At 72.7% G+C, this 56331-nt stretch carries 49 protein-coding genes and 1 tRNA gene; 25 read left to right on the top strand and 25 right to left on the bottom strand.

Annotated elements, in window-relative coordinates; translation table 11 throughout:
* From ACIGXE_RS31480 to ACIGXE_RS31490, 3 genes are all read left to right on the top strand, one after another.
* A partial coding sequence (locus ACIGXE_RS31480) for an adenosylhomocysteinase (protein ID WP_399752948.1) occupies positions 1–95 on the top strand: 95 nt, incomplete at its 5' end.
* A gap of 200 nt (positions 96–295) precedes the next feature.
* A tRNA-Arg gene (locus ACIGXE_RS31485) sits at positions 296–368 on the top strand.
* Between the two features lie 211 nt (positions 369–579).
* Entirely contained in the window at positions 580–1512 is a 933-nt protein-coding gene (locus ACIGXE_RS31490) for a YhjD/YihY/BrkB family envelope integrity protein (RefSeq protein ID WP_399752710.1), read from the top strand.
* A 43-nt stretch (positions 1513–1555) separates the two neighbouring features.
* Here ACIGXE_RS31490 and ACIGXE_RS31495 read toward each other — a convergent pair whose 3' ends face one another.
* On the bottom strand, positions 1556–3403 hold the full coding sequence (locus ACIGXE_RS31495) for an MFS transporter (RefSeq protein WP_399752712.1): 1848 nt from the start codon (positions 3401–3403) through the stop codon (positions 1556–1558).
* A 97-nt stretch (positions 3404–3500) separates the two neighbouring features.
* Complete coding sequence (locus ACIGXE_RS31500) at positions 3501–6047, bottom strand: D-alanyl-D-alanine carboxypeptidase (protein ID WP_399752713.1); 2547 nt, start codon at positions 6045–6047, stop codon at positions 3501–3503.
* Between the two features lie 162 nt (positions 6048–6209).
* On the opposite strand from ACIGXE_RS31500, the gene ACIGXE_RS31505 reads away from it, so the two are divergent.
* The 3 genes from ACIGXE_RS31505 (at position 6210) to ACIGXE_RS31515 (ending at position 8416) form a co-directional block, all read left to right on the top strand.
* Positions 6210–6914, top strand: coding sequence for a GPP34 family phosphoprotein (locus ACIGXE_RS31505; protein ID WP_399752715.1), 705 nt, complete (start codon positions 6210–6212; stop codon positions 6912–6914).
* A 204-nt stretch (positions 6915–7118) separates the two neighbouring features.
* A complete protein-coding gene (locus tag ACIGXE_RS31510; RefSeq protein WP_399752717.1) occupies positions 7119–7988 on the top strand; it encodes a helix-turn-helix domain-containing protein in 870 nt (289 codons plus the stop codon).
* 227 nt (positions 7989–8215) lie between these two features.
* Positions 8216–8416: a DUF397 domain-containing protein gene (locus ACIGXE_RS31515; RefSeq protein ID WP_399752719.1), complete on the top strand. Its 201-nt coding sequence runs from the start codon at positions 8216–8218 to the stop codon at positions 8414–8416.
* 106 nt (positions 8417–8522) lie between these two features.
* On the opposite strand, the gene ACIGXE_RS31520 is transcribed toward ACIGXE_RS31515, so the two are convergent.
* Complete coding sequence (locus tag ACIGXE_RS31520; RefSeq protein WP_399752721.1) at positions 8523–9371, bottom strand: hypothetical protein; 849 nt, start codon at positions 9369–9371, stop codon at positions 8523–8525.
* Between the two features lie 87 nt (positions 9372–9458).
* On the opposite strand from ACIGXE_RS31520, the gene ACIGXE_RS31525 reads away from it, so the two are divergent.
* The gene (locus ACIGXE_RS31525; RefSeq protein WP_399752722.1) at positions 9459–10253 is read left to right on the top strand and encodes an SDR family oxidoreductase; all 795 of its coding nucleotides are present in this window, start codon (positions 9459–9461) and stop codon (positions 10251–10253) included.
* A gap of 200 nt (positions 10254–10453) precedes the next feature.
* Positions 10454–11992 carry a sodium:solute symporter family protein gene (locus tag ACIGXE_RS31530; protein WP_399752723.1) on the top strand — a complete coding sequence of 513 codons (1539 nt, stop codon included), beginning with the start codon at positions 10454–10456 and terminating at the stop codon, positions 11990–11992.
* A gap of 18 nt (positions 11993–12010) precedes the next feature.
* Here the strand turns inward: ACIGXE_RS31530 and ACIGXE_RS31535 are convergent, their stop codons facing one another.
* The 4 genes from ACIGXE_RS31535 to ACIGXE_RS31550 form a co-directional block, all read right to left on the bottom strand.
* Positions 12011–13129, bottom strand: a complete 1119-nt coding sequence (locus ACIGXE_RS31535) for an ADP-ribosylglycohydrolase family protein (protein ID WP_399752725.1) — start codon at positions 13127–13129, stop codon at positions 12011–12013.
* Between the two features lie 167 nt (positions 13130–13296).
* A complete protein-coding gene (locus ACIGXE_RS31540) occupies positions 13297–15888 on the bottom strand; it encodes a bifunctional FO biosynthesis protein CofGH (protein ID WP_399752727.1) in 2592 nt (863 codons plus the stop codon).
* 20 nt (positions 15889–15908) lie between these two features.
* A complete protein-coding gene (locus tag ACIGXE_RS31545; protein ID WP_399752728.1) occupies positions 15909–16739 on the bottom strand; it encodes an LLM class F420-dependent oxidoreductase in 831 nt (276 codons plus the stop codon).
* A 123-nt stretch (positions 16740–16862) separates the two neighbouring features.
* The gene (locus tag ACIGXE_RS31550) at positions 16863–17483 is read right to left on the bottom strand and encodes a hypothetical protein (protein ID WP_399752731.1); all 621 of its coding nucleotides are present in this window, start codon (positions 17481–17483) and stop codon (positions 16863–16865) included.
* A gap of 36 nt (positions 17484–17519) precedes the next feature.
* Here ACIGXE_RS31550 and ACIGXE_RS31555 point away from each other — a divergent pair, with 36 nt between their 5' ends.
* Both ACIGXE_RS31555 and ACIGXE_RS31560 read left to right on the top strand, forming a co-directional pair.
* Positions 17520–18278: a GNAT family N-acetyltransferase gene (locus ACIGXE_RS31555; RefSeq protein WP_399752732.1), complete on the top strand. Its 759-nt coding sequence runs from the start codon at positions 17520–17522 to the stop codon at positions 18276–18278.
* A gap of 173 nt (positions 18279–18451) precedes the next feature.
* Positions 18452–18919: a carboxymuconolactone decarboxylase family protein gene (locus ACIGXE_RS31560; RefSeq protein WP_399752734.1), complete on the top strand. Its 468-nt coding sequence runs from the start codon at positions 18452–18454 to the stop codon at positions 18917–18919.
* Here ACIGXE_RS31560 and ACIGXE_RS31565 read toward each other — a convergent pair.
* Complete coding sequence (locus ACIGXE_RS31565; protein WP_399752736.1) at positions 18885–19373, bottom strand: GNAT family N-acetyltransferase; 489 nt, start codon at positions 19371–19373, stop codon at positions 18885–18887. The genes ACIGXE_RS31560 and ACIGXE_RS31565 overlap by 35 nt on opposite strands.
* 84 nt (positions 19374–19457) lie before the next feature.
* On the opposite strand from ACIGXE_RS31565, the gene ACIGXE_RS31570 reads away from it, so the two are divergent.
* Positions 19458–19673 (top strand): hypothetical protein, encoded by a 216-nt coding sequence (locus ACIGXE_RS31570; RefSeq protein ID WP_399752738.1) that lies wholly within the window; start codon positions 19458–19460, stop codon positions 19671–19673.
* A gap of 77 nt (positions 19674–19750) precedes the next feature.
* On the opposite strand, the gene ACIGXE_RS31575 is transcribed toward ACIGXE_RS31570, so the two are convergent.
* The 6 genes from ACIGXE_RS31575 to ACIGXE_RS31600 all read right to left on the bottom strand — a co-directional run bounded on the left by ACIGXE_RS31575 (position 19751) and on the right by ACIGXE_RS31600 (position 27848).
* A complete protein-coding gene (locus ACIGXE_RS31575) occupies positions 19751–21322 on the bottom strand; it encodes an APC family permease (RefSeq protein WP_399752740.1) in 1572 nt (523 codons plus the stop codon).
* A 238-nt stretch (positions 21323–21560) separates the two neighbouring features.
* Positions 21561–23045 carry an aldehyde dehydrogenase family protein gene (locus tag ACIGXE_RS31580; RefSeq protein ID WP_399752742.1) on the bottom strand — a complete coding sequence of 495 codons (1485 nt, stop codon included), beginning with the start codon at positions 23043–23045 and terminating at the stop codon, positions 21561–21563.
* On the bottom strand, positions 23042–24781 hold the full coding sequence (locus ACIGXE_RS31585; protein ID WP_399752744.1) for an amidohydrolase family protein: 1740 nt from the start codon (positions 24779–24781) through the stop codon (positions 23042–23044). Before ACIGXE_RS31585 ends, ACIGXE_RS31580 begins: the two co-directional genes overlap by 4 nt.
* A gap of 144 nt (positions 24782–24925) precedes the next feature.
* Entirely contained in the window at positions 24926–26050 is a 1125-nt protein-coding gene (locus ACIGXE_RS31590) for an LLM class flavin-dependent oxidoreductase (RefSeq protein ID WP_399752746.1), read from the bottom strand.
* 101 nt (positions 26051–26151) lie between these two features.
* Positions 26152–26913, bottom strand: a complete 762-nt coding sequence (locus ACIGXE_RS31595; RefSeq protein WP_399752747.1) for an SDR family NAD(P)-dependent oxidoreductase — start codon at positions 26911–26913, stop codon at positions 26152–26154.
* 14 nt (positions 26914–26927) lie between these two features.
* On the bottom strand, positions 26928–27848 hold the full coding sequence (locus ACIGXE_RS31600) for an LLM class F420-dependent oxidoreductase (protein WP_399752749.1): 921 nt from the start codon (positions 27846–27848) through the stop codon (positions 26928–26930).
* A 286-nt stretch (positions 27849–28134) separates the two neighbouring features.
* On the opposite strand from ACIGXE_RS31600, the gene ACIGXE_RS31605 reads away from it, so the two are divergent.
* Positions 28135–28608, top strand: coding sequence for a DUF2690 domain-containing protein (locus tag ACIGXE_RS31605; RefSeq protein WP_399752751.1), 474 nt, complete (start codon positions 28135–28137; stop codon positions 28606–28608).
* Positions 28609–28697: 89 nt separating this feature from the next.
* A complete protein-coding gene (locus ACIGXE_RS31610) occupies positions 28698–29174 on the top strand; it encodes a DUF2690 domain-containing protein (protein ID WP_399752753.1) in 477 nt (158 codons plus the stop codon).
* A gap of 86 nt (positions 29175–29260) precedes the next feature.
* Here the strand turns inward: ACIGXE_RS31610 and ACIGXE_RS31615 are convergent, their stop codons facing one another.
* Positions 29261–30478: an amidohydrolase family protein gene (locus tag ACIGXE_RS31615; protein ID WP_399752755.1), complete on the bottom strand. Its 1218-nt coding sequence runs from the start codon at positions 30476–30478 to the stop codon at positions 29261–29263.
* A gap of 166 nt (positions 30479–30644) precedes the next feature.
* Here ACIGXE_RS31615 and ACIGXE_RS31620 point away from each other — a divergent pair, with 166 nt between their 5' ends.
* The 3 genes from ACIGXE_RS31620 (at position 30645) to ACIGXE_RS31630 (ending at position 34552) form a co-directional block, all read left to right on the top strand.
* Positions 30645–33686: a BTAD domain-containing putative transcriptional regulator gene (locus ACIGXE_RS31620; RefSeq protein ID WP_399752757.1), complete on the top strand. Its 3042-nt coding sequence runs from the start codon at positions 30645–30647 to the stop codon at positions 33684–33686.
* A 222-nt stretch (positions 33687–33908) separates the two neighbouring features.
* A complete protein-coding gene (locus ACIGXE_RS31625) occupies positions 33909–34112 on the top strand; it encodes a hypothetical protein (protein ID WP_399752758.1) in 204 nt (67 codons plus the stop codon).
* Between the two features lie 197 nt (positions 34113–34309).
* Positions 34310–34552 carry a hypothetical protein gene (locus ACIGXE_RS31630; protein WP_399752760.1) on the top strand — a complete coding sequence of 81 codons (243 nt, stop codon included), beginning with the start codon at positions 34310–34312 and terminating at the stop codon, positions 34550–34552.
* A gap of 131 nt (positions 34553–34683) precedes the next feature.
* On the opposite strand, the gene ACIGXE_RS31635 is transcribed toward ACIGXE_RS31630, so the two are convergent.
* Positions 34684–34998, bottom strand: coding sequence for a hypothetical protein (locus ACIGXE_RS31635; RefSeq protein WP_399752762.1), 315 nt, complete (start codon positions 34996–34998; stop codon positions 34684–34686).
* 3 nt (positions 34999–35001) lie between these two features.
* Positions 35002–36537 (bottom strand): FadD3 family acyl-CoA ligase, encoded by a 1536-nt coding sequence (locus ACIGXE_RS31640; RefSeq protein ID WP_399752763.1) that lies wholly within the window; start codon positions 36535–36537, stop codon positions 35002–35004.
* 97 nt (positions 36538–36634) lie between these two features.
* On the opposite strand from ACIGXE_RS31640, the gene ACIGXE_RS31645 reads away from it, so the two are divergent.
* The 3 genes from ACIGXE_RS31645 to ACIGXE_RS31655 are packed head-to-tail and all read left to right on the top strand — an operon-like array spanning position 36635 to position 39019.
* Positions 36635–37777, top strand: a complete 1143-nt coding sequence (locus ACIGXE_RS31645) for a lipid-transfer protein (RefSeq protein WP_399752765.1) — start codon at positions 36635–36637, stop codon at positions 37775–37777.
* Positions 37778–37802: 25 nt separating this feature from the next.
* Positions 37803–38240, top strand: coding sequence for a Zn-ribbon domain-containing OB-fold protein (locus tag ACIGXE_RS31650; RefSeq protein ID WP_399752766.1), 438 nt, complete (start codon positions 37803–37805; stop codon positions 38238–38240).
* The gene (locus tag ACIGXE_RS31655; protein ID WP_399752768.1) at positions 38237–39019 is read left to right on the top strand and encodes an enoyl-CoA hydratase/isomerase family protein; all 783 of its coding nucleotides are present in this window, start codon (positions 38237–38239) and stop codon (positions 39017–39019) included. The genes ACIGXE_RS31650 and ACIGXE_RS31655 overlap by 4 nt, the downstream gene beginning before the upstream one ends.
* Positions 39020–39043: 24 nt before the next feature.
* Here ACIGXE_RS31655 and ACIGXE_RS31660 read toward each other — a convergent pair whose 3' ends face one another.
* Positions 39044–39550 (bottom strand): hypothetical protein, encoded by a 507-nt coding sequence (locus tag ACIGXE_RS31660; RefSeq protein WP_399752770.1) that lies wholly within the window; start codon positions 39548–39550, stop codon positions 39044–39046.
* Positions 39551–39661: 111 nt separating this feature from the next.
* On the bottom strand, positions 39662–40300 hold the full coding sequence (locus ACIGXE_RS31665) for a hypothetical protein (protein WP_399752772.1): 639 nt from the start codon (positions 40298–40300) through the stop codon (positions 39662–39664).
* 126 nt (positions 40301–40426) lie between these two features.
* On the opposite strand from ACIGXE_RS31665, the gene ACIGXE_RS31670 reads away from it, so the two are divergent.
* Entirely contained in the window at positions 40427–40990 is a 564-nt protein-coding gene (locus tag ACIGXE_RS31670) for a hypothetical protein (protein ID WP_399752774.1), read from the top strand.
* A gap of 104 nt (positions 40991–41094) precedes the next feature.
* Here the strand turns inward: ACIGXE_RS31670 and ACIGXE_RS31675 are convergent, their stop codons facing one another.
* Both ACIGXE_RS31675 and ACIGXE_RS31680 read right to left on the bottom strand, forming a co-directional pair.
* A complete protein-coding gene (locus ACIGXE_RS31675; RefSeq protein WP_399752775.1) occupies positions 41095–43494 on the bottom strand; it encodes a PQQ-binding-like beta-propeller repeat protein in 2400 nt (799 codons plus the stop codon).
* Positions 43495–43597: 103 nt separating this feature from the next.
* Positions 43598–44449, bottom strand: coding sequence for a VOC family protein (locus tag ACIGXE_RS31680; RefSeq protein WP_399752777.1), 852 nt, complete (start codon positions 44447–44449; stop codon positions 43598–43600).
* 244 nt (positions 44450–44693) lie between these two features.
* Between ACIGXE_RS31680 and ACIGXE_RS31685 the strand changes: the two genes are divergently transcribed.
* On the top strand, positions 44694–45341 hold the full coding sequence (locus tag ACIGXE_RS31685) for a TetR family transcriptional regulator (RefSeq protein WP_399752779.1): 648 nt from the start codon (positions 44694–44696) through the stop codon (positions 45339–45341).
* A gap of 241 nt (positions 45342–45582) precedes the next feature.
* Here ACIGXE_RS31685 and ACIGXE_RS31690 read toward each other — a convergent pair whose 3' ends face one another.
* Together ACIGXE_RS31690 and ACIGXE_RS31695 are read right to left on the bottom strand one after the other, a co-directional pair.
* On the bottom strand, positions 45583–46083 hold the full coding sequence (locus tag ACIGXE_RS31690; protein ID WP_399752780.1) for a nitroreductase family deazaflavin-dependent oxidoreductase: 501 nt from the start codon (positions 46081–46083) through the stop codon (positions 45583–45585).
* Entirely contained in the window at positions 46083–47318 is a 1236-nt protein-coding gene (locus ACIGXE_RS31695) for an acyl-CoA dehydrogenase family protein (RefSeq protein WP_399752782.1), read from the bottom strand. The genes ACIGXE_RS31690 and ACIGXE_RS31695 overlap by 1 nt, the downstream gene beginning before the upstream one ends.
* A gap of 106 nt (positions 47319–47424) precedes the next feature.
* On the opposite strand from ACIGXE_RS31695, the gene ACIGXE_RS31700 reads away from it, so the two are divergent.
* The 4 genes from ACIGXE_RS31700 to ACIGXE_RS31715 all read left to right on the top strand — a co-directional run bounded on the left by ACIGXE_RS31700 (position 47425) and on the right by ACIGXE_RS31715 (position 54211).
* Complete coding sequence (locus ACIGXE_RS31700; protein WP_399752783.1) at positions 47425–48588, top strand: thiolase C-terminal domain-containing protein; 1164 nt, start codon at positions 47425–47427, stop codon at positions 48586–48588.
* 155 nt (positions 48589–48743) lie between these two features.
* On the top strand, positions 48744–50024 hold the full coding sequence (locus ACIGXE_RS31705; RefSeq protein WP_399752785.1) for an FAD-dependent monooxygenase: 1281 nt from the start codon (positions 48744–48746) through the stop codon (positions 50022–50024).
* Between the two features lie 144 nt (positions 50025–50168).
* Positions 50169–53483, top strand: a complete 3315-nt coding sequence (locus ACIGXE_RS31710) for a FlgD immunoglobulin-like domain containing protein (RefSeq protein WP_399752787.1) — start codon at positions 50169–50171, stop codon at positions 53481–53483.
* A 62-nt stretch (positions 53484–53545) separates the two neighbouring features.
* Complete coding sequence (locus tag ACIGXE_RS31715; RefSeq protein WP_399752789.1) at positions 53546–54211, top strand: pyridoxal 5'-phosphate synthase; 666 nt, start codon at positions 53546–53548, stop codon at positions 54209–54211.
* 64 nt (positions 54212–54275) lie between these two features.
* Here the strand turns inward: ACIGXE_RS31715 and ACIGXE_RS31720 are convergent, their stop codons facing one another.
* Both ACIGXE_RS31720 and ACIGXE_RS31725 read right to left on the bottom strand, forming a co-directional pair.
* On the bottom strand, positions 54276–55382 hold the full coding sequence (locus tag ACIGXE_RS31720; protein ID WP_399752791.1) for an ABC transporter permease: 1107 nt from the start codon (positions 55380–55382) through the stop codon (positions 54276–54278).
* Between the two features lie 167 nt (positions 55383–55549).
* The gene (locus ACIGXE_RS31725; protein WP_399752951.1) at positions 55550–56284 is read right to left on the bottom strand and encodes an ABC transporter ATP-binding protein; all 735 of its coding nucleotides are present in this window, start codon (positions 56282–56284) and stop codon (positions 55550–55552) included.
* Positions 56285–56331 lie beyond the last annotated feature (47 nt).

Genomic DNA, 56331 nt, shown 5'->3' on the forward strand with positions numbered 1-56331 from the left:
TCGGCGTCAAACTCACCACCCTCCGCCCCGAACAGGCCGACTACATCGGCGTCCCCGTCGACGGCCCCTACAAGCCCGACCACTACCGCTACTGACACCGCTGACGCCGCCCTGGCAGCGCCCCACCCCCCGGGTGGGGCGCTTTCGTCGTTTCCGGGGTCCCGCCCCGGCCGGCGCCGGGCGACCCCGCGCGACCCCGCACGGCACCGGGCGACCCTGCGCGACCCCCGGCGGGCCCGGGGCACCTACTCACCACCCCCGCCCCGCCCCACCCGCTACACTGACCGCACGCCTTGCCTTCGTAGCTCAGGGGATAGAGCACCGCTCTCCTAAAGCGGGTGTCGCAGGTTCGAATCCTGCCGGGGGCACAGTAAGAAGGGCCAGCTCACGGGAGTCTCCCGGTGCTGGCCCTTTTCGTGTTTCACGGGGGTCTCATGGCGGGTCGCGCTGGGTGACCGCCGGGCGGGGCTCGGAGTGTCACAGTTGTTAGAGGACCGCGACCCCGAGCGTGCGCGTGGTGCCGCGTGAGGGGTTCCAGCTCATCGCCGATCCAGGTGATCACCACCGGGAGGATGCGCCATGCGGACGACACACCACCACACCCGGGCGGCCCGGTCGCGGAGCACGGAGGGGAACAGACCGGCGGAGGGGAAGAGCGCCGGCCGGGTCGGCGTTCGGCAGGCGCGGCGGACGGCCGAGTGGGGCCGGGCGAAGTACGTGGGGTCCTGGGCGGAGAACCTGTGGCGTCGGCTGGACGCGGTGGACTTCATCAACCAGGCCATCCTGCTGGCCGCGACGCTGCTGCTGTGCGCCGTGCCCTTCATGCTCATCGCGTCCGCGCTGGCCGGTCGGTCAGCGGTGTCGACGCTGTCGGTGCGGCTGGGCCTGGGCCAGGAAGCGGCGAACGACCTCGGGCATCTGTTCGCCTCCTCCGCGGCCACCTCGGCCGCCATCACCGGCCTGTCGTGGGTCTTCTTCGTCCTGGCCGGCATCGCCGTGAGTGCCTCGCTTCAGAAGCTGTACCAGCGGGTCTTCGACCAGCGGCCGCAAGGGGTGCGCGACCGGCTCTGCGCGCTGGTCTGGCTCGCCCTGGCCATGGGGTGGGTGGCCCTGGGCAGCACCGTGGGACACGCGCTCCACGAGAGCTCCCCGGTCCTGTGGTGGATCATCAACGTCCCCGGGTTCGTCGCCTTCTTCTGGTTCACGATGTGGCTGCTGCTCGGGGGCCAGGTCGGCCGGCGCAGGCTGCTTCCGTGCGCCGTGGCCACCGCGGCGTTCTGGATCGGCATGCTGGTCGTCTTCCGCTTCACCTTCTCCGGCATGGTCACCAGTTCCGACGAGAAGTACGGCCCGATCGGCGTGGTCTTCTCCCTCATGTCGTTCTTCATCGCGATCGGCGTGGTCATCATCCTCGGCGCGGCCACCGGCATGATGTGGCACGAGCGCGGCATGTCCTTCCGCGCCGCGACCACGAAGATCCGCCGGGGGCATGACTACCCGGACCGGCGGTGACGGTGCCGGTGCCGGTGCCGGGAGGGTCCCGGGCGGGAACGCTTCAGCGGAGTTCGTCCGGGCAGGTCGTGCCCCGGGGGAAGAGCTTGTAGGGGGCGGCCAGGCGGTACGTGCCGGCCTTCGGGGCCAGGAGTTCGGTCCACTCGTCGCCCTCCGCGTCCGGCTCGGCCTTCAGGAGGCAGCCCTCCTTGTTCGCGAAGACCTTCGGGAGGTCGGTCTCCGCCGATTCGCGGGCCTTCTTCGAGGCCTCCGTCTCCTGCGGCGGTTCGATCTTGCCGCCGTTCTCGTCGAGGAGGGCGAGCCACGGCGAGTAGGGGACGCGGATCTTGATGCGGGCGGGGCGGTCGAGGCGGAGGACGACCTCGTTGGCCTCCGCGCGCTGGACGTCGGCCGGCGGGTCGGCGAGCGGGGTCGGGTCGGTGACCTCGTAGAGGCGCCAGTTCGCGTCCGACCAGATCTGCTTCAGGTAGGGCAGGCCGTCGTCGACCAGCTCCGCCTCGCGCTGGGCGCCCGAGTCCGGGGCGCCGGTCGGGAGGACGACGTAGTGGACGGCCCAGCGGCCGAGCCAGTCCTGATAGTTCACGGCGTTGAGCGTGTCGTCGTAGAAGAGCGGGTTGCGCTCGATGTCGGCCTGGCGGTTCCAGCCGCGGGCGAGGTTGATGTACGGCGCCAGGGCCGAGGACTCGCGGTGGCTGGAGGCCGGCACGACCTCGACCCGGGCCTTCTCGGCGCCACGCACCTGGAGCTGGTTGATCAGCGGGGCGACCTCACGGGCCCAGGACGCGTCCGGGGCCGTACGGATCACGTCGTCGACGCCCTTGAAGCCGATCCAGACGTTCAGGCCCGCGAAGGCCAGCACGATCGCGTACCAGCGGCGGGTGCGGGGGCGGGCGTAGGGCAGGGCGGCCAGAAGGACCACGCCGGCGAAGAGCATCACGAGACGGCTGACGTTCGAGCCGATCTGCGAGTCGACCAGCCAGGTCAGCAGCGTGCCCGCCGAGTAGACCGCCGCCGCCGTGCGGACCGTGCGCCAGCCCTTCGGCACCAGTAGCAGGACCAGGACGCCGAACACGAACGGCAGGCTCGTCGACATCAGGCTCATCGGCTGCGTCCCCGAGAAGGGGAAGAGCCACGCCGACAGGGCCACCACCGCCACCGGGGCCAGGCCCACGGCGTACGCGCCGGGTCGGCGCTTGTTGAGGAAGAGCGCCGCCGCGACCACGCCGAGGAACAGGCCGGCCACCGGGCTGCACGCCGTCGCGAGGCCGGCCAGCGGCGCCGCGACCGCGGCCTTCGCCCAGCGTTTGAAGCGCCAGCGGTGCGGCCAGCAGAAGACCGCCGCGACCGAGCCGAGCGCGAACATCATGCCGAGGCCGAAGGTGACCCGGCCCGACAGCGCGTTGCAGAGGAAGGCGAAGACGCCCGCGAGCGCGCACGCCATCGGATTGCGCACCGCCCGCACCCGGACCAGGATCAGCGCCGTCAGGGCCGCCGACAGGGTGCCGGCGACCATCATCGTCGTACGGACCCCGAGCAGGGACATCAGATACGGGGACACCACGCTGTACGAGACCGGGTGCATCCCGCCGTACCAGGCGAGGTTGTACGCCGAGTCCGGGTGCCGGCCCACGAACTCCGCCCACGCGTCCTGCGCCGCCAGGTCACCGCCGCTGTTGGCGAAGAAGAAGAACCAGAGGACGTGGGTGAGCGCCGCCACCGCCGTCGCCACCAGTACCGGCGTGCGTCGGCGGCTCCGCCAGGGGCGGGGCGCTTCGGGCGGCTCCAGCGGCGGGCGGGGGGCCGGAAGTTCTATTCGCGAAGGCGAAGAGGATGGAGAAGAGGAGTTCATGGGTGCAGCCTCGGCGGCGCGTGTCGGCTCGGCGGTGGTCAACTGCGGCCCTTTCCCGTGCTGCCTCTACTGCCCTTCTCTCGTCCCCGGGGAACGCTAACAGCTGGGCGCCCGGGCCAGGCCCGGGCGCCCGTGGGGGTCAGCCCAGTCGGGTCAGCTTCTCGCCGAAGCCAGGCTCCACCAGGTCCTTCTGCAGCGCCACCGGAGCGCTGACCTGGCCGGTGCCCGTGCCGATCGACACCTGGCCGACGACGTTCCCGGCCTTGCCGTTGTGCGGCAGGGCCTTGCCGCCCGCGCCGAGCGCCAGGCTCACCTTCAGGCCCGGCCAGCCGACCGCCTTCAGGTCCTTGGTCGACACGACGGGCGTCCGGCCGCCCAGACCGTCGTCCACGTAGCCGACGACCTGGCCCTTCTTCACCACGGCGGCCGACGTGACGTCGGACTGCGCCTTCTGGATGACCTTGAGGCTGTTCGCGATCGCCAGGTCCAGCTTCTGCCACAGCTGCGGCGCGTGCTTGGCCCCCATGACGATGCCGATGATGCGGCGCTTCTGGCCGTCGACGACCGTGTTCGCCGCCCACAGCAGGTTGCCGCCGGCCGGGGTGGACGAACCGGTCTTGATGCCGGTCACGCCCGGCTCCAGCAGGATCTTGTTGTTGTTCTCGATCCGCTCGGGGATGCCGTCGATCGTCACGTTCGGCATGTCCACGATCTGGCGGAACACGTCGAACTGCATGACCGCCTTCCCCAGCTTCAGCTGGTCCAGCGGCGTCGACACGGTCGTCGACTGCAGACCGGACGGGTCCGTGTACGTCGACTCCGTCATGCCCAGCTCCTTGGCCGCGGCGTTCATCTTCTCGACGAACGCGGCCTCCGAACCGGCGTCCCAGCGGGCCAGCAGCCGCGCCACGTTGTTGCCCGACGGGATCATCAGGAGCTCCAGGAGCTCCTTCTCCGAGTAGGTCTGGCCCTCCTTGATGGGGGCCGTCGACTCGTCCTTCGCCTTCGCCTGCTCGCCGGCGGTCTTGTCGACCTCGATCTCCGGACCCTTCTGGCTCCCCTTGATGGGGTGGTCGCGGAGGATCACGTACGCCGTCATGGTCTTGGCGACGCTCGCGATCGGGGCGGGCTTCTGCGCGCCGTACGTGCCGAGCGAACCGACGCCCTCGACCTCGGCGGCGCCCTGTCCCTCGGACGGCCACGGCATCTGCAGCGGGCCGCCCTCGAAGGTGTACGAGGGCGCGGCGGAGAGCACGAGCTTGGGGTCCGGCAGCGGACGCACGAACTGTACGACCGCAAAGATGATCACGAGCAGGAGGATCAGCGGGGTCCAGATCTTGAACCGCCGCGCGGTGGTGCGCAGCGCCGTCTCCGGCGGCGGCGGGGTGTTCGTCAGCTCCGCCAGGATCTCCAGCGGCGGGCGGGGCGGCAGCGGCTGCTGCCGGGTCCGCTCGGGCTCGCTCAGGGAGGCCGGTGCGGGGGCGGGAGCCGCCGCGGCCTCCGCCTTGGGCTCCGGCGCCGGAGCCGGTGCCGGCTGCGGCTCGGGCTTCGGCTGCTCCTGGGTGATGTCCCCCCGGAGCGGGCGGAAGGTGGACGGCGGCAGCTTGAGCGCGGTCGTCGGCTGGTCGACGGCGGGCGCGGCGGGCGCGACCGGCGGCTTCACGGCCTTGAAGACGGCGGTCGGCTGGTCGACCGGCTGAGGCTTCGGCGCCGTCGAACCGGACGCCGGCCGCGGCGACCGCGCCGGCTCGGCCACGGCCTCGGACCCGGCCTCCGGATCGGACCCGCGCCCGTCCCGCGCCTCGGGCTCGGCCGCGGCCTTCGGCGCGGACTCCACCTCCGGCTCCGGACCCTGCTCCGGCTCGCCCTGCGCCTCCGGCCTGTCCTCCGCCTTCGGGCCGTCCTCCGCCTTCGGCCTGTCCTCCGCCGTCGGCGCGGCCGGCTTGCGCGTGGCGAACCACGACTCGCCGCCACCCGCCGCCGGGACCTCGGCGCCCTCGGACACCTCGGCGCCCTCAGAGGTCTCAGTGGCCTGGGAGGTCTCAGCGGCCTCGGACGTCTCAGCCGCCGCGGACGCCACAGGCTCCTCAGTGCCCTCGGCAGCCTCGCCGGCGTCCGCCGAGGCCTCGCCCTCGCCCCCGCCCGCTACGGCCGCTCCGGCGGCCCGGTCGGCGCCCTCGGCGGCCCGGTCGGCGCCCTCGGCGGCCCGGTCGGCGCCCTCGGCGACCTCCGGCGCTTCCTCGCCCGCGGCGCCCTCCTCCGCGGTCGTCCCAGCCGCGGCCTCGGAGGCCGCCTCGGAGGCCCCCTCAGAAACCGCCTGGGGCACGTCCTTGGGGATCGTCAGGACGACGGTCCCGTCCGAGCCCCCGCCCGCACGCACACCCGCACCCGAATCCGCACCGGCACCCGCACCCGCGGCACCGGCCGTCTCGTCGGCGCCGGCCGAGTCGTCGGCACCGTCTCCCGCAACCACGGCGTCCTCCGCCGCGTCCTCCGTCCCGGAGGGCCGGTCCTCCGGTGCCGTCCGCGGGGCCAGGGCCTTGAAGACGGCCGTCGGCTGGTCCACGCGGTCCCGGAGGACGGACAGTCGCGGGTCCCTGCCGTCGTCGCCGACCGCACTCTCCCGCTCCCGCTGCTCCGCCTTGTCGGGGGACTCGCCCGCCACCGTGCCTCCTCCATCGCTCATGCGTACGTCCGAACCGTCTAACAGTGTCCTGTGTGAACCCCTTGGCCCCCGTGCTAGACGAGAACGACATACCTGCCGGTTCCCGTACGAAGCACCCAGGCACTCTCGACAGATGAATGTGAGAGGGGTCACCCTGTCATTCATCCACGCGGGGAGGCATGGATGGGCAGGAGCCGCAGAACACTTCCGGAGGAGCTTCTGCTGCTCGCTCTGGACCCGGCCACGGGTACCACAGCGCAGCCGCAGTCGCTCGACCTGGGCCTTGCCGGAGCACAGCTAGTGGAGCTGGCTCTGGCGGGACGGATAGCCCCTGACGGGGATCGTATCGCCGTGGTGATGCCACGGCCGACCGGAGATCCGACTCTGGACTCCGCACTGGAACTGCTGCGCAGGCGCGGCAGTCCGGTACGGGCCGTCCATTGGATCGGCGGGCCCCGCCTGGGGCTGCGCCAGACGTATCTCTCGCATCTGGAGCGCTGCGGCATGGTCCATGCCGTGGAGGGCCAGATGTGCGGGGTGCTGCCGACGACTCGCTACCAGGCGACGGACACGGCGATCAGCCGGGAGATCAGATCCCGGCTGGACAACGCGATCCGCACCGGCGTGCCGCCGGACCCGCGGACCGCGGCGCTCGCCGCGCTGGCCCACGCGGTCGGTCTCGGCAAGCACCTCTACCCGGGTAACGAAGGACGGTCGTCGCGGTCCCGGCTGCGCGACCTGATCCGGCACGACCCGATGGGCGGTCTCGTGGCGCACGCCGTGATGGACGTCCAGAACGGCGTGGGCGCCCAGCCCCGTCGTAGCGCGGCGGCGGGCGGCGTGCCGTCCCAGCCGCGCCGCGGAACCATGGCGCGCGTCGCCATGTGAGAAGCACGCAAGCGGAAAGCCCGTTCCACCATCACCACCCGAACCACACCGGGAGCCGCATACGTGTGCGGGACGGCCGTCCTCACGGCCGCCCCGCACCGTTGCGTTGTCGGCATTTCCCAGCGCACACCGCACCTTTGGTGGCAGTCTGCCAAGCAGTAGATACTCACAGCTACGCTGCCGACAGCCGGAGGTGCAGTTTCCGTGGCGTCCAATGTCAATCCCACCGTCAGGCGACGCCGATTGGGCCAGGAGCTGCGCCGGCTCCGCGAGGCGAAGAACATGACGGCCGAACAGGTCGCCGAGCGCCTCCTCGTCTCGCAGTCCAAGATCAGCCGCCTCGAGAACGGCCGTCGTTCGATCAGCCAGCGTGACGTCCGCGATCTGTGCGGGGTGTACGAGGTCGAGGACGAGCGGGTCGTGGACTCGCTGATGCAGATGGCCAAGGACTCGCGCCAGCAGGGCTGGTGGCACGCCTTCGGCGACATCCCGTACAGCGTCTACATCGGTCTGGAGACGGACGCGGAGAGCCTGCGGGTGTACGAGCCGCAGATCATCCCGGGCCTGCTGCAGACCCACGGCTACGCGGAGGCCGTGATCACCGGCGCGCTGCCCGAGTCGACGCCGGTCGACATCGACAAGCGGGTCACCGTCCGCACCCGGCGCCAGGACCGCATCAAGGACGAGGAGCGTCCGCTGCGCCTGTGGGCGGTCATCGACGAGGGCGCGCTGCGCCGGGTGGTCGGCAACAGGCAGCTGATGGTCGAGCAGTTGGAGCACCTGGTCGAGCAGTCCCACCTGCCGCACGTGACCGTGCAGGTGCTGCCGTTCCACATGGGCGCGCATCCGGGCATCAGCGGGCATTACGCGATTCTGGAATTCCCCGACACGTCCGACTCCTCCGTGGTCTACATCGAGGGCGTGACGAGCGACCTGTATCTGGAGAAGGCGCAGGACGTCGCCAAGTACAGCGTGATGTACGAACACCTGCGGGCTCAGGCGCTGAATGCGGAGGACACCCGTGAGTTCGTGACGCGCATTGCGAAGGAGTACGCCGACGGAAAAGGGGCGTAACGGGGGCGACGGGGGCTGAATGCCGCCATTCGGCCGGGGCGCGGGGGAGGGAGCAGGCACGGTACACCCCCGACTCGCCTCGACGGAAGCGCAGTTGGAATATGCCATCCGGTCGGGTGAACGACGGTCCCACAGCACGGGGCCGGGGCAGTAGCGTCGATCACGCCAAAGCAAGAACGTTTGGCGCGACATCTACTGGCAGCACTGGCAGAACCGGAGTGAGAAACATGGCCATTACCCAGGGCGCTACGGACAACTGGACGAAGTCCTCGTATTCCGGCGGCAACGGGGCCTGCGTCGAAGTGAAGTCCCCCGTCGTGAACGCGATCGCGGTGCGCGACTCGAAGGCCCCTGAGGGCCCCTCCCTCTCTTTCGGACCGGGCTCGTGGAACGCGTTCGTGGGCGAGGTGAGCGTCGGGGCCCTGTGACCCCGCGCCCACACTCCCCCGCGTCACGGAATGAGCCCTCTCGACCGGTCCGCCGTCCTGGCCGAGGGGGCTCGGCGCTTTCCCGCTCCTCCCCGCCCTCCTCGAGCTACCGCAGCTCGTCCACGTAGCGGTCGGTGCCCGGCACCGTCGGGACGAACGGCGCCACCAGCTCCGCCCGGCCGCCCCACTCCGCCGTGACCGTCTCCAGGTCGGCGAAGGACTCCGCCCAGCAGTCGCGCGGATCGCGCTCCAGGAACCACAGCAGGGTCAGCCGGGTGTCGACCCCCTCGACCTGCTTCACGTAGGTCATCCGGTCGCCGGGCAGCGGCGTGGGGCGGAAGACCGTCACCATCGCCGCGGGCGAGCCCGCGAGCCTCCGGGGCAGTTCGCGCGAGCGCAGTCGCTCCACCAGCTCCGCCCGCCGCTCGGGCCCCTCGGCGTCGACGACCTGGAGGACGAGGCCCGCGTAGGGGTGGTCGAGCGCGTGCAGGTCGCGTGGTCCGGCCGCCCCGTCGCGGTAGACGGTCACCTCGTGGTCCTGGAACGAGGTGAAGACGTGGGTCCGGTCGCGGTAGACCCGCGCGTCCCGGTTGAGGCGCTTGTTGATGGCGACGGTCCACTTCATGTGGTCGTCGTAGCGGCCGTCGGTGATCCAGTACGTGGAGAGGTAGCAGCCGGCGGTGACCGGCTGGGCGATCGCGGACTTCTCGGGGCCGCGCAGCTCCTGGAGCGCGCGGGTGGCGACCCAGCGGCGGCCGGCGAACATCCAGGGCATGGCCATGGCGCCGGCGTAGTAGTGGTCGTCCTCGTACCAGCGGTTGTAGGCGTACTCGTGACCCGGGTGCGGTTCCACCATGGTGATCAGGGCGTGGCCGGGGTGTGTCCCGTACGGGCCGACCGCGGCCAGCTCCGCGTACGTCTCGCTCCGGGTGTCGACCGGCTTCTCCTCGCTCATCCTCGTTCCCCTTCCCTTCCCTTGTGGGCGACTCGCACCTACTCTGACGGGCCGTCAGATCGATGAACAGGCCCAGGGAGGCACCGGATGGCGTTCCAAGGACTGCTCCAGGGAAAGACCGTCGTCGTGTCGGGCGTCGGCGCCGGGCTCGGCCACCGGGTGGCGGAGACGGTGGTACGGGACGGGGGCCGCGCGGTGCTGGGCGCGCGCACCGAGGCCAACCTGGCCAAGGCGGCCGCGGAGATCGACCCGGACGGCACGCGGACCGCGTACCGCGCCACCGACATCACCGACGAGGCCCGGTGCGAGGCGCTCGCCGCGCTCGCGGTGGAGCGCTTCGGCGGGATCGACGCCGTGGTCCATGTCGCCGCCTGGGACTCGTACTTCGGCGGCCTGGAGGACGCCGACTTCGACACCTGGCAGGGCGTCCTGGACGTCAATCTGCTCGGCACGCTGCGGATGACCCGGGCGTGCCTGCCGGCCCTGAAGGAGCGGGGCGGCTCGGTCGTCCTGATCGGCACCCAGTCGGCGGTGGCCGCGCCCTCGCAGGTGCGGCAGGCGGCGTACGCGGCCTCGAAGGGCGCGCTGACCTCGGCGATGTACTCGCTGGCACATGAGCTCGGCCCGCACCGGATCCGGGTCAACACGGTGCTGCCGGGCTGGATGTGGGGGCCGCCGGTGCAGGCGTACGTGCAGTTCACGGCGCACACCGAGCAGGTGCCGGAGGCCGAGGTGCTCGGGCGTCTCGCCGAGCGGATGGCGCTGCCGGAGCTGGCGACGGACGGGGACGTGGCGGAGGCGGCGGTCTTCCTGGCCTCCGACCGGGCGCGGGCGATCACGGGGCAGTCGCTGCTCGTCAACGCGGGGGAGCTGATGCGCTGACCGCCTCCGCCCGCCGGGGCGGGGTCCGTCGGTGCGCGGCCCGTCGGGGCCATCGCGACAAGTTCATAGATGTGAACAAGGGTCAGTAAACAGAACGATTTTACTGCCCCTTGACCCTCCATTGCATTGTCCCTGCCTTGCAACTCCCCACACGATGAACCGCGTTCACAAGGCGGACCGGACCCCATGGAGGGGGCGCAATGAACAGTCTCGACTGGGCCGTGCTCATCGGCTACTTCGGCGTCATGGTCGCGATCGGCGTCTGGTCCCACAAGCGCGTGGACGACGTCTCCGACTTCTTCACCGCCGGCGGCCGGATGCCCTGGTGGCTCTCCGGCATCTCCCACCACATGTCCGGCTACAGCGCCGTGATGTTCACCGGCTACGCGGGCATCGCCTACACCTACGGCGTCACCTCCTACGTCACCTGGTCCTTCCCCATCGCCCTCGGCATCGCGGTCGGCGCCCACCTCTTCGCTCCCCGCCTCAACCGGCTGCGCTCACGACTCCGGGTCGCCTCCCCCCTGGAGTACCTGAAGAACCGGTACAACCTGCCCACCCAGCAGGCCCTCGCCTGGTCGGGCGTGCTGCTGAAGATCGTGGACGTGGGCGCGAAGTGGGCCGCCATCGCCACCCTGCTCTCCGTCTTCACCGGGATCTCCCTCAACCAGGGCATCCTGATCACCGGTGTCGTCACCGGCATCTACTGCACGGTCGGCGGCCTGTGGGCCGACGCCCTGACCGAACTCGGCCAGTTCGTGATCCAGTTGCTCGCCGGCGTCGCGATGCTCGTGGCCGTCCTCGGCAGGCTCGGCGGGGTCGAGGCGCTGTGGACCGTCTGGGACCGGCCCGAGCTGCAGGGGCACACGGCGCCGACGGCCGGCCCGTACACGCTGACCTTCCTGCTCGCGTACCTCTTCATCAAGACCTTCGAGTACAGCGGCGGCATGTGGAACCAGGCCCAGCGCTACATGGCCACCCCGTCCGCCCGCGAGGCCACCCGCTCCGGCCGGCTCTCCGCCGTCCTGTGGTTCGTCTGGCCGCTCGTCCTCTTCTTCCCCATGTGGTGCGCGCCGCTGCTCGTGCAGCCGAAGAAGCCGGACGCCTCCGACGCGTACGCCCTGATGACCGAGCAGCTGCTGCCGCACGGACTGCTCGGGCTCGTCATCGTCGGCTTCTTCTCGCACACCATGGCCATGTGCTCCTCCGACGCCAACGCCATCGCGGCCGTCTTCACCCGGGACATCGCCCCCGTCCTCAGCCGGGCCGCCCGCTCGTGGAGCGGCCGGGCCGGGCTGCTCGCCGCGCGCCTGTCGACGATCGCCTTCCTCGGCCTGTCGATGGCGGTCGCCACCCAGGTCAACTCCCCCGCCTTCAAGGACATCATCACCGTCGTCATCAAGTGGGTCGCCGGGCTCATGGGGCCCATCGCCATCCCGTTCATGCTCGGGCTGCTGCGCACCTTCCGGACCTCGGGCCCGACGGCGGCGCTGGTCTCCTGGGCCGCCGGGCTCTTCGCCTTCTGGCTCACCAACTACGGCCTGGACGGCGTCGAGCTGCAGATCCAGATCGCCTCGCCGCTCGCCACCTCGCTCGTGCTCTACGTCCTCATCGGCCACGTGAAGCCCGAGGCCACCCCGGAACGGGACGCGATCCTCGACCGCCTCGACAGCGACGGGGACGGTGCGGCCGCCGTCCCCGCACAGGGCGGCGACCGGGCCGGTCAGCCCCGCGGCTAGCGTCAGGTCCCCAGGCCCTCACCCCCGCGGGTAGCGGTCCAGCCAGCCGGACGTCGTCTCCCCCGGCCCGTGCAGGGCGGCACCCTGCGTCATCTCCATCGCGAAGTCGTCCGCGAGCTCCAGGACCGTGGCACGGCCCTCCAGTTCGGCCACCCAGGCCGGCGGGAGGGCCGTCTCGCCGTGCAGGGCGCCGAGCAGCGCCCCGGTGACGGCGCCGGTGGCCGCCGACGGGCCGTCGTGGTTGACCGCGAGGCGCAGCCCGTGCCGGACGTCCTCGCCGACCAGGGCGCAGTAGACGGCCGCCGCCAGCTGTCCCTCGGCCCGGTCCTCGCCCGCCCCGAGGGCGGTCACCCGCTCCGCGTCCGGCATCCCCTGCCGTACGGCGGCCAGCGCGGCCTCCAGGGCCTCGACGACCCGCGTGCCGCCCGGGCGCGGGGCCAGCTGCTCGACCGCCGTGCGGACGGCGCCGTCCACGCTGTCGCCGCGGGCCAGGCCGTGCACGACGACCGCGAGCGCGCCGGCCGACAGGTAGGCGACCGGGTCGCCGTGCGTCTGGGCCGCGCACTCCACGGCCAGCTGGCACACCAGCTGCGGCTCCCAGCCGACGAGCAGCCCGAAGGGCGCGGAGCGCACCAGGGCGCCGCTGTCCGTGGCGGCCGGGTTCTTGGGCCGGTCCAGGGTGCCGAGGATGTCGTCGCCGAGGCCGGTGAGGCAGGAGCGGGCCGGGTCCCGGCGCGCGTACAGCCACTCCTCGCGGGCCAGCCAGCCCAGGTCGCGGCGGCGCTCGTCGGGCCCCCAGTCCCGTTGCGTGGCCGCCCAGCGCAGGTGGGCCCGGTGGATGTCGGTGGGCGGGTGCCAGGCCCCGGTGTCGCGGCGCACCTGGGCGCGGATCAGGCCGTCGACGGTGAACAGGGACATCTGGGTGGCGGCCGTGACGGCGCCGCGGCGGCCGTACGCGACGGCGAGCTCGGTCAGGCCCTCGGGCCCGTGGACCCGGCGCAGCTCGGCGAGCGGGCGGCCGGCGGCGCCGGCGCCGAGGGCGTCGCCGACGGCTCCGCCGAGCAGGCAGCCGCGGACCCGGGCGCGGAAGTCCTGCTGTTCGGTGCGGCCCCACACGACCGCGGCTGTGGTGGTCACGACGTGCCTCCCCCCGTACGAGCTCCCCGTACACCGGCTCCGCAGCACTGTAATAGACCGGATGCGCTCGTTCGGGGGGCGAAGCGTTATGCGATCCGACACCTGTCTGTGCACTTTTGACCGTTCGGAGCAGGCTCCGGTGGCTGAGCCCGCTCCGTCCCGGTCCCCTACTCCTGGACCAGCGGCAACAGCTCCGGCAGGTGCCCGTCCGAGGCGCGCGCCGCGCGCTGCCGCTCCTCCGGGACCTCCCCGTACAGCGTCGTACGGGGACGGGACGGACGTCCGGCCGCCTCGGCGATGGCCTCCAGGTCGCGGATCGAGCGGTACGAGCCGTAACTCGACCCCGCCATCCGGGAGATGGTCTCCTCCATCAGGGTGCCGCCGAGGTCGTTGGCGCCCGAGCGCAGCATCTCGGCGGCGCCCTCCGTGCCCAGCTTCACCCAGCTCGTCTGGATGTTCGGGATGCGCGGGTGGAGCAGCAGCCGGGCCATCGCCGTGACGGCCCGGTTGTCACGGACGCTCGGGCCGGGGCGGGCGATGCCCGCGAGGTACACCGGCGCGTTGGTGTGGATGAACGGCAGCGTCACGAACTCGGTGAAGCCGCCCGTCTCCCGCTGGATGCGGTCGAGGGTGCGGAAGTGCCCGAGCCAGTGCCGGGGCTGGTCCACGTGCCCGTACATCATCGTCGAGGAGGAGCGGATGCCCAGCTCGTGCGCGGTGGTGACGACCTCGATCCAGGTGGCCGTGGGCAGCTTGCCCTTGGTGAGCACCCAGCGGACCTCGTCGTCGAGGATCTCGGCGGCGGTGCCGGGGATCGAGTCGAGCCCGGCCTCCTTGGCGGCGGTGAGCCACTCGCGGATCGACAGCCCCGTGCGGGTGGCGCCGTTGACGACCTCCATCGGCGAGAAGGCGTGCACGTGCATGCCGGGCACGCGCCGCTTCACCGCCCGCGCGATGTCGAAGTACGCGCTGCCGGGCAGGTCCGGGTGGATGCCGCCCTGCATGCACACCTCGACCGCGCCGACCTCCCAGGCCTGCGCGGCCCGGTCGGCGACCTGGTCGAGGGAGAGGGTGTACGCGTCGGCGTCGGTGCGGCGCTGGGCGAAGGCGCAGAAGCGGCAGCCGGTGTAGCAGACGTTGGTGAAGTTGATGTTCCGCGTGACGATGTACGTCACGTCGTCGCCGACGGTGTCGCGGCGCACGGCGTCGGCGATCCCGCACAGCGCGTCGAGGGCCGGCCCGTCGGCGTGCAGCAGGGCGAGCGCCTGCGGGTCGGTGAGCCGGGTCGGGTCGTCGGCGGCGACCGCGAGGGCCTCCCGTACGTCGGTGTCGATGCGCTCGGGGACCATGCCGGGCGCGGCGGCCTCGCGCAGCGCCTCCCAGTCGCCGTACACCTCGTCGAAGTCCTCGCGGCGGTCGCCGGTGCGGCCCGTGGTGTCGATGGTGCGGTGCAGGTCGGTGCGGCCGGCCGCCGTGAAGGCCTCGTCGGGCTCCTGCCAGGGCAGTCCGCGCACGGGGGCGTCCGGGTCGGCGAGCCCGGTGGCGGGGTCGGCGAGGGCCCGCACGTGCGGGAGGAGCCGCGGGTCGAGCCAGGGCTCGCCGCGCCGGACGAACTCGGGGTAGACGCAGAGGCGTTCGCGCAGCTCGAAGCCGGCGGCACGGGAGTGCGCGGCCAGCTCGTCGATCCGCGGCCAGGGCCGCTCCGGGTTGACGTGGTCGATGGTGAGCGGGGAGACCCCGCCCCAGTCGTCGATGCCGGCGGCGATCAGACGCTCGTACTCGGCGTCGACGAGGTTCGGCGGCGCCTGGAGGCAGGCGCTCGGGCCCATGATGAGCCGGGCGACGGCGACGGTGGCCACCAGGTCGTCGAGCTCGGCGTCCGGCATCCCGCGCATCGCCGTGTCCGGCTTGGCGCGGAAGTTCTGGATGATCAGCTCCTGGATGCCGTGGTAGGCGCGGGCGATCCGGCGCAGCGCGAACAGCGACTCCGCGCGCTCCTCGTACGTCTCGCCGATGCCGAGCAGCAGGCCGCTGGTGAAGGGCACGGAGGAGCGGCCGGCGTCCTCCAGGACCCGCAGCCGCACGGCGGGCTCCTTGTCCGGCGAGCCGTGGTGGGGGCCGCCGGGCTCGCTCCACAGCCGGGTGGCGGTGGTCTCCAGCATCATCCCCATCGACGGGGCGACGGGCTTGAGCCGCTGGAAGTCCGTCCAGGACATGACGCCCGGGTTGAGGTGCGGGAGGAGACCGGTCTCCTCCAGGATGCGGATCGCCATGGCCCGCACGTAGGCGATGGTGTCGTCGTAGCCGTGCGCGTCCAGCCACTCGCGGGCCTCGGGCCAGCGGTCCTCGGGCTTGTCCCCGAGGGTGATCAGGGCTTCCTTGCAGCCGAGTACGGCGCCGCGGCGGGCGATGTCGAGGACCTCGTCCGGCGACATGAACATCCCGTGCCCGGCCCGGCGCAGCTTGCCGGGCACGGTCGCGAAGGTGCAGTAGTGGCACTTGTCCCGGCAGAGCCGGGTGAGCGGTATGAAGACGCTCTTCGAGTACGTGATGACCCCGGGCCGCCCGGCCGCCGCGAGCCCCGCGTCCCGCACCCGCCCGGCCGTGCCGACCAGGTCCGCCAGGTCCGCGCCCCGCGCCTGCAGCAGCACGGCGGCCTCGGCCACGTCGAGGGCGACCCCGTCCCTGGCCCGCTTGAGGGCCCGGCGCATCGCGTTCCCGGTGGGTCCTGAGCTGCGTGGTGCCTGGTGATCCGTCATGGACCGAGCATACGAGCGGGTCACAGGTACCTCGCGAAGTCGTCCAGAACCCTCAGCACCTCCCGCTCCCCCGCCGGCGGCAGCTGGAGGACGACCTCCTCGCAGCCCAGCTCCTCGTAGTGGGCGAGCTTCCCGGGGCTCGGCAGGACCGCGTACGGGACCAGGTGGAGGGCCTTGGGATCGCGCCCTGCGCGCTCCCAGGCCTCGCGCAGCACCGGCAGCGTCTCCGTCAGACCGCGGCCGCCGATCGGCATCCAGCCGTCGGCGCGGGCGGCGATCTGGGCGAAGAGCCTGGGGCCGGCCGCGCCGCCGAGGAGGATGCGCGGGGCGCCGCCGCGGGGTTTCGGCCAGGCCTCGGAGGGGCGTACGGAATGGCCGAAAGCACCCTCATGGGCGGTGGGGTCGGGGGCCCACAGGGCGCGCATCAGGTCGAGCCGGTCGGCGCCGAGCTCCCGGCGGGTGGCCCAGGTGACCCCGTGGTCGGCGGCCTCCTCGCGGTTCCAGCCGTAGCCGACGCCGAGGGTGAAGCGGGCGCCGGAGAGGTGGTCGAGGGTCGCGATCTGCTTGGCGAGGGCGATGGGGTCGTGCTGGGCGATCAGCGTGACGCCGGTGCCCAGGCCGAGGCGGTCGGTGACGGCGGCGGCCTGGGCGAGGGCCACGAAGGGGTCGAGGGTGCGGCCGTACTCGCGCGGCAGCTCGCCGCCGGCCGGCCAGGCGGTGTCCCGGGTGACCGGGATGTGGGTGTGCTCGGGCAGATAGAGCCCGGCGAAGCCGCGCTGTTCGAGCTCGCGGGCGAGCCGCACGGGGCTGATGGTCTCGTCGGTCAGGAAGATCGTGGTCGAGATCCGCATGGGGGCACGGTAGGGGGTGCGGCGTGGATTTCCGAGAGGTGCGACCGAGTCGCTGCGGGCCCCCTCCCCGCCGTCCCCGGCCGGGCTGAGCCCGCCCCGCCGTCCCCGGCCGCACCCGTCCCGTCAGCCGATGGCCCGCTGCCGGGCCGCGAGCTCTCCGTAGCCGCCGCGCTCCCACACCCGCTCCCGGAACTCCTGCAGCGAGAAGGGGCGGACGTCCTCCTCGGGCAGGTCCCGCAGGTGCACGGTGCCGCAGCGATGGCAGTACCAGCCGCACGCCCACAGCTCCTCCGCCCGCTCGCGCCCCCGGGTCAGCCGGACGAACTCTCCCCGGCGCCGCACGAGCACGACGACCACGAGGAGGGTGACGCACAGGGCGAGGCCCGAGATCCGGCCCAGGAAGGAGAAGTCGGGGTCGGGGCCGGACGGCGGCTCCCCGAAGTACACGCCGTCGGGCACCTCCTCGAAGGCCTTGCCGAGGAGGACCCAGCCCACGAAGGCGGCGACGGACACGAAGCCGGTGAAGACGCCGAGGACGCCGAGTCCGTAGGTGGGCTCCCTGGGCACCGGCGCGAGCGCCTCGGACAGGGCGGTGGTCACCCGCCGGGTCACCGTCCGCACGTCCCCGTCGCGGTTCCGCTCGCGCCGGGTGACGTCGTCCCGGCCCGCGAGGTACGCGGCGGGCACGGCCTGCACCAGGTCGTCCCGCCCGCACCCCGGACACGCGTGGCCGTTTTTTTCCATGGTCCCCCCCTGATCGTTCTGCGTACGGTAGCCCGCATGCTGACACGACTCGAGGCCTACTACGACGCCGTCCCCCGCTCCGCCGCCCGCGCCGAGGACTTCGGGCCGCTGACCCTGTTCGTACGGGAGGGGGTGGGCTGGCCGTACTACGCGCGGCCGACGCGGGGGCACACCGGCGCGGTGGACGTCGAGGCGGTCGAGAAGGTGCGCGCCCGGCAGCGGGAGCTGGAGCTGCCCGAGGCCTTCGAGTGGGTCGCGGAGACGACGCCGGGCCTGCGGGCGGCGGTCGAGGCGAGCGGGCTCGTGGTGCACGAGCACCCCCTGATGGTCCTGACGGCGGCCGCGGACGAACGGCCGGCACCGCCGGAGGACGTCACCGTCCGCATGGTGGGCGCGGCCGACCCGGCCCTGGAGAGTGCGGTCGCCGCCCCGTACGCCGCCTTCGGCGCCACGCCCACGCCGGGCGTCGCCGCCCAGGTCGCGGCCCGGATCGAGGCGGGCCTCACCCGCCTCGCCGCTGCCTTCGACCCCTCCGGCACCGCGCTCGCGGCGGGCCAGCACCAGCCGGTGGGGCCGGTCACCGAGGTCGTCGGCGTCGGCACCCGCCCGGAGTCCCGCCGCCGCGGCCTGGGTCTCGCGGTGACGGCCGCCCTGGTCGCCGACGCCCGCGCCCTCGGCGTCGAGACCGTCTTCCTCACCGCCACGGACGCCACCGTCGCCCGTCTCTACGCCCGTCTGGGCTTCCGCACCGTCGGCACGGCGCTGATCGCGGAGCCTGCGGAGCAGGCCGGGTAGCTCGCGGGCCGACCGGGCGCCGCCGCCGGAGGGCGACCGTCGCGACGGCTGCGTCGTCGCTTGCGTGTGGCCGAGGAAATTCTCCGAGAAAAGCTGTCACACACTCCCCGCGGGATCCGTCAGTGCAGTGAAAGCGACGGAGACCACGTCCAGCAGACGCGAGGAGCGCACCCATGCAGCACGAGCTCAAGGCCCGGATGACCAACCCCGCCACCGTTCTCCCCGAGGCGATGCCCGCGATCATGAACCTGCTGAAGGCGACCCGGGAGGCCGGGGTGCCCGAGACCACGCTGGAGCTCGTGCACCTGCGGGCCAGCCAGATCAACAACTGCGGGTTCTGCGTCGACTTCGGGGCGAAGAGCGCCCGGAAGAACGGGGTCGCGGACGAGAAGCTGTTCGCCGTCGCCGCCTGGCGGGAGACGCCGTACTTCTCCGACGAGGAGCGGGCCGCGCTCGCGCTGACCGAGGCGGCGACCCGGCTGGCGGACGCCTCGGACGCGGTGCCGGACGAGGTGTGGGACGCCGCCGCGGACCACTACGACGAGAAGCAGCTCGCCGCGATCGTCCTGATGGTCGGCGTGACCAACCTCTTCAACCGCCTCAACGTCACGACCCGCCAGCCGGCCGGCGCGGGCTGGTGAGCGCCGGCTCCCGGACCATCAGCACGTCGATCGGGTCCTCGGACTCGACCGTGAACCCCTCCCGCTCGTAGAGACGGCGGGCGGCGCTGCCCTGCACGACGACCAGCCGCACCGGGGCCGACTCCGCGTCGGCCCGGGCGAGCAGGGCGCGCAGCACCGCCGTCCCGAGCCCCCGCCCCTGCACCTCGGGGGCGAGGTAGAAGTGCTCCAGGTAGAGGCCGTCGCCGTGCTCGTACGGGCGGACCGTCAGACAGCCCGCGAAGGCGCCCTCCGCCTCCACGACCCAGGTGTGCGCCGGGGAGAAGCCGTCGCGAAAGCGCCGGCGCACCCGGTGCTCGTCGTAGCGGCCGAGCCGCACCAGGTCGTCCCGCATGACCTCGGCCCGCAGTTCGCAGATGCGCTCGACGTCCTCCGCCCGGCCGGGGCGCAGCGCCCACTTCGTTTCCGTAGACATGGACGCATCCTAGGGAGCGCCCCGGTCGCGGCCGGCGCGTGCCCGCGGGCGTAACCGGACGCCCGGCGGCGGCGTTGGTGCGGCATGAAGAAGATCCTCACCACCGCCGCCCTGACCGGTGTCGCCCTGGCCGGCGGGCTCGCCGCCGCCGGGGCCGCCGCCGCCGACACCGCGGGCGCGAACCTGCCCTCGGTCGTCCCGCTGAGCGGTGTCCTCGCCCCGAAGGCGAAACCGGCCTCCGCCGCGCAGATGCCCGCCGCCAACCAGCTGGTGGAGGGGCTGATCCCGGGACAGCACTGAGCCGGGATCAGGGACGGAGAAAGACGAGGTGGCGGGACCCCCCACGGGCCCGCCACCTCGCCGCTGTCCCTCACCGGTCAGTCGTCGACGACCAATGACGGGGTCTCCTTGGTGAGCACCTCGCCCCGGAAGAACGCGGGGCTCCTGCGCTGCATCACCAGCATGATCACCACGCCGAGCAGCAGCAGCCCGACGCCGATGACGAAGACGGAGCCGACGCCGAGGACCGCGGATCCGGAGCCGTAGGCCGGGTCCCACATGTCGTACAGCGTCTTGCCGAAGACGGCGGTCAGCATCAGGCCGCCGAGGGCCGGGATCACGCCCTTGAAGGCGAGGTCGCGGGCCGAGCGGAAGAGCTCGTGGCGGAAGAACCAGACGCAGGCGAAGGCCGTCAGCGCGTAGTAGAAGCAGATCATCAGACCGAGCGCGTAGATCGTGTCGACCAGGACGTTCTCGCTGATCAGCGTCATGACCGTGTAGAAGACGCCGGTGGCGACGCCGGCCACGACCGTGGCCTTGCCGGGCACCTTGAAGACCGGGTGGACCCGGGCGAAGGACGGCGGCAGCGCCTCGTAGCTGGACATGGCCAGGACGGTGCGGGCGACCGGGATGAAGGTGGTCTGCAGGCTGGCGGCGGCGGAGGCGAGGACGGCGACGAAGAGGGCGATGCCGAGGACGGGGCCCATGACCGGGCCCGCGAGCGCCGCGAAGACGTTGTCGGAGGTCTCCGGGTTGGCGAGCCCCAGGCCCTTGTCGCCGGAGCCGACGACCATCTGGGCGGCGACGCCGGTGGCCAGGTAGGAGCCGACCAGGACGACCATCGAGATGAGCGCGGCGCGGCCCGGGGTCTTGTCGCTGTCGGTGGTCTCCTCGTTCGCGGTGAGACAGGTGTCCCAGCCCCAGTACATGAAGATCGACAGCGAGAGGCCGGCGGTGAAGGCCGCGAAGGAGTCGACGGCGAAGGGGTTCACCCAGGACCAGGAGAAGTCGGCGCCGGTCGGGAAGTCGATCGAGCCGGCCTTCTGGAAGGCCATGACGACGAAGACCGCGAGGACGGCCAGCTGGAGGCCGACGAGGGTGTACTGGACGCCCTTGGTGGCGGTCATGCCGCGGTAGCTGATGGCGGTCGCGGCGGCGATCAGGCTGAGGCAGGTGACGATGTGGACGGCCTTGTTGTCGTCCAGGGCGGCGATCGAGGGGTTGCCGGTGACCTCTCCCGCGAGCAGCCAGAAGTACGAGGTGGCGACGCCGGCCAGGTTGGAGAGCACGATGATCGTCGCGATCACCAGGCCCCAGCCGCACATCCAGCCGACCCTGGGCCCGAAGGCCTTCACGGTCCAGGTGAAGGAGGTGCCGCAGTCCGGCATGGCCTTGTTCAGCTCGCGGTACGCGAACGCGACGAGCAGCATCGGCAGGAAGCCGGCGAGGAAGACGGCGGGCATCTGCAGGCCGACCTCGCCGGCCGTGGAGCCGAGCGTGGAGGTCAGGCAGTAGACGGGGGCGACGGTGGAGATGCCGATGACGGCGCTGCCGAGGAGGCCCACGGAGTTGCCTCCGAGGCCCTTGCTGCGCACGCCGTCGGTGCCGCCCTGTGCCGGGACGCCCCTTACCGTGTCACCGGCCTGGGGCCGTACATCCACCTGAGTCATGAACTCGACGTTAAATGCTGCGGTTTCCACATCCGGAAGATCGAAATCCGCTCAGCTGATCGATCAACGCCTTGCATTGCCCGGGTCGAATCGGACACCCGCCAATGATTGAAAGATCGACTACCTTCACCGATCGCCCATCACAACGCTCCGACGGCGAGTGTCCGATATGCGGGAACCGCAGCCACGCCCCAAATGTCCGTTTCCAAATTTTCCCGAAGAATTTTTGAGAGGCACCTCACCCCGGCCAGACGACCGCCTGCAGCTCGCTGTAGGCGTGCAGCGCGTACGAGCCGACGTCCCGCCCCACCCCGCTCTTCTTGAAGCCGCCGAACGGCGCCTCCATGTTCCGGCCGACCGTGTTGATCCCGACCCCGCCGGCCCGCAGCCGCCCCGCGATCCGGAAGGCGCGGGCCACGTCCCCGGACCACACGTAGTCGATCAGGCCGTAGTCGCTGTCGTTCGCGAGCGCGACGCCCTCCTCCTCGTCGTCGAAGGGCACGACCACGACCACCGGGCCGAAGATCTCCTCCCGGACCACCCGCATCTCGTTGGTGCAGTCCGCGAGCAGCGTCGGCGCCACGTAGAAGCCCCGGTCCAGGCCCGGACCCGCCGGCCGCTCGCCGCCCGCGACGACCCGCGCGCCCTCCTTGCGCCCCAGCTCGACGTACGACTCCACCCGGTCGCGGTGGGCCGCCGAGATCACCGGGCCGACCACCGTGCCCTGCGCCGCCGGGTCGCCGACCTTCAGGAAGCCGAGGTAGCCGGTCAGCTTCTCGACCAGCTGCTCGTAGATCCCGCGCTGGGCGAGGACCCGGGTCGGGGCCGTGCAGATCTGCCCGCTGTAGAAGGAGAAGGTCGTCCCGATCCCCATCATGGCCGCGTCCAGATCGGCGTCGTCGAGGACGAGCGCGGCGCCCTTGCCGCCCAGCTCCATGAGCTGCCGCTTCAGCTGCCGGCCGCACACCTCGCCGATGGCCTGTCCGACAGCCGTGGAGCCGGTGAAGGAGACCATGTCGACCGCCGGGGCGTCCACGGCCGCCTCGCCCACCGCGGGCGCGGAACCGGTGACCACGTTGACCACCCCCGCCGGGACGCCCGCCTCCTCCAGGGCGCGGGTCATCGCGAACACGGACAGCGGGTCCTGCGGGGCGGGCTTCACCACGACCGTGTTGCCCATGGCGAGCGCCGGGGCGATCTTGCCGGCCGGGTTGGCCCAGGGATTGTTGTACGAGGTGATGCAGGTGACCACGCCCACCGGGCGCCGTACCGCGACCGCGCCGAAGACCCCCGCCCTGCCCATCGGGCCGGCCTCGTTGATCTGCGGCGGCAGCGCCTGCTCGACCGGCTCCAGGGCGCCGCGCGCGTACCGCCGGAAGCGGGAGGAGCCGACGGCGACCTGCATCCCGCGGGCGGTGGCGGTGGTGGCGCCGGTCTCGGCGCGGGCGAGCAGGGTGTTCCGCTCGGCGTCCCGGGCCATGAGGTCCGCGGCCCGGTCCAGGAGGGCGGCCCGCTCCTCGGGCTTCGTCCGGCACCAGGTCGCGAATGCGGCGCGGGCGGCCTCGGCGGCCTCGTACACCTGGCGTCTGCTCGCCTCCGGGGCGTGGCCGACGACCTCCTCGGTGGCGGGGTTGACCACCGGATAGTGGCCGCCGTCGGGTTCGACCCACTCCCCTCCTATGTAGAGCCGCTCCGTGATCTCGCGCGTCCCGGGGTCCGTCATCGCGTGCTCACCGTCCTGGTGTCGCGGCCCGAGCGCAGCACCCGGCCGGGGATCGCGCCCGTCACCTCGTCGTCCCGGACCGTCTCCACCCCGTTGACCCGCACCGAGACGATCCCGGTCGCGCGCGAGTCCAGTCGCGGACTGTCGCCGGGCAGGTCGTGCACGAGGGTCGCCGGGCCGGCGTCGATCCGCTCGGGGTCGAAGAGGACCAGGTCCGCGTGGAAGCCCTCGGCGATCCGGCCCCGCCCGCGCAGCCCGAAGAGCCGCGCCGGGTCGTCGCTGAGCATCTTCACGGCCTGCTCCAGCGGGACCAGCTTCCGGCCGCGCAGGCAGTCGCCGAGGAAGCGGGTGGTGTACGGCGCCCCGCACATGCGGTCCAGGTGCGCCCCCGCGTCGGAGCCGCCGAGCAGCACGTCCTCGTGCTGCCAGGTCTCCCGGCGCAGCGCCCAGGAGGCGGGGTCGTTGTCGGTGGGCATCGGCCACAGGACGGTGCGCAGCTCGTCGTTGGCGCAGATCTCGACGAGGCACTGGAAGGCGTCCTGGCCGCGCTCGGCGGCGATGTCCTTCACGACGCGCCCGGTCAGGCCCTCGTTCTCCCTGCTGTACGTGTCGCCGATGACGTAGCGGCCGAAGTGCGCGAGCCGCCGGAAGACCCCGGCCTCCTTGGAGTCGGCGCGGCGCAGCATCTCGGCGCGCACCTCCGGGTCGCGGAGCCTCGCGATCCGCTCGGGCACGGGCAGGCCCAGGATCTCGCCCCAGCCGGGGATGAGGTTGAGGGCGCAGAAGGTGCCGAGCGACATGTTCATCGGGGTGAGGATCGGCATGGTGAGCGCGACGATCCGGCCGCCGGACTTGCGGGCCCGCTCGGAGGCGAGGAGCTGGCGCGGGACGCGCTCGGGGACGGTGGCGTCGATGGTGAGGACGTTCCAGTTGAGGGGGCGCCCGGCGGCGGCGGTCATCTCGACGAAGAGGTCGATCTCGGCGTCGGAGAACTGGTCGAGGCAGCCGGCGAGGATGGCCTCCAGCTGGGTCCCCTCGTGCTCGCCGACGGCCCGGGACAGGGCGATCAGCTCGGCGGGGGCGGCGTGCCGGGAGGCGACGGGGGCGCCGTCGCCGTCGGAGTGGGTGGCGGACTGGGTGGTGGACAGGCCCCAGGCGCCGGCGCTCATGGCGTCCTTGAGGAGCGCGACCATCCGGTCCAGCTGCTCGGGGGTGGGCTGCCCGCCGACGGCGTCGGCGCCCATCACGTACCGGCGCAGGGCGCAGTGCCCCACCATGAAGCCGGCGTTGACGGCGATCCGTCCTTCGAGGGCGTCGAGGTACTCGCCGAAGGACGACCAGCTCCACTCGACGCCCTCCTCCAGGGCGGCCAGCGCCATGCCCTCGACCTTGGACATCATGCGGCGCGTGTAGTCGGCGTCCTCGGGCCGGTCCGGGTGGAGCGGGGCGAGGGTGAAGCCGCAGTTGCCGCCCGCGACGGTGGTGACGCCGTGGTTCATGGACGGGGTGGCGTACGGGTCCCAGAACAGCTGGGCGTCGTAGTGGGTGTGCGGGTCGACGAAGCCGGGGGCGAGCACGAGCCCGGTGGCGTCCTCGCCGCTCCGGGCCTCCTCGGTGACGGTGCCGGGCGCGGCGATCACGGCGATCCGCCCGTCGCGCAGGCCGACGTCGGCGGTGAAGGCGGGGGCGCCGGTGCCGTCCACGACGGTCGCGCCCTTGATGAGGTGGTCGAGCATTGCGTCCCTTTCTGCGGGAGTGCGCGAACAGGCCCCGGACGAAGGCCGCCGCGGAAACGGTCTCCGGCCGGGGCCGGTACGGGGCGGCGGTCCGGGAAGACACCGCCCCGTGCTCCAGGTGCGGGGCCTGGCCGGCCCCCGGGCTCAGCTCCCCGCGGACTGGCGGAAGCGGGTGGTGCGGTGGACCGGGTCCGTGTCGATCTCGGGGATCACGTGCTCGCCGATCAGCTTGATCGTGTTCATGGTGTCCTCGTAGGAGATGCCGATCGGCAGGCCGAAGGACAGCTGGTCGGCACCCGCCTGCTCCCAGCGCTTGCACTGGGCCAGGACCTCGCTCGGGTCGCCGCAGATCATCAGCTCCTCGGCGATGAGGAGTTCGATGATCTCGGCCGAGTACTCCGGCAGGAGCTCGGGCCACTCGGGGATGCCCTCGGGCCGCGGGAAGGTGTCGTGGTAGCGGAAGAGCAGCGACTGGAGGTAGTTGAGGCCGCCGCCGACGGCGATCTCGACGGCCTTGTCGTGGGTCTCGGCGCAGATCGCGGTCGAGGTCACCATGACGTTGTCGTTGACGAAGTCGCCGACCGCCTTGGCCTCCTTGATCGCCGTCTTGTAGGACTCGACGACCCACTCCATGTCGGAGACCTTCTGCACGCTGAAGCCGAGGACGCCGAGGCCCTTCTTCCCCGCCATCGCGTACGAGGAGGGGGAGCCGGCCGCGTACCACATGGCCGGGTGGGACCTGCCGTACGGCTTGGGCAGGACCTTGCGGGGCGGCAGGGACCAGTGCTTGCCCTGGAAGCCCTCGTACTCCTCCTGGAGCCACATCTTGGGGAACTCGGCGATCGTCTCCTCCCAGATCTCCTTGGTGTGGTTCATGTCGGTGATGCCCGGCATGAACCCGAGGATCTCGTGGGAGCCGGCACCGCGGCCCGAGCCGAACTCGAAGCGGCCGCCGGAGAGGTGGTCGAGCATGGCGACCTTCTCGGCCACCTTGACCGGGTGGTTGACCGGCGCGAGCGGGTTGAAGATGCCGGAGCCGAGGTGGATGCGCTCGGTGGCGTGGGCGAGGTACCCGAGGTAGACGTCGTTGGCGGAGAGGTGGGAGTACTCCTCCAGGAAGTGGTGCTCGGAGGCCCAGGCGTACTTGAAGTTCGACCGGTCCGCCTGGATGACGTACTCGGTCTCCTCCATGAGCGCCTTGTGCTCGGCTTCGGGATCGGTCTCGGCGCGCTTGCCGACGTATCCCTGCACGAAGATCCCGAATTCCAAGGAAGTTCACCGCCCCTTGTTCATTTCTGACGCATCGTCAGATTCGCTGGTGTGCCCGACTGTCGCACCGCGCGACGACGCGGTCAATACCTGATGAGGCGTCAGAAGAGCTTGACGCCGGCCAGCCAGCCGCCGTCGATCACGAACGGCTGCCCGGTGATGTACGAGGAGTCCTCCGCCGTCAGGAAGAGCGCGAGGGCCGCCACCTCCTCGGGCCGTCCGATCCGGCCGAGCGGCACGAGGTCCCGGTAGAGCTCCGCCGTCGCCGCCGGGTCCACCCCCTCCGGATTGCTCATCGGCGTGTCGATGGCGCCCGGGCAGACCGCGTTGACCCGGATCCCCTTCCCGGCCAGTTCCACGGCCGCCACCCGGGTGAGGCCGAGGACGGCGTGCTTGCTCGCCGCGTAGGCGCCCACCCCGGCCATGCCGGTGACACCGGTGTACGAGGCGGTGTTGACGATGGTGCCGCCGCCGGCCGCCTCGATCTCCGGCGCCACGGACCGGATGCCCAGGAAGCAGCCAACCTGGTTGACCTGGACGATCGCCTGGAACTCGGCCAGCGGCGTCGACACCAGCTCGTTGAAGCGCAGGATGCCCGCGTTGTTGACCAGTCCGTCGATCCGCCCGAAGCGCTCCTTGGCGGCGGCCACGGCGGCCGCCCAGTCCGTCTCGCTGGTCACGTCCAGATGGACGTACGCGGCCCGCTCCTCCCCCAGCTCCTTGGCGAGCGCCTCGCCCGGCCCGTCCAGCACGTCCGCGAGGACGACCCTCGCGCCCTCGGCGGCGAACAGCCGCGCCTCCTGCTCGCCCTGCCCGCGCGCCGCGCCCGTGATGACGACGACGCGCCCGTCCAGCTTGCCCATGTCCCGGTCTCCTTCTAGGTGAGGTGCGGGGCGACCTCGGCGGCGAAAGCGCCCATCTGGTCGGTGAGTTCGGTACGGCTCCGGGACCGGAACCGCACCTGGATCTGGTGCACGCCCATCTCGCCGTAGGCGCGCAGGGACTCGGCGAGGGCCTGCGGCTTGCCGCTCAGGGTGCGCCGGCCGGTGTCCCAGCCGGGCTCGCCGACGTACAGCGCCTCGGTGATCGCGCCGACGGTGATCGGCGCCTCGATCCCCGCCTCCTCGCGCAGCCGCCGCAGCTTGGCGATCTGCTCGGCGAGCCGGTCGCGCGGGTCGCCCTGCGGCAGCCAGCCGTCGCCCTTGAGCGCGGCCCGGCGCACGGCGGCCGGCGAGGAGCCGCCGACCCAGACGGGCACGCGCGCCTGGGCCGGCCGGGGCGCCTGCCCGAGGTCCCGGAAGGAGAAGCGCGGGCCGCTGTGCTCCGGGAACTCCTCCGGACCGAGCGCCGCCCGCAGCGCGTCGATCGTCTCGTCGAGGACCCCGCCGCGCCCTTCGAAGTCCGCGCCGACCGCCTCGAACTCCTCCCGCACGTGCCCGGCCCCGACGCCGAGGACCAGCCGGCCCCCGGAGAGGTGGTCGAGGGTCGCGTAGGCCTTGGCCGTGACCAGCGGGTGCCGCAGGCCCACGACGGCCACGTGCGACAGCAGCCGGACCCGCTCGGTGGCCGCGGCGAGGTACGACAGGGTCGCCACCGGGTCGTACCAGACGGTGCTCATCGCCCCGGCCAGGCGCCGCGGGATGGCCACGTGGTCACAGCTCGCGACGTAGTCGAAGCCGTGCGCGTCGGCGGCGCGGGCGACGGCGAGCAGATCGGCGGGACCGGCGGCGGCCTCCCAGCTCTCGGCGTAGAGGGCGCTCTGGGACTGGACGGGCAGCTGCATCCCGTAGACGACCATGGGACTCCCCTATCTGACGTACCGTCAGTTCGCTTCGGGGGCCCATGCTGTCCGCTGACGCCTCATCAGACAAGAGGTGCGACGGCGGCCCGCTGGGCCCTGTCGTCGAACTCCCGCCTGCCCCGCGACGCCATCCGGGCGACGACGGGAGTTCGACGACAGGACCCGGCCCGCTGTGCGCATTCGTCCAAGACGTGCGGGGGTCCGGAGCCGCACCCTGTCTCCGGCACCCCCCATGTGACCGCGACCGTCCCGCGACGGCCGCTCCGGACGAACGGACCCCTCCATGCGTACCCTGCTGCGCCGCACCGCCCAGGCCGGCACCGCCCTCCTCCTCGCCGCCGGCGCCCTCACCCTCACCGGGGGCTCCGCCCAGGCCGCCACCTACGACGGCAGCGACCCGGCCTCGCTCAGCTGCGGCGGCACCACCAGCACCGTCCAGTCGGCGGCCATGACCGACCCGCACGGCAACCACCTGGGCACGCTGGAGCTGCGTTACAACTCCGGCTGCCGCACCACCTGGGCGCGCATCACCATGGACTACACCCAGGGCGACTGCGGCACCTCCTCGGCCGGCGTCGCCTGCCCCAAGGCGTGGGTCATCCGCAACTCCGACGGCCGCAGCTACACCTGCACGGTGACCGCGGGCAACCGCAGCTGCTACACGCCGGTGGTCAACGACGCGGGCGTGACCTCGTACGCCCAGAGCTACACGGACACCGCGGGCGGCACGAAGTACACGCGGACCGGCAGCTACTAGGCCCCGGCCCCTTCACTCCTTCCCCCTCTCCACCGCTCCACCTTCCCCCGTCCCTCGGGACGCCCCCTTCGCACGCCCCGGAGAACTCCATGCGTACCCTGCTGCGCCGCACCGCCCAGGCCGGCACCGCCCTGCTCCTCGCCGCCGGCGCCCTCACCCTCACCGGGGGCTCCGCCCAGGCCGCCACCTACGACGGCAGCGACCCGGCCTCCCTCGGCTGCGGCGGCACCACCAGCACCGTCCAGTCGGCCGCGCTCTACGACCCGGGCTTCGGCACCTACCTGGGCACCATCGAACTGCGCTACAACTCGGGCTGCCGCACCGCCTGGGCGCGCATCACCCTCGACTACGCCCAGTTCGACTGCGGCAACGCCTCCGCGGGCAAGGCCTGCGCCCAGGCCAAGGTCATCCGCAACTCCGACGGCCGCAGCTACGGCTGCACGGTGACTCCGGGCAACCGCAGCTGCTACACGGCCGTGGTCAACGACGCGGGCGTGACCTCCTACGCGCAGGGCTTCACCGACACCGTCGGCGGCCTCAAGTACACGCGCACCGGCAGCTACTGACATCGCTCGGCGGTCCGCGCCGGGAGCACGGCCCCTCGTCCGCGCGTGACGCGCGGGCGGGGGGCCGTCCGGCGTGCGGGGGGGGCTCACGGGCGCCAGAGACCGTCCTCCGTCAGCCCCAGCAGGTCGATCGCGTTGCCCCGCACGATCCGCTCGACGACGTCCGCCGGGAGATGACCCATCTGCGCCTCACCGACCTCGCGGGACTTGGGCCAGGTGGAGTCCGAGTGCGGGTAGTCGGTCTCGTACAGCACGTTCCCGACCCCGATGGCGTCCAGGTTCCGGAGCCCGAAGGCGTCGTCGAAGAAGCAGCCGTAGACGTGCTCGGCGAACAGCTCCGACGGCGGGCGCAGCACCTTTTCGGCCACGCCGCCCCAGCCGCGGTTCTCCTCCCAGACGACGTCGGCGCGCTCCAGGATGTACGGGATCCAGCCGATCTGTCCCTCGGCGTACATGATCCTCAGGTTCGGGAAGCGCTCGAACTTGCCGCTCATCAGCCAGTCGACCATCGAGAAGCAGCAGTTGGCGAAGGTGATGGTGGAGCCGACGGCGGGCGGGGCGTCGGCCGAGGTGGACGGCATCCGGCTGGACGAGCCGATGTGCATGGCGACGACCGTGCCGGTCTCGTCGCAGGCCCGCAGGAAGGGGTCCCAGTGATCGGTGTGGACCGACGGGAGCCCGAGGTGCGGCGGTATCTCGGAGAACGCGACGGCCCGGACGCCGCGGGCCGCGTTGCGGCGCACCTCGGCGGCGGCGAGCTCGGGGTCCCACAGCGGGATCAGGGTGAGGGGGATCAGCCGGCCCCGGGCCTCGGGGCCGCACCACTCCTCGACCATCCAGTCGTTGTAGGCGCGCACGCCGAGGAGACCGAGTTCACGATCGGCGGCTTCTGTGAAGGTCTGGCCACAGAACCGGGGGAAGGTGGGGAAGCAGAGCGCCGACTGGACGTGGTTGACGTCCATGTCGGCGAGCCGCTCCGGCACGGAGTACGAGCCGGGCCGCATCTGCTCGTAGGTGATGACCTCCAGGCGGATCTCGTCGCGGTCGTAGCCGACGGCGGTGTCGAGCCGCGTGAGGGGGCGGTGCAGGTCCTCGTAGACCCACCAGTCGCCTATGGGGCCTTCGTCCCCCTTGGCACCCATCACGGGGGCGAACTTTCCGCCCAGAAAGGTCATTTCCTTCAGGGGCGCGCGAACGATCCGGGGGCCGGAGTCGCGGTAGCGGGACGGGAGCCGGTCCTGCCAGACGTGCGGGGGCTCCACGGTGTGGTCGTCCACCGAGATGATCTTGGGGAAGCTCTCCATGCGTTTCACGGTAGCGCCGATCTGACGATCCGTCAGCTATCGTGGGCGCGGCCCGCTCCGGAACCGTGCCGGACGGCCGGTGAACGGCCGACCCGATGCTGACGCGCCCCCTCCGGACAAGGCAGACTGTCTTGGGCGAAACCAGCGGTACGGGCAGGGGGAGCTAATGGACCGTGAGAACGGGCCGCGCGTTCCGGAGCAGCGGACTCCGGTGACGGGCCCCGGCGGAACCGGCACCGAGCCGGCCGCCGAGCAGCGCTCGAACGCGCCCGGAACGGGCGGCGAGCGGAGCTCCGGTATGCCCGGCGGTGGGCTGCGGTTCGGGGTGCTCGGTCCCGTGCGGGCCTCGCGGGGCGGGCAGGTGCTGCCCACCGGGTCGCCGCAGCAGCGCGCCCTTCTCGCCGCCCTCCTCCTCCGCGACGGCCGCACCGCCACCGCCTCCGAGCTCATCGACGCCATCTGGGGCGAGGACCCGCCCTCCCAGGCCCTGGCCGCCGTCCGCACCTACGCCTCCCGGCTGCGCAAGATCCTCGACCCCGGCGTCCTCGTCAGCGAGTCCGGCGGCTACGCCATCCGGGCCGGCGGCACCGGCCTCGCCCTGGACCTCGCGGAGGCCCACGAGTACGCCGCCGAGGCCGAGAAGCTGCGCTCCGCCGGGCAGCGCGGGGCGGCCCGCGACCGGCTCAACGAGGCGCTCGCCCTGTGGGACGGCGAGGCGCTCGCCTCCGTACCGGGCCCGTACGCCGAGACCCAGCGCACCCGCCTGGAGGAGTGGCGGCTCCAGCTCCTGGAGTCCCGGCTCGACCTCGACCTGGAGGTCGGCGCGCACGCCGAGGCCGTCTCCGAGCTCACCGCGCTCACCGCCGCCCACCCGCTGCGCGAACGCCTCCGCGAGCTGCTGATGCTCGCCCTCTACCGCTCCGGCCGACAGGCCGAGGCGCTCGCCGTCTACGCCGACACCCGCCGCCTGCTCGCCGACGAGCTCGGCGTCGACCCCACGCCCGAACTCTCCCGGCTCCAGCAGCGCATCCTCCAGGCCGACGCGGAACTCGCCCGCCCGGTCGAGGAGCAGGCCCCGGCCGCCGCGCCGGTCGCCCGCCCCGCCCAGCTCCCCGCGACCGTCCCGGACTTCACCGGCCGCTCCGCCTTCGTGCGCGAACTCGGCGACCGGCTCGCCACGGCCGAGGGCTCCGTCATGGCGGTCTCGGCGCTCGCCGGGATCGGCGGCGTCGGCAAGACGACCCTCGCCGTGCACGTCGCCCACGAGGCCCGCCCGCACTTCCCCGACGGACAGCTGTACGTCGACCTCCAGGGCGCGGGCTCCCGGGCGGCGGCCCCGGAGACGGTCCTCGGCGCCTTCCTGCGCGCCCTCGGCACGCCCGACTCCGCGATCCCGGACTCCCTCGACGAGCGGGCCGCGCTCTACCGCTCCACGCTCGACGGCCGCCGGGTCCTGGTGCTGCTGGACAACGCCCGGGACGCCGCCCAGATCCGCCCGCTGCTGCCCGGTACGGCCGGCTGCGCGGCCCTGGTGACCAGCCGGATCCGGATGGTGGACCTGGCGGGGGCGCACCTGGTGGACCTGGACGTGATGTCGCCGGAGGAGGCCCTGCAGCTCTTCACCCGGATCGTGGGCGCGGAGCGGGTGCGGGCCGAGCGCGAGGCCGCGCTGGACGTGGTCGCCGCGTGCGGCTTCCTGCCGCTCGCGATCCGGATCGCCGCGTCGCGGCTGGCCGCGCGGCGCACCTGGACGGTCTCGGTGCTGGCCGCCAAGCTCGCGGACGAGCGGCGCCGGCTGGACGAGCTGCAGGCCGGCGACCTCGCGGTCAAGGCCACCTTCGAACTCGGCTACGGCCAGCTGGAGCCGGCCCAGGCCCGGGCCTTCCGGCTGCTCGGTCTCGCGGACGGCCCGGACATCTCGCTGGCCGCGGCCGCGGCCGTACTCGATCTGCCGGAGTGGGAGACGGAGGACCTCCTGGAGGCACTCGTCGACACCTCGCTCCTGGAGTCCGCGGCACCCGGCCGCTACCGCTACCACGACCTGGTCCGCCTCTACGCGCGTGCCTGCGCGGAACGCGACGAGGAGCCGCCGGCGGAACGCGAGCTGGCCCTCTCCCGCCTGCTCGACTTCTACCTGTCGACGGCCTCCCGGGTCTACGCCATCGAGCGCCCCGGCGACCGGCTCGTCGACCACCTGGAGCCCACCCACTACGAGGGCCTCACCTTCACCGACCGCCACGCCGCCCAGGACTGGCTCTACGCCGAGGCCAACTGCCTCCTCGCCTGCGTCCGCCAGTCGGCGACGACCCCGGGGACCCTGCGCCGGGCGGTGGACCTGCTGTGGGCGGCGCTGGACCTGGGCGAGTCGGGCGCGAACGCGAAGGAGTTCGAGGCCGTCGGCTGCTTCGTCCGCGACGCGGCGCACGACCACGGCGACGCGCGGGCCCAGGGCCGGGCGCTGATGGCGCTGGCGGGCGTCCACCACACCGCGGGCCGCTTCAGCGAGGCCGACCGGGACGCCGAGCTGGCCCTCCCGCACGCGGACGCGGCCGGAGACCCGCTGCCCGCCTGCTGGTCGGCGAACGCCCGGGGCATCATCGCGCTGTACCAGAACCGCTTCGAGGAGGGCGAGGTGCACCTCGCGCACGCCATCGAGCGGTTCCGCAGCATCGGCGACCGCCCCGGCGAGGCGAGCGCCCTGTGCAACCTCTCCCGCATCCACCTGGCGATGGGCCGCACCGCGCAGGCGATCGCGCTCGCCGAGGAGGGCACCCGGATCTACGACTCGATGGGCCACTCGCTGCGCGGTGCCAACGGGCGGTACGCACTGGGGCTCGCGCTCACCGAGGCCAAGCAGCTCGGCGACGCCGTCGACCGGCTGCGCGAGGCCTTGGAGGTCTTCCGGGACAGCCGGCAGCGGCTGTGGGAGGGCATGACCCTGTTCCGCCTCTCGGAGGTGGACATCGCGGCACGGCGGCACGCCCAGGCGGCGTCCAACGCCGAGATGGCGCTCACCGTGCTGCGCGGCATCGGCGGCGAGTGGCGGCGCGGGAACGTGCTGACCGTGCTCGGGCGGGCCCTCGACGGCATCGGCCAGTCGGGGCGCGCCCAGGTCTGCTGGCAGGAGGCGCTGGACATCTTCGAGTCGCTCGGGGCGCCGGAGGCGGCCGACGTCCGCCGGCTGCTGGCTCCCATCGCGGCCGCGTAGCCCCGCCGTTCCTCCACGGCCTGCACGTTCATCGTTCGTTTATCGCCGACCGGCAGGATTCTTCTTGTCGATCCGTCGCGTCGGGGGGCACACGGGTCATCGACACCGCCGTCACTCCGGGCAACTAGGGTGAGCGGCCATGCGCGGTCCGCCCGGCTGGTCACGGGGGAGCGGCCGGACGGACCGCGCCGACACCACTCATGAGACGCAGGAGTTGACGAGATGAGCAACCCGATCGAGAAGGACGCGGTCGTGACGCCCCAGGACATGCACGCCACCGGCGGCACCGAGGGCGAGATCACCACGAAGGACATGCACGCCACGTCCGAGCCGGCGATCGACGCCATCACCAAGAAGGTCACGGGCACCGGTCCGGGCGAGATCACGACGATGGACATGCACGCCACGTCCGAGCCGCTCAACTAAGCCACACGCCACGGGGACGGTTCCGGCGACGCCATCGGGGGAGTCGCCGGGACCGAGCGGGGCGGACGGAGTGCGGGGCTCGGGGGCGCCCGAGAGGACCGGGGGGAATCCTCGGGCAAGGGCCCCGTCGCACCGGACGACCCGACAAGAAGGGGCCGGGCATCAGCCCGGCCCCTTCGTCGTGCCAGGATCGCGGCGTGAAGAAGCAAGCCAAGGACCTCGCCAAGTGGTGGCTCTTCTGCGCCGCGGCGGCCGCGTTCTGGCTCCCCGACCTGCACGGCGGCCAGGGCCTCGGAGACACGCTGAGGGTGATGGCCTTCGGTGGCTACCTCGCCCACACCCTCGACCTGACCATCGGCCTCGCCTTCCGCCTCGCGGATGCAGCCGTGCATCGACCTGACGAAGTAGTCGACGCCGCCTCGCACCCGCGTTCGACCTAGGTCAGGATCGATCATGTCCGGTACGACGGGTGGTGGGGACCGCCCGCCGTGCCCGGGCGAGGCACGCCATGCGCGCGCAGGGGGGAGGGCCCGGGCCGGCAACACCGGTCCGGGCCCTTTGCGTGCCGGGGTCAGACACGTCTGACCATCACCTGCGGCGGGCACAGCTTGGCCATGTCGTCCTCGTCGGACGTGAACACGGTCACCAGCCCGCGTTGCCGCCCGGCGATCACCGCGAGCGCCGCGTCGACGGCGTACTTGTGGCCGTGCAGGCCGGCCGCCCTCAGGAGGGAGACGGCAGCGTTCGCGACATCCTCCGTGACCGGCTCGACCACGACGTGTGAGAGCGTCCACTCCCACGCCGCGTAGGGGAACTTGCCGTGATACGCCTCGATCAACGTCATGGAGCTGGTGACCACGCGGACCAGCCCGGTGACCCCGGTCACACCTCATCGGTCGCGCAGGACCCCCTTCAGCACCTTCCCGCTCGCGTTCCGCGGCAGTTCCGTGACGAACTCGACCTGCCTCGGCACCTTGTAGTTCGCCATCTCGCGACGTGACCACGCGATCAGGTCGTCGGCCGTGACGCGGGCGCCCGGGCGGCGGACCGCGAAGGCCTTGCCGACCTCGCCGAGGCGCGGGTCCGGGATGCCGATGACGGCGACGTCCGCGATGTCGGGGTGCAGGCCCAGGAGCTGTTCGATCTCCGCCGGGTACGCGTTGAAGCCGCCGACGATGAACATGTCCTTGATCCGGTCGGTGATCCGGAGGTTGCCCTCCGGGTCGAGGACCCCCACGTCGCCCGTGTGCAGCCAGCCGTCCGGGTCGATCGCCGCCGCCGTCGCCTCCTCGTCCTCGAAGTAGCCGGTCATGACGTTGAAGCCGCGGACCAGGACCTCGCCCGACGGCGACAGCCGGACCTCCGTGTCCGGGATCGCCCGGCCCGAGGTCCGCGCCACCACCTCCGGCGCGTCCCCGCGGCGGCACATCGTCACGATCCCGCTCGCCTCCGACAGGCCGTACGCCGTGAGGACCGTGGCCACGCCCAGTTCGCCCCGCAGGCGTTCCACCAGCCGCAACGGCACGACCGCCGCGCCCGTGACGACCAGGCGGAGGGTGGACAGGTCGTGCGAGGAGCGGGCGGGGTGGTCGAGCAGGGACTGGTGCAGGGTCGGCGGACCCGGCAGGACCGAGACGCGCTCGGCAGCGATGTTCGCGAGCACCGTGTCCACGTTGAAGACCGGCTGCGGGATCATCACCGCGCCCCGCAGCAGGCAGGCGATGACCCCCGCCTTGTAGCCGAAGGTGTGGAAGAAGGGGTTCACGATCAGGTAGCGGTCCCCCTCGCGCAGCCCGGCCAGCTCGCTCCAGACCTCGTAGCAGCGCAGGGTCTGCCCGTGGGTGATCACCGCGCCCTTGGGGCGGCCCGTCGTCCCCGAGGTGTAGATGATGTCCGAGGGGTCCCCGGGGGCCACCCGCCCGGCCCCCGCGCGGACCTCCTCCGCCCGTACCGCGTCCCCCTCCGCCAGGAACGCCTTCCACGTCACGTATCCCGGCTCGTCCGGTGCCGTGTCGCCGAACACGACCACCCGTTCCAGGTCCGGCAGTTCCGCATCCGCGCGCCGCAGCGAGGCCACGTAGGACGTGCCCAGGAAGGTGCCGGTCACGAAGAGCAGACGGGCCCGCGAGCGGGCCAGGACGTCCGCCGCCTCCGCCCCCTTGAAGCGCGTGTTCAGCGGCACCAGCACCGCGCCCGCCGTCACCGCGCCGAGCGCCGAGACGATCCAGTCCAGCGTGTTGGGCGCCCAGATCGCGACCCGGTCCCCCGCCCGTACGCCGGTGGCCAGGCACGCGGCCGCCGCCCGTTCGACGCGCGCGCCGAGCTCGGCGTACGAGACCCGGGTGCGGCCCTCGACGACCGCCTCCCCCGGCCCGTACCGCTCGGCCGCCCAGCGCACCAACTCCGGTATCGAGCCGTACTCCATCGCCCGTCCCTCCCGCCGGAACCCCGTAGCTGACTATCCGTCAGATTAGCTGTAGCCTGACGCGCTGTCAGCACAGCGGACGATCGAGGGGGTTGCCGTGCTCAAGGACCGCACAGCCATCGTCGGGATAGGTCAGACACCCTTCGCGAAACACCTCCCGGAGTCCGAGAAGACCCTGGCCTGCCGGGCGATCCTCGCCGCCCTCGACGACGCCGGGATCGCCCCCTCCGAGGTCGACGCCTTCGCCTCGTACACCATGGAGGAGACCGACGAGGTCGAGGTCGCCAAGGCCGTCGGCGCCGGCGACGTCACCTTCTTCTCCAAGGTCGGCTACGGCGGCGGCGGTTCCTGCGCCACCGTCGGGCACCTCGCCGCCGCCGTCGCCACCGGGCAGGCCTCCGTCGGCGTCGCCTGGCGGTCCCGGAAGCGCGGGTCCGGGCCGCGGCCCTGGAAGAACACCCAGGTCCAGCTGCCGACCCCCGGCCAGTGGACCCGCCCCTTCGGGCTCGTCCGGCCCGCCGACGAGATCGCCATGCTCGCCCGCCGCTACATGCACGAGTACGGCGCCACCCGCGACCACCTCTTCAACGTCGCCCTCGCCTGCCGCAACCGGGCCAACCAGAACCCGGCCGCGATCATGTACGACCGCCCGCTGACCCGCGAGATGTACATGACCTCCCGCTGGATCAGCGAACCCCTCTGCCTCTTCGACAACTGCCTGGAGACCGACGGCGCCCTCGCCTGCGTCATCGTCTCCGCCGAGCGCGCCCGCGACTGCCGGCAGCGCCCCGTCTACGTCCACTCCGCCGCCCAGGGCCTGCCCGCCCAGCACCACGGCATGGTCAACTACTGGAACGACGACCCGCTCTCCGGCCCCGCCTGGACCGCCGCCCGCCATCTGTGGAAGACCGCCGACTTCGGCCCCGAGGACGTCGACGTCGCCCAGATCTACGACGCCTTCACCCCGCTCGTCCCGCTCTCCCTGGAGGGCTACGGCTTCTGCGGCCGGGGCGAGGGCGGTGCCTTCACCGAAGGCGGCGCGCTGGAGATCGGCGGCCGGCTGCCCCTCAACACCGGCGGCGGCGGGCTCTCCGAGGCCTACGTCCACGGCTTCAACCTCATCAACGAGGGCGTGAAGCAGCTCCGCGGCGCCTCCACCGCCCAGGTCCCGGACGCCGCCACCTGCCTCGTCACCGCCGGCGAGGGCGTGCCCACGTCCGCGATCCTGCTCCGCGCCTGAATCCGAGTCCGAGAAGGAGAGCCCCATGGGCCTGCTCACACCCGTCATCGACGAGGACGGCGCCCCCTTCTGGGAGTACGCCGCCCGGGGCGAACTGCGCGTCCAGGCCTGCGCCGCCCCCGACTGCGGAGAACTCCGCTTCCCGCCACGCCCCTGCTGCCCGCACTGCCAGTCCTTCGACAGCACGTGGCGCCTCATGTCCGGGCGCGGCCGGATCTGGTCCTTCGTCGTCCCGCACCCGCCCCTGCTGCCCGACTACGCCGCCCTCGCCCCGTACAACGCGGTCCTCGTCGAACTCGCCGACGCCCCCCGCATCCGCCTGGCCGGCAACGTCGTGGCCGCCCCCGACGCGCCCCTGAACTCCGTCGACCCGGCCCGGCTGCGGATCGGCGCCGCCGTGAAGGTCGCCTTCGCCGAGATCGACGGTGTGACCGTGCCCCGCTGGCTCCTGGAGCGCGCGTGAGCGTCACCGTCGAACGGGACAAGGAGCACGGGATCGCCGTCGTCACCCTCGACCGGGCCGACAAGCACAACGCGATCACCCTGGACATGGCCCGCCGGCTCGGCGAGGTCTGGCGGGGCTTCCGCTACGAGGACGAGGTCCGGGCGATCGTCGTCACCGGCGCCGGCGGCCGGGCCTTCTGCACCGGCATCGACCGCACCGCCGCCGCGGACGTGCCCCAGCCCTCCTCCCCGTACACGATCGACGACCCGCTCGTCGCCATCGGGCCCAAGGCCAACGACCTGTGGAAACCGGTCGTCGCCGCGGTCGAGGGGATGGCCTGCGGGGGCGCCTTCTACCTGCTCGGCGAGGCCGAGTTCCTGGTCGCCGGCGAGGGCGCCGAGTTCTTCGACCCGCACACCACCTACGGCATGGTCAGCGCCTTCGAGACCATCCAGATGGCGCAGAAGATGCCCTTCGGCGAGGTCGCCCGGATGGCCCTCATGGGCACCGCCGAGCGGATCTCCGCGCGACGGGCGTACGAGACGGGGCTGGTCAGCGAACTCACTCCCACGGGTGAGGCGCTGGCGGCCGCACGCCACGCCGCCGGGGTGATCGCCGGCTGTCCGACGGAGGCCGTGCAGGGGACCGTACGGGCCCTGTGGTCGGCCAAGGAGGCCGCCCGCGCGCAGGCCCTGGCCCACGCGCCGCACCTGGTGACGCTCGGGAACCTGCCGCCGGAGCGGCAGGCCGAGCTGTTCACCGGGCGGGGCGGGGGCGGCGGCTTCCGGCTGCGCTGAAGCGGCCTCCCGTGGTGGAGGACGTCAGCCGATGGTGCGGTCGGCGAAGGTGACCTCGCAGCGGGTGTACTCGGAGCCGTTGCCGGAGCCGGTGTACGGGGTGCTCGCCTCGGCCGACTTGGAGCCGCCGCCCTCCACCCGCAGGTCCTCGACCTTCGCCAGCGCGAGGTCGACGGTCTTCCCGGCGTCGCCCTTGAACTGGAGGGTGACGTCGTAGAGGTACGCCGAGGAGTCGTTGTTGGAGACGGTCACCTTGGCGACCAGGTTCTTGCCGTCCGCGCTGAGCGCGCACTCGTCGATCTTGACGTCGCGCGCGGCGCGGTCCCGCGAGGAGCCGCCGACGCCGCTGACGCTGCCGGAGGAGCTGCTCGAGTTGCCGTCGGAGCCGCTGCTGGAGTGGCTGGAGTTGTTGCTCGAACCGCTGCCGCCGTGGCCGCCGCTGCAGCCGGCCCCGTGGGAGCCGCGGGCGCCGGTCAGGGCGACGACGGCGATACCGAAGACAGCGATGGCTCGGACATGACGAAGCTTCACGCTTCAACCCCCGTTGAGTATGTGCGAATGCGCAGACAGAGTGATGTGGCCTGTCCGGAAGGGAGATTGACAGGCCCACGTCACCCTACTGGACGCCGAGGGGTGCCTGATTCAGGGCGCGCTCGCGGTGGGGGTCGCGGTGCCCGTGGGGGTGGGGGTCGGGGTGGCCGAGCCCTCCGGCTGCTTCCGCACGTCGTACACGTAGCAGTTCTTCACCTGAGCAACGGCCTTCGGGTTCTTCATCGCGACCTCGAAGGCCTTCGACGCGTGCCCGTCGACGCTCACCACGGCCTCGGCCCGGTCGACCGCCGAACCGTTCGAGCCCTTGAACTCCAGGACCACCTTGTACGTCGCCGCGGTCGCGTCCCGCGAGACGATCTTCAGCGTGGCGGTGGTGTCGGCCTTGCGGGCCGGCTTGCCCTTGCGCTTCTTCTGCGCGGGCTCGACACAGGAGACGACGAAGACCTCCACACCCGCCGTGGGGGACGTGGTCGGCGACGGCGTGTACGTGGAGCTGCCCGAGCCTCCGTAGCCGCCCGAGGTGCCGCCCTCGTAGTCGTCGTAGTCGTCGTTCTTCTTCTTGGAGCTGGAGCAGCCGCCGCCACCGCCGCCGCCGCCGCTCTTGCTCTTGCCCGACTTGCTGCTGCTCTTGCCGCTGCCGTGGCCGCCGCTGCTGCTCGTCTGGAACCCGGTCAGCGCGAGCACCACCACCGTGAGCGTCGCCGCGAGCTTCAGCCTGGTGCGGACCATGACCGCGCCTCCCCGTTCGTTTCGTCGTGTTCGCGTCACCCTAGCCGGGGCCGTGGCGCCGCGTGGCGGGCCCCCGGTACCCGGCGTAGCGTCGTGACCGAGACCCGGACCGAAGGAGGCCGCTCGGTGATCCGCAACATCGTCGGCTCGGTCCTGGCACTCGCCGGAGCGACGGCCGCCGTCTGGAGCCCCTTCCGTGCCTGGTACGACGGCCGTCACGGTAGCGACTACCGCATCCAGGACCTGTTCGACGGCATCACCGACACCCAGGCCGAGATCATCGGCTCGATCCTGCTGCCGTTCGCCTTCGCCGCCCTGCTCACCCTTCTCGGGGTCGTGCTGCGCTCCCGCCTGCTCGTCGCCCTGGCGGGAGTCGTCGTGCTCGGCTTCACCGTCCTGTGGATGGTGCGGGTGGCACAGGTGAAGAACGGCCTGGACGTCGACACCTCCGGCGGAGGCCTCGACCACGGCGTCGCCATGGCCCTGGGCGGCGGGGTGCTGCTGCTCCTCGGCGCGGCCGTCATGTCCGGCCGGCGCGCCCACTACACCCGGGTGGACGGGGGCCCCGCCGCCACCCACCCACCGCCGGAGCAGGCACCGCCCCCGGAGCAGGGGCCGCCCCCGTCCTCGGACGTGCCCTGGGACCCGGGACGCGACGAGACCCCGCCGCCCCCGGATCACCGGGCGTAGCCCGGGACAGGACGCCTGGCGCGACGGGACACCTGGAGGGACGGGACACCGGCGCGACGCGTCGGGCCCGGGATCCGCGTCCCCAGCGGGTCCCGCGCCCGCCGTCACGCGCCCCGGTTGGTCGCCGTCCCCTTCACCGCGTCCAGCGCGTACACGCAGCGGTCCTTGCTGCACGCGTACACGACACCGTTCCTGGCCACCGGCGAGCCGGTGATCTCGCCACCGGTCGCCAGCTTCCAGCGCAGCTGACCGCCGCTCGCGTCCAGGGTGTAGAGCACGTGGTCGGCCGAACCGAAGTGCACCCGGCCGTCGGCGACCACCGGCGAGCCGATCAGCTCACCGCCCGCCGCGAACCGCCACTTCGGCGTACCGGTGACCGCGTCCAGGGTGTAGAGCGCGCTGCCGCTGCCGACGTGGATGTTGCCCGCGGCGACGAGCACCGGCTCGGTGGACTGCCGGGGCTCCGTCGCGATCCGCCAGCGGTCCTTGCCGGTGGTCGCGTCCAGCGCGTACACCGTGCCCAGGTGGTCGGCGAGATAGACCCCGCCGCCCGTGACGGCGGGACCCGGTGCGTAGGCAGGCGGCGAGAGGAACACCGCCGGCGCCTCGAAGTGCCAGCGCACGTGCCCGCTCGCGACGTCCACGGACAGCACCCGGGTGCCGGCCGCCACGTACACGCAGCCGTCCTCGGCGGGCGCGACCCGCACCGGGACGTGCGCGCAGGAGGCGGCGTCGCCGACCGGGTACGACCAGCGCTCCACGCCCGTCCGCGCGTCCAGCGCCTGCAGTCGGGCGTCCCGCCACACGTACACGGTGTCCCCGTGCACGGCCGGCCCGCCCTCGGCCGTCTCGAAGTCGGTCTGCGCGCCGGTGATCTCCCACAGCTTGGCGCCGTTGGAGGCCTCCCAGGCCTGCACGCCGCCGCCGCGGGTGCCGGTGACGACGGTCCCCCGGTCCACCCGGAGGGAGTACACCCAGGCGTCCGTGTGCAGCCGCCAGCGCTCACCGCCGTCGTGGGCGTCGAGCGCGTAGAGGGTGGGTCCGTCGGAGGCGTGGATACGGCCCTGGGCCACCGCCATCGACCAGGCCACGTCCCGCGTCTTGAACTGGCGCCGGCCGCTCGCCGTGTCCAGGGCGTGCACCTCGAAGGAGGTCACGTAGAGCAGGTCGCCGTCCACGACCGGGGTGCCCCACACGTCGTTCGACATGCGGAAACGCCACGGCCGCCAGTGCCCCGGCGCCTCGGGAGCCCGGTCCGGGGCCTGCGAGGTGTGCTGCGCCTCCGGGGCCTGGGCCGGCCCGGGCAGCGGGCGGGAGCCGGGCGGCGGGCCGGGCTCCGTACCGAACGAGCCGCCGCCGGGCGGGCGCACCCAGCCGGTCGCGCCGCCGGCCGCGGCGCCCGCGCCGACCTGGAGGGCCGCGCGGGTGTCGGCGACCCGGGGGCCGGGACCGATCGGCACCGCGGCGCCGGCCAGCCGCACCGGACCGCCGGCGTTCGACTCGGCGGGACCGGCGTGCCGGCCGCCGCCGCGCGGGTCGCCGCCCCGGTCCGCGGGCTCGCGCGGCGGGCGCGGCGGCATCGGCGGGGCGGGCGGCGGCGTGCTGCTGGGCCGGCCGCCGCGCCGGGTCTCGATCATGGCGACGGCGCTCTGCGGCAGCCAGGCCGCGGCCGTACCGCTGTCGTCCTCACCGGAGCCGAACAGATGCGGGGCGAGCATGGCCTGCAGGTCGGCCGGGGTCGGGCGCTGGGCGACGTCCATCTGCATACAGGCGTCGATCAGCGGCCGCAGCTCGTCCGGCAGCCCCTCCAGGTCCGGTCCCTCGCGCAGCAGCATGAACACCGTCTCCACCGGGTTGGCCCCGTGGAACGGCGCGTGTCCGGTCGCGGCGAACACCAGCATCGACCCCAGCGAGAAGACGTCGCTGGCGCCGGTGACGCTGCGCGAGTCGCGGGCCTGCTCGGGAGACATGTAGGCCGGGGTGCCGACGGCGACGTTGGTCATGGTCAGACGCGTGTTGGACACGCCGGACGCGATGCCGAAGTCGATCACCCGGGGGCCGTCCTCGACGACGAGGACGTTGGAGGGCTTGAGGTCGCGGTGGACGAGGCCCGCGCCGTGGATGGACTGCAGGGCCTCGGCGACGCCGGCCGCGAGCCAGCGCACCGCCTGGGCCGGGAGCGGCCCGCACTCGTTCACTATCTCTTCGAGGGAGGGCGCCGGCACGTACGCGGTCGCGAGCCACGGCACGGCGGCCCGCGGATCGGCGTCCACGACGGCCGCGGTGTAGAAGCCGGAGACCGCCCGGGCGGCCTCCACCTCGCGGGTGAAGCGGACGCGGAACAGCTGGTCCTCGGCGAGCTCCGTCCGCACGGTCTTGATCGCCACGCGCCGCCCGGACGCCGAGCGCGCGAGATAGACGAGGCCCATTCCGCCCGCACCGAGCCGGCCCAGCACCTCGAAGGGCCCGATCCTTCTCGGGTCGTGCTGCGTCAGCTGCTCCACTTGCCTGCCACCTCCCCGTAGGGCCATGAGATTACGGCCCCGTGGACCCTGATTGTTCCTGTCCGGGGCGGTGGTTGCGAACCCGGGGGCGGATCGGGGTGTCCTAGCTCATATCGGAAGGCGGCTCCCCGGTCCCGGCTTCGGTGCGGGCGGGCGTGTCGTCGGCGTCGGCGGGCCGCGTCACGGGCTCCGCCAGGACCGCGAAGCGGGCGCCCTGGTTGTCGTGGAGGACGGCGATGCGGCCGTGGGGGGTGTCGAAGGGGTCGGTGGTGACGCGGCCGCCGAGGCGGACGGCGGTGGCGCAGGCCTCGTCGCAGTCGCGGACGGCGAAGTAGACGAGGACATGGCCGGGCATCTCGGCGGGGAAGGCGTCGGTGATCACGGCGCGGCCGCCGAAGGCGGTGTCGTCGCCGGGGCGGGAGCCGGGCGGGGACCAGACGCGGTAGTCGAAGCCGCCCTCGCGGCCCTCCTCGCCGGGGTCGACCTGGCGGCCGAGCCAGCCGAAGACAGTGGCGTAGAAGGTGTCGACGGCGTCGGGCTGCCGCGTGTAGACCTCCATCCAGCAGAAGGCCCCGGGCCGGTTGGTGACCTCGAAGCCGTCGTCGTCACCGGACTGGCGCAGCCCGAAGACGGCGCCGCCGGGATCGGCCGCGAGGGCCAGGACACCGAAGGGGCCGACGGGGTACGGCTCCATGACCATCTGCCCGCCCGCCGCCTTGACCCGCTCGGCGACGGTGCCGGCGTCGCGGGTGGCGAGGTAGACGGTCCAGGTGGTGGGCATCCGCCCGTCCCGCTTCGGCAGCAGGCCGGCCACCCGGCGTCCCTGGAGCAGGGCCTCGTCGCGGTCGGGGTCGAAGCGCCAGCCGAAGAGCTCACCGTAGAAGCGCTTGCCCGCCTCGAGGTCGGGAAGCTGCGCGTCCACCCAGCACGGGGTGCCCTCTGCGATTTCCGCCATGGCTCCAGGATGGGCACCCGCCCGGAGGCCCGCACCCCACGACCACCCGGACGAAAGCGAACATTTGTCCCCATTCGCACCGCCGAGCCCTTGTCCCGCCTGGGTTGTCCACCGAAGTTGTCCACAGGCTGTTAATAAGCTCAACGAGGGGCGCGCGAGGGTCCGGGCGGGCCCGCCGCGGGGGCCGCACCCCATTTGCAGTCGGCCGAATCGCGCGCCGATCACCCCTCGGTAAGCTGACGGCATGACAGGACAAGTACGCACCGTCGACGGCCGCGTGGCCGGACGACGCGGTCAGGCGACGCGGCAGAAGCTGCTCGACTGCCTCGGTGAAATGCTCAGCTCCTCGCCCTATCGGGACGTCAAGGTCATCGACGTGGCCCGGAAGGCGGGTACTTCACCCGCGACGTTCTACCAGTACTTCCCTGACGTCGAGGGCGCCGTCCTCGAGATCGCGGAGGAAATGGCCAAGGACGGCGCCGGGTTGACGGAGCTGGTCTCCGGTCGCTCCTGGGTCGGCAAGGCCGGCTGGCAGACCTCCGAGGACCTGGTCGAGGGATTCCTGGACTTCTGGCGCAAGCACGACGCGATCCTGCGGGTGGTGGACCTCGGGGCCGCGGAGGGCGACAAGCGGTTCTACAAGATCCGCATGAAGATCCTGAACTCGGTCACCAACTCCCTGACGGACGCGGTGAAGGAGCTCCAGTCGAAGGGCAAGGTCGACAAGGACGTCAGCCCCGCGGCGATGGCGGGCTCGCTGGTGGCGATGCTGGCGGCGGTCGCCGGCCACCAGAAGGGCTTCCAGACCTGGGGCGTGAAGCAGGCCGAACTCAAGCCGAACCTCGCCCTGTTGGTGCACCTGGGAATCACGGGGAAGAAGCCGACGAAGTAGTCCCCCCGCGAGCACCTGGCTCCCTTCACGCGTCCTGTCGCGCCGGCGGCGGTCCCGCGTTCCGCACCGGGGTACCCACGTACCCGGGGTGCGGGAGGCGTGACCGCCGCCGGCTTTTTCGCGTGCCGTCGCTCGCCCGCCACTCGCCGTCGCCGCCATTCGCCTTCCTCGGCCTTCCCTCGCCTTCCTTCGCCTTCCTCGGCCTTCCTCTCTACCTCCCTCGACCTCCCTCGACCTCCCTTCACCCCCCGCCCGACCCGCCCGGCCCGCCCGACCCGCGCGTCAGCCGGAACAGCCGGATCTCCCGCTCGATCCGCGCCTGGTACGTGGCGTACGGCGGCCAGAAGGCGAGCACCGCCCGCCAGGCCTCGGCCCGCTCCTCCCCCGTGAGCAGCCGCGCCCGTACGGGGAAGCTCTCGCCGCGCCAGCTGACCTCGGCGTCCGGGTGGGCGAGCAGGTTGGCGGTCCAGGCCGGGTGCCCCGGACGGCCGAAGTTGGAGCCGATGAGCAGCCAGGTGCCGCCGGCCTCCGGCATGCAGGCGAGTGGGGTGACCCGCGGCTGCCCGGATCTGGCGCCCTTGGCGGTGAGGACGACCCCGGGCAGCATCTGGGCGCTGAGCATCACCTTGCCGCGGGTGAGCCGGTGCACGGCCCGGTCCATGGCGGGGATGAAGTGCGGCGCGATCTTCGCGAAGGCGCGGGTCGACGAGACCTTCTGCATCATGCGCAGCCCTACCGGCATCAGGCCACCTCCCCCGGGAACCCGGTGCCGGCAGCGCCGGCGGTGCCGGCGGTGCCGGCGGTGCCTTCGCCGAACAGGCCCTCGCACTCGGCGGCGCGGGCGCGCAGCCGGTGGGCCGGGCCGAAGAGGAGCTCGTCGGCCGCGGCACGCTTGAAGTACAGCTGGGCGTCGTGTTCCCAGGTGATGCCGAGTCCGCCGTGCAGCTGGACGGCCTCGGCGGCCGCGGCGCGCTGCGCCTCCAGCGCCTGGGCGAGGGCGAGCACGCCGGTGACGCCCTGCTCCTCCCCCGCCGCGCAGACGGTGAGGGAGCGGGCGGACTCGATCTGGACGAGGAGGTCGGCGAGGCGGTGCTTGACCGCCTGGAAGGAGCCGATGGGGCGCCCGAACTGCTCGCGGTTGCCGACGTGTTCGACGGTCCTGTCGAGCGCTCCGCGCGCGGCGCCGACGGCCTCGGCGGCGAGCATGACGGCCGCGGCGCGCCCGGTCGCGGCGAGCGCGCCGAGCACGTCGGCCGGCTCCTCGCCCAGCAACTCGGCCTCCACATCCCGGAGTTCCACGAGCGCCTGGGAGCGCGTGACGTCCAGGGTGGGCTGCCGGCGCCGTACGAGACCCGCCGCGTCGGCGCGTACGAGGAAGAGCAGGGTGCGGCTGCGCGGGAAACCGCCGGTGTGCGCGGCGACCACGAGCAGTCCGGCGCTGTGCCCGTCGAGGACGTGGCCGGCCTCGCCGTACAGCGTCCATCGCGTGCCGTCGGGCCGGGCGGCCTGGATGCCGCCGGCCCGGCCGTCGCCGGCCCAGGATTCGGCGGTGTTGTCGCCGGTGAGGCCGAGGGCGAGCGGGAGGGAGCCGCCGGGGAGGGCGAGGGCGCAGGTCAGGGTGCCGTCGGCGATCCGGGGCAGGAGCTCGGCGCGCTGCCGTTCGGTGCCGAGGGCGGCGATCAGCGGGGCGGCGAGGACTCCGGTGGCGAGCAGCGGGGAGGGGGCGAGGACGCGACCGGTCTCCTCGCAGGCGAGGGCGAGCTCGGCGGGGCCGCAGCCGACCCCTCCGTACCGCTCGGGCAGGGCGAGTCCGGGCAGGCCGAGGGTGCCGGCGAGGGCGGCCCAGAGTGCGGTGTCGTAGCCCTCGGGGGTGGTGACGGCGGCCCGGGTCTCGGCCGGTCCGGCGCGTTTGGCGAGGAGTTCGCGCAGGGTGCGGCGGATCTCCTGCTGTTCTTCGGTGACGGCGGCGGTACGCATGGGTCTCCCCTCCGTATCTGACGGTGCGTCATGCTAGGACCGCCCGGAGCAGATGCACAGCCCGCCGGGCCTCCCGGCGCAAGAAATCTGATGTACCGTCAGATTCATGCCCACCACTCCACGGGACCGCCGTCGCGTCGCCGTCGTCGGCATATCCCTCTCCGACTGCGGCCGCGTCGACGAGGCCACCCCCTACGCCCTGCACGCCCAGGCCGCCCGCCGCGCCCTCGCGGACAGCGGCCTCGACCGCTCGGTGATCGACGGGCTCGCCTCGGCGGGCCTCGGCACGCTCGCGCCGGTCGAGGTCGCCGAGTACCTGGGGCTCCGCCCCCGCTGGGTGGACTCCACCGCCGTCGGCGGCGCCACCTGGGAGGTCATGGCGGCACACGCCGCCGACGCCGTCGCCGCCGGCCACGCCAACGCCGTCCTGCTCGTCTACGGCTCCACCGCCCGCGCCGACATCAGGGCCCGGCGACGCACCGGCAACCTCTCCTTCGGGTCGCGCGGTCCGCTGCAGTTCGAGGTGCCGTACGGCCACAGCCTGATCGCCAAGTACGCCATGGCCGCCCGCCGGCACATGCACGAGTACGGCACGACCCTGGAACAGCTCGCCGAGGTGGCCGTCCGGGCGCGGGCGAACGCGGCGCTCAACCCGGAGGCGATGTTCCGGGACCCGATCACGGTCGACGACGTGCTCGGCGGCCCGATGATCGCGGACCCCTTCACCAAGCTGCACTGCTGCATCCGCAGCGACGGCGGCTGCGCGGTGCTGCTCGCGGCCGAGGAGTTCGTGCCGGACACGGCGAAGGCGCCGGTGTGGGTGCTCGGCACGGGCGAGCACGTCTCGCACACGACGATGTCGGAGTGGGCGGACTTCACCGTCTCCCCGGCCGCGGTGAGCGGCCGACTGGCCTTCGAGCGGGCCGGGGTGCGCCCCTCCGACATCGAAGTGGCCGAGATCTACGACGCGTTCACCTACATGACCCTCGTGACCCTGGAGGACCTGGGGTTCTGCGCGAAGGGCGAGGGCGGGGCGTTCTTCGCGGAGAAGGACCTCCTGCCGGTGAACACCGACGGCGGCGGCCTCTCGGCCTGCCATCCGGGCATGAGGGGCCTGTTCCTCCTGGTGGAGGCGGTCCGCCAGCTGCGCGGCGAGGCACCCGGGCTCCAGGTCCGCCGCCCGGACGGCTCACTGCCGGAGCTGGCGGTGGCGTCGGGGACGGGGGGCTGGTTCTGCTCGTCGGGGACGGTGGTGCTGGGCAGGGACTGACCGGCGGGCCCACCGCGCAGAGCCGGGGCGGGGCGGGGCGACACGGGGCAGACCCAAGAATCTATACGCCCGTCATAGACAACCGTGTAGGACATCCGTATAGTCATCGGTGCGGGGCCGGAGCGGCCGCGCACCACCCGACAAGGAGTCCTGCCATGACCAGCCTGACCACCACCTCCCGGACCGGCCGCCCCTCCCGCACCTCCCGCCCCGCCCGGACCGTCCTCATCTCCGGCGCCTCCGTCGCCGGCCCCGCGCTCGCGCTCTGGCTGCACCGCTACGGCTTCGTCCCCACCGTCGTCGAGAAGGCCCCCGCCCTGCGCACCGGCGGCTACAAGGTCGACCTGCGCGGCGGCGCCATCGAGATCTGCGCCCGGATGGGCATCCTCGACGAGGTCCGCGCCCACTCCACCGACATGGACGGCGGCTCGTACGTCGACTCCGGGGGCCGCACCATCGGCGAGCTGCCGGCCGAGATCTTCGGCGGACGCGAGGACCAGGACGACGAGATCATGCGCGGCGACCTCGCCCGGATCCTGTACGAGCGCACCCGCGACGACGTCGAGTACGTCTTCGGCGACTCCGTCGCCTCCCTGCACGACGACGGCGACGGCGTGGACGTCGTCTTCGACAGCGGCACCCGGCGCCGCTTCGACCTCGTGGTCGGCGCGGACGGACTGCACTCGCACACCCGGCGCCTTGTCTTCGGCGACGAGCGGCGGTACAAGCGCCACCTCGGCGCGTACATCTCGATCTTCACCGGTCCCAACCGGCTGGACCTGACCCGCTGGGAGACCTATCACGCCCGCCCGAACAAGCTGATCTCCGTCTACAGCACGGCCGGTGAGAACGCGGGCACCGCGAAGAACTGCTTCGTCTTCGCCGCCCCGGCCGAGCTCGCCTACGACCACCGGGACACCGCCGCCCAGAAGCGCCTGCTCGCCGAGGCGTTCGCGGGCGACGACTGGGAGATCCCGCGACTGATCGCCGACGCGGCGGACGCGGACGACTTCTACTTCGACTCCATCGCCACCATCCACATGGACCGCTGGTCCCGGGGCCGGGTCGTCCTCCTCGGCGACGCCGCCCACTGCACCTCCCCCGCCTCGGGCCAGGGCACCGGCCTCGCCCTCACCGGCGCCTACGTCCTGGCCGGTGAACTCGCCGCGGCCGGCGGCGACCACGTCGCGGGCTTCGCCGCGTACGAGGAGGTCATGCGCCCGGGCATCGAGCTCAACCGGCGCTTCGCGGAGAAGTTCGCCAAGGAGATGACCCTCTCCTCGCGCCGCAAGATCGCCCTGCGCATGTTCCTGGTGCGCCTCCTGCCCAGGACGCCCTGGAAGAACCTCATCGCGAAGAAGATCCGCGAGGAGATCCAGAAGGCGGCCAACGCGGTCCCCCTGAAGGAGTACGACGCGGCACGCCAGGCGGCTTGAACGAGTTCGAAACCGCCTACCGGCGCGGAAGAGGCCGCTGTTACGATCACGGCCTCGGACGGGAAGCGCCGGAGGGGGCCGCGCGGGGACGCGCGAACGAAGGCCACCCGTCCACGCCTGAACAGGCCTTCGGAGGGGACTTCCTTGAACCTGCACGCCCGCGGATCGCTCGCCGTGGTCACCGCCTTCGGTGTCACCACCGGCCTCTGCGCCGCGCTCACGGCCCCGGCCGTGGCCGCCGGCGCCACGACCACCGTTGCCGCGGCCACCGACGAGGTGGTCGTCCCGGACCCGGGCCGCTACAAGCCGCGCGAGGAGACCCTGCTCCAGGCGGGCGCGACCGGCTACCTCCACCGGCAGGAGGGCACGACCGGTCTGCTGTGGACGGACCTGGCCACCGGCACGACGACCCCGCAGCCCACCGCGGCCCAGTACGGTCACTCCGGCCTCTACATCGACCGCAGCAGCAGCCCCGCCACCGTCGTCGACATCGGCGCGGGTACGAGAAACCCGTTCGCCGTCCCGGCCGGCCAGGCCTTCTTCGGCGCCTTCAACGCCGACACGCTGGTCACCCGGACCGACCAGGACGGCTCGACCGTGGCGCTCGCGCTGGTGCGCACGACGGACGGTGCCCCCGTCGAGGTTCCCGTGACGGGCCTGCCCCAGGGCATGGGCACCGCCTCACTGGTCAAGCAGGATGCCCAGGGCGCGATCATCCGGTTCTCCGCCGGACCGGGGCGCTTCCTCCTCGACTACAAGTCGGCCGCTCTCACCCGGCTCCCCGCCGCCTTCGAGCAGGCCACGACCCTGCGCCTCGGCGCCGACCACGTCCTGGCCTGGTCCACGGGCCGCGGGACGCTCTCCACCGTGCCGCGCTCGGACCCCTCGGCGGAGCCCGTGACGACGGCCGTCCAGAGCCCGGTCGACTCCGCCGGCGTCATGGAGTTCGCGGTGGTGGGCTCCCGTGCCGTCTTCGTCCGCCCCGCCCCCTCCTACGACTACCGCCGCGAGCTCGCCCAGAAGCTCCAGAGCGTGCCGCTCGGCGGCGGCCCGGTGAGCGATGTCCTGCCGGCCGCGACGACGAACCTTCTCCCCCTGCCGGACGGCGGCGTCCTCGCCGTCGCCGGCTCCGGCGCCTCCGACTGGGCGGTGCGACGCGTCACGCTCGGCGGCGACGGCGCACCGCCGTTCACCACGGTGCAGACGGTTCCGCAGGTCCCCGCGACGTACAGCGGAGTGACACTGGGCGGTGGCCGGCTGAGCTACCTCGCCGACTCGGCGGTCTCGGCGCCGAAGCTGTTCGACGTCGACGTCAGCGCGACCGGCACCCCCACCGCGACCGCTCCCCGCATGCGCTACGGCATCTTCTACAGCCAGCCGAAGGGACTGCGGTCGCTCGGCGACGGCGACTCGGCGTACGAGACCTCCCGCTGGATCGAGGCGCCGGCGGACGACCATTCCCGCAGTGTCCAACTGCCCGCGTCCAGCACGGTCGTGGACGCGTCCGGACCGTACGTCCTCGCGAAGAACGGCGACACGACGTACGTCGCCGATCTCGACGTCCACAACATCAACGATCCCAGCGTCCCGCTCACGCTCACCCGACAGGCCGCCGCCGTGTGGGCCACCAAGGTCTGGAAGCCCGCCCCGACCAAGGGCATGGTCGACGCCTACGACCTCAAGGAGAAGCGGACCTACGGACCCCTGAACATCGGCTCCGGCTGCGTTCCCTCCGAGCTCCAGGCCGTCGGCCGCTGGCTCTACTGGGCCTGCGCGGCCGAGGCGAAGGCCGGAGTCTACGACCAGCAGCTGAAGAGGAGCGTCCCGGTCACGCCCGGTGAATCGCTGCTCGGCGACGGCTTCGTCGTACGCCACGACCCCGCCGCGCACAAGCTGCTGCTGACGGACCTGTCCACCGGACAGACCACGGACTACGCCGACGTCCCGGCCTGGACCGGTGACCAGCGCGGCGCCCGCTGGACCGTGGACAAGTTCGGCGCGAACGTCGCGTACGTCGACGCCCGACACGACATCCACGTCAGGCGCGTCCCCGTCGCCGCCCAGCCGTTCACCCTGCTCGACACGTACAGCAGCCGGATCAGCGGCGGCACCTCCGAGCTCCGCTGGCGCATGTCCCGCACCGTGGGTCCCTGGAAGCTGGAGATCAGGAACGCGGCCGGGCGGACCGTGCGCACCTACCAGGGCGCGACCGGCAGCGGCGCGGGCGTCTCGGTCGACTGGGACAGCCGGGACGACCTCGGCCGCGGGATCGAGGACGGCACCTACGCGTACGTCCTGACCGCGCAGCCCGGAGACGGCGTCGGAGCCGCACTCCGGCTGACCGGAACGGTCGACGCCTTCGACGTCGGCCTGACCACGCTGCCCGGCACCTACCGGCCGCTCACCCCCGCCCGCATCATGAACACCCTCGGCGGCGTTGGCGTGCCGCAGGCCAAGGTGGGAGCCGGGAAGACCGTCTCGCTCGAGGTGGCGGGGGCGGGTGGCGTGCCCGCGACCGGGGTGACGGCGGTCGTCCTCAACGTCACCGCCACCGGCCCGACCGCCGCGAGTTACGTCTCCGTCTACCCGTCGGGCACCCGGCAGACCGCCGCCTCGAACCTCAACTTCAAGGCGGGCCAGACAGTCGCGAACCTGGTCACGGTGCCCGTCGTCGACGGCAAGGTGAACTTCTTCAACAAGTACGGCGCGGTCGACCTGCTCGCCGACATCGCCGGCTACTACACCGAGGGCACCTCCGGCGCGAAGTACCAGCCCGTCACGCCGCATCGGATCCTCAACACCATCGGCGGCGTCGGCGCGCCGAAGGCGAAGGTCGGCCCCAAGGGGACCGTCGAGCTGACGATCGACGAGCCCGGCGTCTCCGCGGTGGCCATGAACGTCACCGCGACGAACCCGACGGCGACGAGCTACGTGTCGGTCTACCCGTACGGCACGCCCCGACCGCCGGTCTCCAACCTCAACTTCACCGCCGGAAGGTCCGTCCCCAACCTCGTCATCGTCCCGGTCAAGGACGGCAAGGTCACCCTCTACAACCACGCCGGCACGGTCGACCTCCTCGCCGACGTCACCGGGTACTTCAAGGACGGCACCGGTTCGGTCTTCACCGGGATGCAGCCCAGGCGGATCATGAACACGATCGCGGGCGACGGCGTGCCGCAGGGCAAGGTCGGCGCGGGCAAGACGGTCGACCTGTACGTCGGCGCCGAGTACTCGGCCGTCGTCCTCAACGTCACCGCCACCAACCCGACCGCGACCGGCTACGTCTCGGTCTACCCGTACGGCACCCCGCGCCCGGCCGTCTCCAACCTCAACTTCACCGCCGGACAGTCCGTCCCCAACCTCGTCATCGTCCCGGTCAAGGACGGCAGGATCACCTTCTTCAACCACTCCGGATCCGTCGACCTCCTCGCCGACATCGCCGGCTACTACACCGACTGATCCCCCGCCGCACACACCGGGCGGATCCGCACCTCCCACCGCAGGGCCTCATGATGGACGCCATGGACGACGAACGGCGTTTTCAGGAGGCCCTGCGCTCGTCGCGGGTCTGGGACACCCGGTTGCCCGGCTTCGACCCGGCGGACGTGCCGGAGGAGCCCGTGGCGCTCTTCCACGCCTGGTTCACCGAGGCGGTGCGGGCGGGGGCCGTGGAGCCGCACACCCTGTCGCTCGCCACGGTGGACGCGGACGGGCGGCCCGACGTGCGGACGGTGATGCTGCACGGGGCGGACGCCCGCGGCTGGCACTTCGCCTCGCACGCCGGCAGCGCCAAGGGCCGCCAGCTCGCCGCCCGTCCCGAGGCGGCGCTCGGCTTCTACTGGCCGGTGCAGGGGCGGCAGGTACGGGTCAGGGGACCGGTCCGCACCGGCACCCCCGAGGAGGCCTACGCCGACCTCCACGCCCGCACCACCGGCGCCCTCGCCTCCGCGCTCGTCGGGCACCAGAGCGAGCTCCTGGACGACCTCGACACGCTCGCGCGGGCGAGCGCGGCCGCCTGGGACCGGGCGCAGGCGGAGCCCGACGCGCACGCGGACAGCTGGACGCTGTACGTCGTCGAGCCGGCCGAGGTCGAGTTCTTCCAGGGCGACGAGCGGCGGCGGCACGTACGGCTGCGGTACCGCAGGACCGCCGACGGCTCCTGGGCGCGGGAGCTGCTCTGGCCCTGAGACGGCACGGGGCGGCAGAGACGGAAGAGGGCCGGGCATCCCGCCCGGCCCTCTTCGTCCTCCCCTATCCCGCCGCCAGCGCCAGCGTCGGTGACAGCCGGGACGCCCGCACCGCCGGGTACAGGCCCGCCACCGTGCCGATCGCGAGCGTCGCGCCGAAGCCGCCCGCCGCCGCCCAGGGCGGGACCACCCAGGGCAGCCCGCCCGCGGTGGCGTACGCGGCCACGGCGGCCGCGCCGAGGGCCACCCCGGCGAGGCCGCCGAGCCCTGAGAGCATCAGGGACTCGGTCACGAACTGGATCCGGATCTGGCCCCGGGTCGCGCCCAGCGAGCGGCGCAGGCCGATCTCGTGGCGGCGCTCCAGGACAGAGATGATCATGGTGTTGGCGACGCCGACACCGCCGACGAGCAGGGCGATGCCGCCCAGGCCGAGGAGCAGCGTGGAGAAGGCGCCCTCCGTGGCCGCCTTGGCCTTGAGCGCCGAGGACGGGTCGCCGACCGACACGTTCTGCGGGTTCCGCGGGTCGATCGTCGGCGCGAGGAGCCGCTGGACCTCGCGTACGGACGCGTCGGTGGACCGCTCGTACACCGTCGTCGGATGCCCGTCGAAGCCGAGCAGGCGCTGGGCGCCGTCCCAGCCGACCAGCGCCGAGCGCTCGATCTCCGGGGCGAGCGGCAGCGGGTCGAGGATGCCGACGACCGTGAAGTAGCGGTCGTCGATCCAGACCTGCCGGCCGGGCCGGTCCACGCCCAGGCGCTCCGCGGCCACATTCCCCAACACCACTGCCGGGTAACGGCTGTTCGCCGCGTTGAGCCAGGTCCCGGAGGCCGCCCGGCCGCGCAGTACGTCGAGCAGGCCCTCCGTGGCGGCCTTCACCGCGATCCCGCCGGTCTCGCCCTGCGGGATCTTCTCCGAGCGGCGCACCGAGCGGTCGAGGTCGCCGGTCGCGCCGGCTCTCTCGACGCCCTCGATGCGGGAGACCGTGCCGACCGCGTCCCGGGGCAGGGTGATCTTCTGCCCACTGAACATGCCCTCGCCCGCCTTGGCGACCAGCATGTTCGTGCCGAGCGCGTCGAGCTGTCGCAGCAACTGCGCCTGGCTGGAGGCCGAGACGCCGACCACCGCGATCATCGTCGCGATCCCGATGGCGATCCCGAGCGCGGACAGCACCACGCGTACGGGGCGGCTGCGCAGCCCGGCCGAGCCGACGTGCAGGACGTCGCGCGGCCCGAGCCGGGCGGCTCTCAGTGCGGCGGACCGACGAGCACCCCCGCCCGGCGCCCCCCGAGCGCTTCCACGAGCCGCGCCCCGCTCCTTCCCCCGCGCACTCCTCCGTGTCATCGGACGGCGACCTTTCCCCGCGCCGTGTCCGCCACGACCCTCCCGTCACGGATCCGGACCTGGCGCGGCAACCTCCCCGCGATCTCGGTGTCGTGCGTGATGACCGCGATCGTGGCGCCCTCCGCGTTCAGCGTGTGCAGCAGCTCCATCACCGCCTCGCCGGACGCCGAGTCCAGCGCCCCGGTCGGTTCGTCGGCGAGCAGCAGGGCGGGCTCGCCGACCACCGCGCGGGCGATGGCCACGCGCTGCTTCTGCCCGCCGGAGAGTTCGTGCGGCCGGTGCCGCAGCCGGTCGGCGAGCCCGACCCGGGCGAGGGCGTCGGCGGCCATCGCCCGGCGGCGGGCCCGCGGCAGGCCGGAGTACAGCAGCCCTTCGGCGACGTTCTCCAGCGCGGCGACGCCCGGCACCAGGTGGAAGGCCTGGAAGACGAAGCCGATGTGGCGGGCGCGCAGCGCGGAGAGCCGCCGGTCGCTGAGCGCGGCGACGTCGTGCCCGGCGATCTCCACCGTCCCGGCGGTGGGCCGGTCGAGGGTGCCGACGATGTGCAGCAGGGTCGACTTGCCGGAGCCGGAGGGTCCCACGATGCCGACCAACTCGCCTTCGGCGACGTCGAGATCGACCCCGTCCAGGGCGCGGACCCCACCCGCGTACTCCTTGACGACACCCTTCAGTTCCACGACGCGCTTCGCGCCCACGCCGGCGTTCATGCCGTCGTTCATGCCGGCGTTCATGCCGTCGTTCATGCCGTCGTTCATGCCCTCGGTCATGTAGCCGTTCA

Origin of the sequence: Streptomyces sp. NPDC053431 (assembly GCF_044544925.1) — a bacterium.
GTDB lineage: Bacteria > Actinomycetota > Actinomycetes > Streptomycetales > Streptomycetaceae > Streptomyces.

What these genes read in the sequence shown, in the direction of transcription:
- ACIGXE_RS31525 (WP_399752722.1), top strand. Translation starts at nt 9,459, where the DNA reads ATGGCGTTCCAAGGACTGCTCCAGGGAAAGACCGTCGTCGTGTCGGGC.
- ACIGXE_RS31640 (WP_399752763.1), bottom strand. Translation starts at nt 36,537, where the DNA reads ATGGAGTACGGCTCGATACCGGAGTTGGTGCGCTGGGCGGCCGAGCGG.
- ACIGXE_RS31500 (WP_399752713.1), bottom strand. Translation starts at nt 6,047, where the DNA reads ATGAGCGATGGAGGAGGCACGGTGGCGGGCGAGTCCCCCGACAAGGCG.
- ACIGXE_RS31545 (WP_399752728.1), bottom strand. Translation starts at nt 16,739, where the DNA reads ATGCGGATCTCGACCACGATCTTCCTGACCGACGAGACCATCAGCCCC.
- ACIGXE_RS31505 (WP_399752715.1), top strand. Translation starts at nt 6,210, where the DNA reads ATGGGCAGGAGCCGCAGAACACTTCCGGAGGAGCTTCTGCTGCTCGCT.
- ACIGXE_RS31715 (WP_399752789.1), top strand. Translation starts at nt 53,546, where the DNA reads ATGGACGACGAACGGCGTTTTCAGGAGGCCCTGCGCTCGTCGCGGGTC.
- ACIGXE_RS31625 (WP_399752758.1), top strand. Translation starts at nt 33,909, where the DNA reads ATGAGCAACCCGATCGAGAAGGACGCGGTCGTGACGCCCCAGGACATG.
- ACIGXE_RS31685 (WP_399752779.1), top strand. Translation starts at nt 44,694, where the DNA reads ATGACAGGACAAGTACGCACCGTCGACGGCCGCGTGGCCGGACGACGC.
- ACIGXE_RS31650 (WP_399752766.1), top strand. Translation starts at nt 37,803, where the DNA reads ATGGGCCTGCTCACACCCGTCATCGACGAGGACGGCGCCCCCTTCTGG.
- ACIGXE_RS31575 (WP_399752740.1), bottom strand. Translation starts at nt 21,322, where the DNA reads ATGACTCAGGTGGATGTACGGCCCCAGGCCGGTGACACGGTAAGGGGC.
- ACIGXE_RS31700 (WP_399752783.1), top strand. Translation starts at nt 47,425, where the DNA reads ATGCCCACCACTCCACGGGACCGCCGTCGCGTCGCCGTCGTCGGCATA.
- ACIGXE_RS31665 (WP_399752772.1), bottom strand. Translation starts at nt 40,300, where the DNA reads ATGGTCCGCACCAGGCTGAAGCTCGCGGCGACGCTCACGGTGGTGGTG.
- ACIGXE_RS31560 (WP_399752734.1), top strand. Translation starts at nt 18,452, where the DNA reads ATGCAGCACGAGCTCAAGGCCCGGATGACCAACCCCGCCACCGTTCTC.
- ACIGXE_RS31595 (WP_399752747.1), bottom strand. Translation starts at nt 26,913, where the DNA reads ATGGGCAAGCTGGACGGGCGCGTCGTCGTCATCACGGGCGCGGCGCGC.
- ACIGXE_RS31520 (WP_399752721.1), bottom strand. Translation starts at nt 9,371, where the DNA reads ATGAGCGAGGAGAAGCCGGTCGACACCCGGAGCGAGACGTACGCGGAG.
- ACIGXE_RS31555 (WP_399752732.1), top strand. Translation starts at nt 17,520, where the DNA reads ATGCTGACACGACTCGAGGCCTACTACGACGCCGTCCCCCGCTCCGCC.
- ACIGXE_RS31515 (WP_399752719.1), top strand. Translation starts at nt 8,216, where the DNA reads ATGGCCATTACCCAGGGCGCTACGGACAACTGGACGAAGTCCTCGTAT.
- ACIGXE_RS31620 (WP_399752757.1), top strand. Translation starts at nt 30,645, where the DNA reads ATGGACCGTGAGAACGGGCCGCGCGTTCCGGAGCAGCGGACTCCGGTG.
- ACIGXE_RS31600 (WP_399752749.1), bottom strand. Translation starts at nt 27,848, where the DNA reads ATGGTCGTCTACGGGATGCAGCTGCCCGTCCAGTCCCAGAGCGCCCTC.
- ACIGXE_RS31580 (WP_399752742.1), bottom strand. Translation starts at nt 23,045, where the DNA reads ATGACGGACCCCGGGACGCGCGAGATCACGGAGCGGCTCTACATAGGA.
- ACIGXE_RS31565 (WP_399752736.1), bottom strand. Translation starts at nt 19,373, where the DNA reads ATGTCTACGGAAACGAAGTGGGCGCTGCGCCCCGGCCGGGCGGAGGAC.
- ACIGXE_RS31695 (WP_399752782.1), bottom strand. Translation starts at nt 47,318, where the DNA reads ATGCGTACCGCCGCCGTCACCGAAGAACAGCAGGAGATCCGCCGCACC.
- ACIGXE_RS31530 (WP_399752723.1), top strand. Translation starts at nt 10,454, where the DNA reads ATGAACAGTCTCGACTGGGCCGTGCTCATCGGCTACTTCGGCGTCATG.
- ACIGXE_RS31680 (WP_399752777.1), bottom strand. Translation starts at nt 44,449, where the DNA reads ATGGCGGAAATCGCAGAGGGCACCCCGTGCTGGGTGGACGCGCAGCTT.
- ACIGXE_RS31585 (WP_399752744.1), bottom strand. Translation starts at nt 24,781, where the DNA reads ATGCTCGACCACCTCATCAAGGGCGCGACCGTCGTGGACGGCACCGGC.
- ACIGXE_RS31605 (WP_399752751.1), top strand. Translation starts at nt 28,135, where the DNA reads ATGCGTACCCTGCTGCGCCGCACCGCCCAGGCCGGCACCGCCCTCCTC.
- ACIGXE_RS31550 (WP_399752731.1), bottom strand. Translation starts at nt 17,483, where the DNA reads ATGGAAAAAAACGGCCACGCGTGTCCGGGGTGCGGGCGGGACGACCTG.
- ACIGXE_RS31540 (WP_399752727.1), bottom strand. Translation starts at nt 15,888, where the DNA reads ATGACGGATCACCAGGCACCACGCAGCTCAGGACCCACCGGGAACGCG.
- ACIGXE_RS31690 (WP_399752780.1), bottom strand. Translation starts at nt 46,083, where the DNA reads ATGCCGGTAGGGCTGCGCATGATGCAGAAGGTCTCGTCGACCCGCGCC.
- ACIGXE_RS31610 (WP_399752753.1), top strand. Translation starts at nt 28,698, where the DNA reads ATGCGTACCCTGCTGCGCCGCACCGCCCAGGCCGGCACCGCCCTGCTC.
- ACIGXE_RS31725 (WP_399752951.1), bottom strand. Translation starts at nt 56,284, where the DNA reads ATGAACGCCGGCATGAACGACGGCATGAACGCCGGCGTGGGCGCGAAG.
- ACIGXE_RS31570 (WP_399752738.1), top strand. Translation starts at nt 19,458, where the DNA reads ATGAAGAAGATCCTCACCACCGCCGCCCTGACCGGTGTCGCCCTGGCC.
- ACIGXE_RS31705 (WP_399752785.1), top strand. Translation starts at nt 48,744, where the DNA reads ATGACCAGCCTGACCACCACCTCCCGGACCGGCCGCCCCTCCCGCACC.
- ACIGXE_RS31615 (WP_399752755.1), bottom strand. Translation starts at nt 30,478, where the DNA reads ATGGAGAGCTTCCCCAAGATCATCTCGGTGGACGACCACACCGTGGAG.
- ACIGXE_RS31490 (WP_399752710.1), top strand. Translation starts at nt 580, where the DNA reads ATGCGGACGACACACCACCACACCCGGGCGGCCCGGTCGCGGAGCACG.